Below are 57671 nucleotides of genomic sequence, written 5' to 3' on the forward strand. Positions count from 1 at the left end.
GGGCGCGTTGACGTAGGTGACCTGGTCCTCGACGACGTCGGCGAACACCCCCTTGAGGACGGCAAGCTGCACGACCGACACGTCGAACTCGGCGAGCTTGCCGCGCACGTCGACGGTCACTGACTGGGCCAGCCCGCCGGCGACCGCGGTGAAGACCGTGCCCAGCTTCTCCGCCAGCGGCAGCCCGGGCCGCACGTCCTCGGCGACGACGCCGCCGGCCTGGACGTTGACCGCGTCCGGCACGAACTCCCCCTGCAGCGCCAGGCGCACCGAGTGCGCCACGGCGGTGCCGGCCTTGTCCTGCGCCTCGGTCGTGGAGGCACCCAGGTGCGGGGTGACGACGGTGTTGGGCAGCCCGAACAGCGGGCTGTCGGTCGTGGGCTCGCTGGCGAAGACGTCGAGGCCGGCCGCCCCGACCTGGCCGGACCGGAGCGCGTCGGCCAGGGCCGCCTCGTCCACCAGTCCCCCGCGGGCGGCGTTGACGACGATGACGCCCCGCTTGGTGGTGGCCAGCTCCGCGGCGCCGATGAGGCCCACCGTCTCGGGAGTCCTGGGCAGGTGGACGGTGATGAAGTCCGACTCGCGCAGCAACTCCTCCAGCGACACCAGGTGGACGCCGAGCTGGGCCGCGCGGCCGGGCTGGATGTAGGGGTCGTAGGCGATGAGCGTCGTCCCGAAGGCGGCGAGCCGCTGGGCGACGAGGACGCCGATCCGGCCGAGCCCGACCACGCCCACGGTCTTGCCGGTGACCTCCACGCCCATGAACGACGACCGCTTCCAGGCGCCGGCGCGCAGCGAGGCGTCGGCGGCCGGGATCTGCCGCGCGGCGGCCAGCAGCAGCGCGACGGCGTGCTCGGCGGCGCTGACGATGTTGGAGGTCGGCGCGTTGACGACCAGGACGCCGCGTTCGGTGGCGGCGGCGACGTCCACATTGTCCAGCCCGATGCCGGCACGGGCGACGACCTCGAGGCGCGGCGCGGCGGCCAGCGCCTCGGCGTCGATCCGCGTGGCGCTGCGGATCAGCACCGCGGAGGCGTCGGCCAGGGCCGGCAGCAGTGCCGCGCGGTCGGCGCCGTCGACGTGGCGGATCTCGACGGCCTCGCCGAGCACCTCCAGCACGCTCGGGGCGAGCTCTTCGGCGATCAGGACGACGGGCGCTCTCCCGGGCGAGGCGGTCACGGGGCGACAGCCTAGGAGCGTCGCGGGCCGGCCGCCGATCTCGTCGCGGCCCCGTCGGCACCTCCGACATGCCCGCCACCGACCGGGCACGTCCTTGCCCGGTGGCAGCGCGGCCACCATCCTGGCGACCGGCCGCCGGTTCGGGCGGCACCGAGAGAGGGACCGATGAGCACATCCGGCCACGAGCCGTTCCCGGCCGGCGACCCCCACACCCAGGGGTACACCGCCCAGCCGGGATACCCCGCGCAGCCCTACACCCCCCAGCCGTACGCCCCCCAGCCCTACGCCCAGCCGGGATACGCCGACCAGCAGAGCTACACCGACCAGCAGGGCTACGCCGCCCAACCGGGGTACGCCGACCAGCAGGGCTACACCGCCCAGCCGGGATACGCCGACCAGCAGGGCTACACCGACCAGCCGGGCTACGCCGCCCAGCACGGGTCCTACGGCGGCCCGGCCTACTACTACGGCCAGCAGCCGCAGCCCTACGGCCCCTACGGCGTCGCGGCGGGCCGGCCCGGGGGCGTGGTGACCGCCGCCGTGCTCGGCTTCGTCTGGGGCGGCCTCGGGGCGCTGGTCACGCTCTTCCTGCTGTACTACGGCCTCGCGGCGAGCAGCTTCTCCGATGCTCCGGGGGTCTTCGGGGACGTCTTCGGGGCGGCCGCCGGCATCCTGCTGTTCACCGGCCTGCTGGCACTGGCCTGGACCGTGGTGATGATCTGGGGCTCGGTCTGGGTCCTGTCCGGCCGCAGCCGGGTGCCGCTGCTGGTGGGGGGCTCGATCGCCATCGCCTGCACCGGCCTGGTGTTCGTCGGCGGGATCGGCGCCGCGTCCGACGGCGAGGGTCCCGGCGGGACGGTGTTCGGCCTGATCTGCCTCGTCGTCTCGATCCTGATCGTCGTCCTGCTGGCGAACCGGCAGTCCGCCGGGTTCTTCGCCGCCGCACGCGCGCACCGTCCCCGCTGACGCGTCCGACCCGCCCACCGGCGCCACCAGCCGCCTACGCTGCGTCGCTGACCAGCCCACCAGGAGGAACCGCCATGTCCAGCCCCGACCCCAACTACCCGCCGCCCTCCGGCGGCGACCCCCAGGGCCAGCCCGGGTACGGGGGCCAGCCCGGCTACGGATCCCAGCCCCCGCAGGGGTACGGCGCCCAGCCCCAGGGCTACGGCGCCCAGCCGCCGCAGGGATACGGCGCCCAGCCCCAGGGCTACGGGGCCCAGCCCCAGAGCTACGGCGCCCAGCCGCAGGGCTACGGGTCGGCGGGCGGGTACCCCGCGGCTCCCCCCGGCTACGGCGCCCCGGCGGGTGGCGGCTCCATGCCGTTCCCCGTGGCCGTGCAGACCGTGCTCACGAAGTACGCCGACTTCACCGGCCGGGCGCGTCGCTCGGAGTTCTGGTGGTTCTTCCTCTTCGGGATCCTCGTGTCCGTGGTCGCGGGCATCATCGACCAGCTGATCGGCTTCCCGGCCCTGCAGATCATCGTCGGGCTGGGGCTCCTCGTCCCGAACCTCGCCGTGGGCGCCCGGCGGCTGCACGACACCGGCCGCTCCGGCTGGTGGCAGCTGCTCACGCTGATCCCGCTGGTCGGGATCATCGTGCTGATCGTCTGGTGGGCCACCGACGGGGACCGCAACCCCAACCGCTGGGGCCCCTCGCCCAAGTACCAGGGCGCCCAGTACTGACACCGGCATCGCCCGCACTCGCGGGAACGACGAGGCCCCCGCTGCACTCGGCAGCGGGGGCCTCGGTCGTCCGGGGTGCCTGCGTCAGCTGCGGGCGGCGGTGCCGGTGTAGTCGTCCGACGCCGAGACCCAGCTCATGAGGCCACGCAGCTTGCGGCCGGTCTCCTCGATGGGGTGCGCCTCGGCGGCGGCCCGCTTGGCCGTGAAGTCGGGTGCGCCGGCGTCCTGGTCGGCGATGAACGCGGCGGCCCACGAGCCGTCCTTGATCGCGGCCAGCACCTCGCCCATCGACTCCTTGACGCGGGCGTCGATGACCTTCGGGCCGGAGGTGTAGTCGCCGTACTCGGCGGTGTCGGACACCGACCAGCGCTGCTTGGCGATGCCGCCCTCGTACATGAGGTCGACGATCAGCTTCAGCTCGTGCAGGCACTCGAAGTAGGCGACCTCGGGCTGGTAGCCGGCCTCGGTGAGGGTCTCGAAGCCCGCGGTGATGAGCGCGCTGGCGCCACCGCAGAGCACGGCCTGCTCGCCGAACAGGTCGGTCTCGGTCTCCTCGGCGAACGTCGTCCGGATGACGCCGGCGCGGGTGCCGCCGATGCCCTTCGCGTAGGAGAGGGCGAGCTGCAGCGCGCTGCCGCTGGCGTCCTGCTCGACGGCGACCAGGCAGGGGACGCCCTTGCCGTCGGTGAACTCGCGGCGCACCAGGTGGCCGGGGCCCTTGGGGGCGACCATGGCGACGTCCACGCCGGCCGGGGGCTTGATGTAGCCGAACCGGATGTTGAAGCCGTGCCCGAAGAACAGCGCGTCGCCGTCCTGCAGGTTCGGCTCGACCGACTCGGTGTACAGGTGCCGCTGCACGTGGTCGGGCGCGAGGATCATGATCAGGTCGGCCTCGGCGGCCGCCTCGGCGGGGGTGACGACGCGGAGGCCCTCGGCCTCGGCCTTGGCGCGGCTCTTGCTGCCCTCGGGCAGGCCGACGCGGACGTCGACCCCCGAGTCGCGCAGCGACAGGGCGTGGGCGTGCCCCTGACTGCCGTACCCCAGGACGGCGACGGTGCGCCCCTGGATGATCGAGAGGTCGGCGTCGTCGTCGTAGAAGATCTCGGCGGCCATGCGGTACGTACTCCTTCAGTGGGTTCTCTGCCTGGGCGACTCGGGAGGGCCCCGCGCGGGGCCTGCCCCGAGCTAGCGAGTGGTGGCGGGCACGGGGGCCCTCACGCGGTGCGGTCGACCGGGCGCAAGGTACCGGCGCCCGACATGGATCGCGGACCCCGGCCCAGGGCGACGGTGCCCGACTGGGCCATCTCCTTGATGCCGAGGGGGGCGAGGACGGCCAGCAGCGCCTGGAGCTTGTCCGGCGTGCCGGTCGCCTCGAGGGTGACGGTGTCGATGTTCACGTCGATCACGCGGGCCCGGAAGAGGTCCGCGGTCTGCAGCACCTGGGTGCGGTCGGCCATGGGCGCGCGAACCTTCACCAGGAGCAGTTCGCGCTGGACGGCGGCGTCACCCTCGAGCTCGACGATCTTGATCACCTCGATCAGCTTGTTCAGCTGTTTGGTGATCTGCTCCAGCGGCGCGGACTCGGCGTCGACGACGATCGTCATGCGCGAGAGGTCCGGGTTCTCCGTCGGGCCGACGGCGAGCGACTCGATGTTGAAGCCGCGGCGGCTGAACAGCGCCGAGACGCGGGCCAGGACGCCGGACTTGTTCTCGACGAGGACGGACAGCGTGTGTCGGGTCATGGTGTGCTCGCTCCTCAGACCTGGTCGTCGCCGAACACCGGGCGCAGACCCCGGGCGGCGAGGATGTCGTCGTTGCTGGAGCCGGCGGCGACCATCGGCCACACCTGCGCGTCGGCACCCACGACGAAGTCGATGACGACGGGGGCGTCGGTGATCGCCATCGCCTTCTCGATCACCGCGTCGACGTCGTCCTTGGACTCGCAGCGCAGCCCCACGCAGCCCAGCGCCTCGGCCAGGGCGACGAAGTCGGGGATGCGGACCGGCTTGGGCGTCCCGTCGGCGTTCTGGGCGTGCAGCTTGGTGTTGGAGTAGCGGCCCTCGTAGAACAGGGTCTGCCACTGGCGGACCATGCCGAGGTTGCCGTTGTTGATGACGGCGACCTTGATCGGGATGCCCTCGATGGCGCAGGTGGCCAGCTCCTGATTGGTCATCTGGAAGCAGCCGTCGCCGTCGATGGCCCACACCGTGGTGTCCGGGCAGCCGTACTTGGCGCCCATCGCCGCGGGGACGGCGTAGCCCATCGTGCCGAGGCCGCCGCTGTTGAGCCAGGTGCCCGGCTTCTCGTACTTGATGAACTGCGCGGCCCACATCTGGTGCTGGCCGACGCCGGAGGTGTAGATGGCGTCCGGGCCGGCGATGGCACCCAGCCGCTCGATCACGTACTGCGGGGACAGCGCGCCGTCCTCGGGCCAGTCGTAGCCGAGCGGGTAGCGGGCGCGCCAGTCGTCCAGCTGGACCCACCAGGCGGCGAGGTCGGGGGTGCGCCCGGCGTCGTGCTCGGCGCGGACGGCGGTGACGAGCTCGGCGATCGTCTCCTTCGCGTCCCCGACGATCGGCACGTCCGCCCTGCGGTTCTTGCCGATCTCGGCCGGGTCGATGTCGGCGTGCACGACCAGCGCGTCCGGCGCGAAGGACGCCAGGTTGCCGGTCACCCGGTCGTCGAACCGCGCGCCGAGCGCGACGAGGACGTCGGCCTTCTGCAGCGCGGTGACCGCGGCGACGGTGCCGTGCATCCCCGGCATGCCCAGGTTCTGCGGGTCGCTGTCGGGGAAGGCACCGCGGGCCATGAGGGTGGTGACCACCGGCGCGCCGGTGAGGTGCGCGAGCTCGATCAGCTCGTCGGTGGCCCCGGCCTTGAGCACGCCGCCGCCCACGTAGAGCACCGGACGGCGGGCGCCCGCGATCAGCGCCGCCGCCTCCCGCACCTGCTTGCCGTGCGGGCGGGTGGTCGGCTTGTAGCCGGGCAGGTCCAGCCGCGGCGGCCAGGCGAAGTCGGTGGTCGCCTGCAGCACGTCCTTCGGGACGTCGACCAGCACGGGGCCGGGGCGGCCGGTGCTGGCCAGGTGGAAGGCCTCGGCGATCCGCTGCGGGATCTCCGCGGCGTCGGTGACGAGGAAGTTGTGCTTGGTGACCGGCATCGTGATGCCGCGGATGTCGGCCTCCTGGAAGGCGTCCGTGCCGATGGCGCCACTGGGCACCTGCCCGGTGATGGCGACGATCGGCACCGAGTCCATGTAGGCGTCGGCCAGCGGGGTGACCAGGTTGGTCGCGCCGGGGCCGGAGGTGGCCATGCAGACGCCGACCCGGCCGGTGGCCTGCGCGTATCCGGTGGCGGCGTGGCCGGCCCCCTGCTCGTGGCGCACCAGGACGTGCCGGATCCGGGAGTCGAACAGCGGGTCGTACAGCGGCAGGATGGCCCCGCCGGGGATGCCGAAGGCCACCTCGACCCCGACCGCCTCGAGGGACCGGACCAGGCTCTGCGCTCCGGTGATGCCCTGCTGCGGGGCGTGGGCGGCCTCGGCGACCGAGCGGGCGCCGGTCTCGACGCCGGCCAGCGCGGCGGCGGCGTCGCGGGACGGTTGCTCGCTCGGGGTGGTGGTGCTCATGTCGGCGTTCTCCTGGCGGGGCCTGACGAGTGGGGCGGGTGATGGGCCGGGATCGGGCGCGCCGCCTGCTCGGGGCGCAAAAAAACCCCTCGTGCCGAGGGCACGGAGGGGTCAGCGCGTCGGTCGGACGACCGACGCGCTAGGCGACTACGAGGATCGGGCAGGCGGAGGGCACGCACCCACTGTGCGCCCCCACCGCCCCGCCCGTCAACCGAGCCGTCCCGCCAGGTGGACCGTGTCGAGCGTGTCGTGGGACACGTCGGCGCCGGCCGTCCCGCCGTCGGGGGCCGCACCGTCGAGCACCGTCGGGTCGAAGCCGTCGACCACCCCGGCCACCAGGGTCCCCGCCACCGGCCGGCCGAGCAGCCAGCCCTGCACGAAGTCGCAGCCCAGCGCGGTCAGCGCCGCCAGCTGTGCGGGCGTCTCCACGCCCTCGGCGACGACGTCCATGCCCAGCGTGCGGCCGAGGTCCACCACGGCGGCCACGAGCGCGGCCCGGCGCCCGTCGGACTCGATGCCGGTGACGAAGCCGCGGTCCATCTTCAGCACGTCGACCGGCAGACCGGCGAGCTGGGTGAGCGAGGAGGCGCCCCGGCCGAAGTCGTCCAGCGCCACGACGCAGCCGAGGTCGGACAGGTCGGACAGGGTGCTCCGCAGCAGCTCGGCGTCGTCGGCGAAGACCGACTCGGTGAGCTCGATCATGAGCCGGTCGGCCGGCAGTCCGGCGCGCTCCAGTGCGTCGGCGACGTCCTCGACCAGGCAGCGCGCCTGGACGTGCAGCACCGAGACGTTCACGGCCATCCGCAGGTCCCGCCCGCCGGCCACGAGGCGGGCGTGCTCGGCGGTCGCGGTCCGCAGGACCCAGCGCTGGAGGGGCACGATCAGCCCCTCCTCCTCGGCCAGGCCGACGAACTCCTCCGGCGAGACCGCCCCCAGCTCGGGGTGGTCCCAGCGGACGAGGGCCTCCAGGCCGAGGATCCGGCGGCCCTCGAGGCCGACGACCGGCTGGTAGTCCACGCGCAGTTCCTGCCGCTCCAGCGCCAGCACGAGGTCGCGGGCCAGCCGGCTGCGCCGTCCGGTCTCCTCGACGATCGACTGACCGCAGGAGCGGACGGCGTTCTTGCCGTCGGCCTTGGCGGTGCGCAGGGCCAGGTCCGCCTCGCGCATGGTCGCCGACGCGTCGCCGTGCGGCCCGACCTCCGCGACGCCGATGCTCGCCGAGACGTGCAGCGGCGGTCCGCCGCCGTCCCCGCCGCGGCCCGTCGGGAAACGGTGGGTGCGGTCCAGCAGGGCGACCAGCCGCTCGGCGAGCAGCACGGCCTCCTCCGGTCCGGAGTCGACGACGAGGGCGAACTCGTCGCCGCCGAGGCGGGCCACCAGGTCGCCGTCCCGGGCGGCGCCGGAGAGGACCTCGGCCACCTCCTGCAGGAGCAGGTCGCCCGAGTCGTGCCCGGAGACGTCGTTGACCGACTTGAAGCCGTCGAGGTCCAGCAGGAGCAGGCAGGCGCGGCGGCCGGCCGCGGCGCGCCCCACGGCGACGTCGAGCGCCGCCATGAGCCGCGCCCGGTTGGGCAGACCGGTGAGGAAGTCGGTGTAGGCCATCCGCTCGAGCTCGCGCTGGGTGGCGCTGCGCTCGGTGACGTCGCGCAGGTGCAGCACCAGACCGCCCTCGACGCCGTCGAGCGCGGCCCCGAGGACCTCGATGTCGTGCCACACGCCCGACCGGCCCCCCAGCCGCACGGTGACCGGCAGCTCGACGGGCGCTCCGGCCCGCACGGCCGCGGTGACCTGCGCGAGCACCGCGCGGTGCTGAACGTGCAGCAGCGCCGCGAGGGCCCGGCCGCTCAGGTCGTCGTCGGCCCAGCCGAGCTGCTCGGCGACCGGTCCGGAGGCCCAGGACACCCGGCCGACCGGGTCGAGCACCACGGTGACCGCATCGCCGCTGTGCACGAGCGCCCGGAACCGGCGCTCGGCCCGCTGCAGCCGCCGGGTCAGCCGGTGGGCGTCGAGCGCCCACAGCAGCGTGCGTCCGGACATGAGGCCGACGACCAGCAGGCCGGCGGCGGCCTCGGCCGGCCGCAGCGGCCGGCCGACGACGGCGCCGCCGGTCAGGACCGCGAGCAGGAGACCGGCCGCGGCCAGCGCGGCCAGGCCGCCGCGCAGCGGCAGGGTGCGGTGCGCCGGCGGACCGGCGGGCTCGCCGGGGTCGGCGGCGGCACCGCGCGCGGCGGCGGCCAGCGTGCCGAGCCAGGCGAGGTCGGCGAGCAGGAGCGGCCACGGCGAACCGGTGGCGCGCCCCACCGCCCCGCTGACGGCGGCGACCGCCATGCCCAGGAACGTCACGAGCAGCCACGTGGCCGCGCGCCGCCGGGCCTCGACGACGGCGGTCACCGGGACCAGCCCGATGCCGCACAGCGCCACGGCGACCAGCGGGTAGGCGGTGGCGAGCACTTCCTCCTCGGCGCCGCCGCCCTCGGGGAGGAGGTCGCCGAGGGCGACGTGCCCGAGGACGGCGACCGAAGCGGTGAGGATGACCCCGTCGAGCAGCGCGCGCGAGCCGATCCGGCGGCCGGCGCGCGACGGCATCAGCCAGAGGGCGCCGGCGATCGCGACCGGAGCCGCCGCGAGCATCGCCAGGTCCTCGACGCCCCCGGTGGAGCGGTCCGCCGTGACGCCCCGGACCCCCGCGATCAGCTGGCCGCTCGCCAGCAGGACGCCGGCGGCGGCCAGCGCACGCCAGGGCCGGCCGGAGCGCCCGGGAAGTCCGGCGGTGAGGCGGGCGACCAGTGCGGCGCCGGCCAGGGATCCCAGGGCCAGGCAGGCGGGGACCACCCAGGAGTCGAGCGCCGGGCCGGTGAGCTCGGCCGCGGTGCAGACCGCCCCGAGCAGCACCAGCAGCACGCCGAAGACGGTCGTGGCCCGCACGTGCGGGAGGCCGCCCCGGCGTCCGGGGGCCGGGGGCCGGCTCATCGGGAGCCCACCAGGCCGGGCCACAGGGCGCCGGCCCCGGTCTCCAGCAGCTCGGTGAGCTCGGACAGGCGCAGCGGGCGGGACAGCAGGAACCCCTGGGCGAAGCCGCACCCGAGACCGCGGAGCACACCCAGCTGGGCCGGCGTCTCCACGCCCTCGGCGACGACGTCGAGGCCCAGCGCCCGGCCGATGGCGATCACCGACTCGCAGAGCGCGCGGCTGCGCGGGTCCCGGTCGACGCGGGCGACGAAGTCGCGGTCGAGCTTGAGCACGTCGATGGGCAGCGCGCTCAGGTGGGTCAGCGAGGAGTGCCCGGTGCCGAAGTCGTCGAGGGCCACGTGCACGCCCATGAGCCGCAGAGCCTCGACGTCGACGGCGATGTCGTCGGTGCCGGCCATCAGGGTCGCCTCGGTGATCTCGAGGATGAGCCGCTCGGGTGCCAGCCCGGTGCACTGGAGCACCGCGGCCACGTCGCCGACCAGGGTGCGGGCCGCCACGTGCGAGGCCGAGATGTTGACGCCGAGCCGCAGCGGGGCGTGCAGCACCGGGAGGGCGACCGCGGCACGCGCGGCCTGATCCAGCGCCCAGCGCTGCAGTTCGCCGATGACGCCGGCGCGCTCGGCGATGGGCACGAACTCGGCCGGGGGCACCTCCCCCAGCTCGGGGTGGCGCCACCGCAGCAGCGCCTCGACCCCGACGATCCGCTGCTCCACGAGGGAGACGACGGGCTGGAAGGCGACGGCCAGCTCCCCGCGGGCGCAGGCGCCCGGCAGGTCCTCGCGCAGCCGCGCCCGGCGCTCGGCCGCGGAGCCGAGCACCGGGTCGAACCGGCGGGCGGTGCCGCGACCGGCCCGCCGGGCGGCGCGGACGGCGATCTCGGCCCGGGACCACACCTCGGCCAGCGGAGTGCCGGCCTCGAGGGGGACCAGGCCGATGTCGGCGGTGAGGTCGTAGACGCCCGCGGCAGTGGCGATCGGCTGCTCGACCGCGGACAGGCAGCGGTCGGCGAGCAGGTCGCCGGTGCGAGGGTCGCCCGAGGCGAGGACGGCGAACGCGTCGCCACCGAGGCGGACCACCGGCTCGTCCCCGCGGACGGTCGTGCGCAGCCGGCGGGCGAGCTCGACGAGGACCGACGACGCCAGGTCGCGGCCGGCGTCCTCCCGGACCTCGGCGAGGCCGTCGACCTCGATCAGCAGCAGCGTCGTCCCCGGGTCGCCGGGCTCGGCGGCGGCGGCCAGCCGCTGCTCGATCAGCCGGTCGCACCCGGCCCGGTTGGGCAGGCCGGTGGTGGGATCGGTGAAGGCGAGGTCCTCCAGCGCCTTCTCGCGGGCGTGCCGCGCGGTGGCGTCGCGGCAGTAGAGGACGATCCCGCCGACCTCGGCGTCCGCGCGCAGGTCGGCGACGCTCGCCTCCACGTGGCGCCACCGGCCGTCGGCGTGCGGCAGCCGCAGGGTCAGCAGGTCCCCCGTCTCCTCCCCGGGCAGCGCCGGATGCAGGGCGCGGGCCACGGGCACGGCGTCGGCGGGGTGGGTGACCGTGAGCAGGTCCCGGCCGGTGAGCACCGTGCCGGCACCCAGCAGCCGCTCGACCGTGGGCGAGGCCCAGGTGATGCGCAGGTCCGCGTCGAGGATCAGGACGGCGTCGCCGTTGGAGCGCACGAGGGAGCGGAACCAGGCCTCGCTGCGCAGGATGCGGGTGCTCAGGCGGGCGTCGTCGAGGGCGGTGACCCAGCGGTGCGCTCCGGCCAGCGTCACGCAGGCGAGGGCGAGGGCGACGGTGCCGGAGGAGGGGCGCAGGCCACAGAGGGTGGTGATGCCGACGCCGAGGAGGGCGACGAGCATCGCCAGGTGCGGGAGGACGGTGCCCAGCGGGACCGACCGGCCGGTGCGCGGGCGGGGCTCGCGGGAGTCCGCGCGGCCAGGACGGGGGTCCAGGGTCGCGGCGAGCGAGAGCAGGGCCAGGCCGGCGACGACGAGGAAGCGGCTGGCGGTGACGGCGCCGTCCAGGCCGTGGAGGGTCGCCGAGGTGCCCAGCCCCCGGCCCGAGGTGAGGAACAGGGCGGAGCCGACCAGCACGAGGGCCATCGGCTGGCGGTGGCTCTCGACGGCGGCCAGCAGCACGAGGGCGGCCACCAGCAGCGCGGAGGTGGTGAGCACGGCCGCGGTGAGCACCAGCCGGCCCGCCGTCGGGGTGACGGCCCAGGTGCCCTGGGGACCGAAGACCAGCAGCTGCATGCCGGTGAGGCAGGCGGCGCCGAACAGCGCGGTCTCGACGACGGCCCGGATGCCGGTCCGCCGGCGCCGGCGGGCGACGAGGGTCAGCAGGGCGGCGCCGGCGAGCAGGTACGCGGGCACGGTGGGCACCCAGCGCAGCAGGACGCGGTCGAGCGGGTCGGCGGGGGCCACCACGAGGTAGGCGACGAAGGCGACGACCGGGAAGAGCGTCGCCACGACCATCAGGCGCCAGCCGCGCGCTCCGCGCTGGTGGCGCCACGTGGTGGCGGCGATGAACGCGGAGGTCAGGACACCGGCCGCGGCCACCGTCGCGTCGTCGAGGCGCTCGAGGCCGGGCAGGACGGCGGCCACGACGCACACCGCGAGCACCGCGCCGGTGCCCGCGAGCAGGGCCCACCTCTGCCTGTCCACATGGCAGACCTCGGCGGCGGAGGGGGCGCGCTGGAGCCCACGGCCGGCGGGCTCACCCCATGGGGGTGCGCCCGCCGGCCGTCCGTGGCGTCCGGCTCAGCCGCAGATCGCGCCGGTGGCGGCGGAGCCGACGAGCTTCGCGTACTTGCCGAGCACGCCGGTGGTGTAGCGCGGGGGCAGCGGGACCCAGGCCTCCCGGCGGCGGGCGAGTTCGTCGTCGTCGACCAGGAGGTCCAGCGTCCGGGAGGCGAGGTCCAGCCGGATCCGGTCGCCGTCGCGCACCAGGGCGACGGGGCCGCCGTCGGCGGCCTCGGGCGCGACGTGGCCGACGCACAGGCCGGTGGTGCCACCGGAGAAGCGGCCGTCGGTGAGCAGCAGGACGTCCTTGCCGAGGCCCGCGCCCTTGATGGCGCCGGTGACGGCGAGCATCTCGCGCATGCCGGGGCCGCCCCGGGGGCCCTCGTAGCGGATGACGACGACGTCGCCCGGCTGCAGGGTGCCCTCGGTGACGGCGTCCATGGCGCCCTGCTCGCCGTCGAACACGCGGGCCGTGCCCTCGAAGACCTCGGCGTCGAAGCCGGCGGACTTCACGACGGCGCCGTCCGGGGACAGCGAGCCGCGCAGGATCGTCAGGCCACCGGTCTTGTGGATCGGGTTGTCCATGGCGTGCACGATCGTGCCGTCGAGGTCCGGCGGGGCGATCTCGGCCAGGTTCTCGGCCATAGTCTTCCCGGTCACGGTGAGGGCGTCGCCGTGCAGCAGGCCGGCGTCGAGCAGCGCCCGCAGGACGACGGGGACGCCGCCGACGCGGTCGATGTCGGTCATGACGAACCGGCCGAAGGGCTTCACGTCGGCGAGGTGGGGCGTGCGGTCGCCGATCCGGTTGAAGTCGTCGAGCGTGAGGTCGACCTGGGCCTCGTGGGCGATCGCCAGCAGGTGCAGGACGGCGTTGGTCGAGCCGCCGAGCGCCATGACGACGGTGATCGCGTTCTCGAAGGCCTTCTTGGTCATGATCTGGCGGGCGGTGATGCCCTTGCGGAGCAGGTTCACCACGGCCTCGCCCGAGGCGACGGCGAAGGCGTCGCGACGGCTGTCCGGGGCCGGCGGCGCGGCGCTGCCGGGCAGGGCCATGCCGAGCGCCTCGGCCACGCTGGCCATGGTGTTGGCCGTGTACATGCCGCCGCAGGAGCCCATGCCGGGGCAGGCGGCCTTCTCCACGGCGACGAGTTCCTCGCGGGTGATCAGGCCGCGGGCGCAGGCGCCGACCGCCTCGAAGACGTCGATGATCGTCAGGTCGTCGCGGTCGCCGAGCTTCCCCGGGAGCGTGGAGCCGGAGTAGAGGAAGACGCTGGCGAGGTCCAGCCGGGCCGCGGCCATCAGCATGCCGGGCAGCGACTTGTCGCAGCCGGCGAGCAGGACCGAGCCGTCGAGCCGCTCGGCGAACATCACGGTCTCGACCGAGTCGGCGATGACCTCGCGGCTCACGAGCGAGGCGCGCATCCCCTCGTGGCCCATGGAGATCCCGTCGGAGACCGAGATCGTGCCGAACTCCAGCGGGAAGCCACCGGCGGCGTGCACGCCCTCCTTGGCCCGCTTGGCCAGCCGGTCCAGGGAGAGGTTGCAGGGGGTGATCTCGTTCCAGGAGGAGGCGACGCCGATCTGCGGCTTCTCCCAGTCGTCGTCGCCCATGCCGACCGCGCGGAGCATGGCCCGGGCCGGGGCCTTCTGGTCCCCGTCGGTCACCTCGCGGCTGCGGGGCTTGACGTCGACGGTGGCTGCGCGGGGTTCCTCGACGGTGGTCACGCCGCCCGATGGTAGGCGGGTCCCTCCCCCACGCCGAGACAGCGCTGATACTGGTACCGACACCACCACTCGATCGTCCTGTCCACCGACCTCCGGAGAGACCGTGACCAACCCGGCGCTGCAGGAGCTCGGCGAGTTCCTGCGGTCCCGCCGCCAGCAGGTCGATCCCCGGACGGTGGGGTTGCCGCCGGGGGGCGCGCGCCGGACGCCGGGGCTGCGGCGCGAGGAGGTCGCGCTGCTGTCCGGGGTGAGCCACACCTGGTACACGTGGCTGGAGCAGGGGCGCGACATCCACCCCTCCCGGCAGGTGGTCGACGCGCTCGCCCGCACGCTGCGGCTGTCGGCCGCCGAGCACGAGTACGTGCTGCGGCTGACCGGTCACGGTGCGCCGGCGCCGTCGTCCGCTCCCGACGGGCTGCCGGCCCACCTGCAGCGGCTGCTCGACGCCCTGGGGCCCTCCCCCGCCTACGCGATCACGGCCGACTGGACGATCGTCGGATGGAACCGCGCCTACGCGCGCTTCTACCCCGGCGTCGCGACGGCCGAGCCGGGAGAGCGCAACCTGCTGTGGCTGGTCTTCACCGATCCGGCCGTGCGTGCCCTGCTCGGCGACTGGGCCGCGGACAGCCGCCGGTTCCTGACCCAGTTCCGCGCCGAGGCCGGGGCTCGGCTCGGCGATCCCTCCGTGGTCGCGCTCGTGGCGCGGCTGGAGGAGGCGAGCGAGCACTTCCGGACGGGGTGGGCCAGCCGTGACGTGGACCGGTTCAGCTCCGCCGAGCGGCGATTCGAGCATCCCGACGTCGGGACGCTGCTGCTCGAGCACCACCAGCTGACGCCGGCCGATGCTCCCGGGGTGCAACTGGTCGTCTACACCGCCGCACCGGGGAGCGGCACCGAGGCGGCGCTGGGGCGACTGAGTGGTGCGGCCGGCGGCGTGGGCTGAACGGCAGCCGTCACCGAGCAGCTCGGCGGCTCGGCGGCTCGGCCCGCTGACCGGTTCGGTTGGCTCTGCGCGCGGCCGGCTGCCCGGCTCGGTTCACTGTGCACCTCGACCGGCTGACCGACTCGGTTGGCTCTGCACCTCGGCCGGCTGACCGGTCGAGCACCTCCGGGCGCGACTGAGCGGGGACGGCGTCTGGGAGCATCAGAAGACGTGGCTGCCCCCGCCCGCATGCGCATGAGCCGTACCGCGCTGCTCCCCGTGTTCGTCCTGTTCGTCTGCGCGCTGCCCTTGGCCACCGCCGCGTCCTGGGGTCCGGTGGTGTTCCTCATCCCACTGGCCGCCGCCGCGTGGGTCCTGCGGGTCGGCGTCGACATCGACGAGGCGGCGATCACCGCCCGCTCGCTCGTCGGCTCCCGACGGGTGCCGTGGACCGACCTCGCCGGCATCCGGGTCGGCGACCGCGGCGCCCTGTGGCTGGTGACCACCGGCGGGACCGAGGTACGCCTGCCCGTGCTGCGCGCCCGCGATCTGCCTCGGATCGCGGCGCTGTCCGGCGGCCGGATCGACGTCCCTGCACCCCCGCGGCCCTAGCCCGACCTCCCGGACGGATCGGCCCGATCGGCCGGATCGGGCGGATCGGCCGACTGCCCCCGCCGGCCGGACGCTGCATCGGCCGGACGCAGAGCCCGCGTGACGGACCACCGTCGCTCCCTCCCGCAGGTGGTCAGAAGGGTGCCGGGCCGGCGGCGGCTCGTTGTCCGGCCGTGATCCGGGGAGCGACGAGGACGCGGATGGCTTCTCGGCGTTGTTCGTCAGTCAGCCGGGACCACGTGGGTGGGGCCGCGGCCGGTGCGCACCTGGCCGGTGCGGGCCGGGCCGGGCCGGCGTGGTCGGAGCGGTGGATCGCCGCCGCGTGGGGCTGGTCGACGCTGTCGGACGTGTCCGGGGTGGTGGTTGGTGTGATTCCGTCGTCGGTGCCGTAGCGGGGCGGGACGGTGGTGATGGTGGTGCCACCGGGCAGGGTCCAGACCAGTCCGTCGGTGACCGAGCCGCTCAGCTGCCAGCCCGGTGCCTGGTGGGAGAGCCGGTGATGGTGTTCGCACAGGCTCTCGAGGTTGGTGTGCGCGGTGGGGCCGAGCGGATAGGGCACCAGGTGGTCCAGGTCGCAGCGGCGGTTGCGGCAGCCGGGGAACCGGCAGCGTCGGTCGCGGAGCCGGACGAAGCGGCGCAGTGCGGTGGCGGGCCGGTAGTCGTCCGTCGGTCCGGGTGGGTCAAGTCCGCACCCGGCGCGGGCAGCTCGTGTCAGCTCGATGCTGTCGGTGAGGGCGAGCAGGCACCCGGACAGGTCGTCGACGACTGCGATCCGCGGCCGTTCGGCCAGCGCGGTGCCCGCGATCGCGCGCAGGTCCAGCAACGCCGCCAGCGCCGCCCCGGACGCTGCGTCTCCCTCGACCTCGGACTCGGCCTGCTCCCCGGAGTCGGCGTCGTCCTCGGTGTCGGTGTCGGTGTCGCCCTCGGTGTCGGTGTCGGTATCGGTGTCGGTTTCGGTGTCGGTATCGGTGTCGGTGTCGGTATCGGTGTCGAACTCGCCCTCGGTGTCGGAGTCCGCCTCGGTCTCGGCGGCCGGGCCCTCGCTCCGGTCCGTACAGCGGTCTTCGCCCTCACCGTCGCCGGATGCCTCGCCCGCGGGCGCCACCTCGGCGGATGCGGAATCGGTGGTCGGGGCGGTCAGCGCGGTGTCCGCGTCGGACGTGTCCTCGTCGGTCGACGTGAGCCCGTGAGCCGGCGCGGCCCGCTGGGCGGGTAGGGCGGCGGGTCGGGGGAGCAAGCCCAGGGCGTAGGTCAGTTCCCGGACCAGCACCGCCGGAACGGTCTCGCCGTCGATCTCTCCGGGCTCATCACGGTCGGGACCGGTGGCGGTGAGGGTGCCCGCGCCGGCGAGCACGGTCAGCAGCACCTGCACGGGGGAACGGCCGGTTGCGTCCGGACGCAGGATCAGATCCGCCAGGCAGTCGGCCATGCGCTGATCCATGCTCCGCGGATCCGGCGCGCCCTCGGCATCCACCGCGCACGCCTGCGCGTAGCCGCGCAGCGCCACCTGGCACGCCCGCGCCACCGGCCCGGGCAACACCGCGGTCAGCACCGCCATCCCGTCCTCACCGGCATGCCGGGTCACCTTCCGCCCGGCCACCGCCCTTACCAGCCGCTTCACCGCGGCATCGGCGTCGATCCGCGCGATCGCCCGCTTGGTGCACTCCCGCAACTGCGCCACCGTCTGCCGGCTCGCCCGCGGCAGCACCCGCTCCTGCACCGCCGCCTTCTTCTCCGCGCCGCGGACCGGCCGCAGCAGCTCCACCAACGCGCGCGCCTGGGCCCAGCAGATGCTCCCGGCCTCCAACGCCGCCAGCGTCGCCGGCAACTGCTCCACCAACTCCACGCACTCGACCAGCAACCCGCCCGCGGTACGGCCGGACAGCCGCACCCGGGCCGCGACCTCGTCCACCGCCCACTCGCTGACCCCGGTCAACGCCTCCGGCCTGGCCGCTCGCGACGGCGCCGACGCCGCGCCCCGCTCACCCGGGGCCCGATCCCAGGCCTGCGGCCGGCACCGGGCGAACGCCGCCAGCGCCCGCGCCCGCGCAGCGGCCAACTGCGCCAGCCCCCGCTCGGCCTCCACCGCCGCATCCAGCCACCCCGCCCCCTCTTCCAACAGCACCGCCCGCGGATCCAGCCCCTCCCCATCACCGACGGCGGGTTCAGCCGCGGGCCCCGACTCGGCAGCAGGCCCGGGCTCGGTAGCGGTGGGCCCGGTAGCGGTGCGCTCGGTCGCGGGCTTGGATTCGGGTTCGGCAGCGGCGGGCCGGGGAGCGGGTGTCGGCAGCTCAGCGGACGCGACGGCGGGTTCGGGCTCCGCAATGGCGGACTCCGACCGGGCCTCGGCAACGGGCTCGGGTGCAGCAGCGGATTGCGGCCGGGCACCGGAATCGGCGGCCTGCTCGGCATCGAGATCGGCCGCGAGCGCAGCAGCCACCGCCTCGAGGTCGCCGAGGTCGTCGAGGTCGGTACCGGACGCGGGCTCGGCCGCACCGACACCTCGGGGCGCCCGGGTGACGGCGCGAGCGACCGGCGTCATGCTCACGCCGCGGCCGTGCACCGCCTCCAGGATCCATTCACCCCGCGGCCGACCCGCGGCCGGGGACGCCGCCTCCAGATGAGCGCAGCGCGCTGCCTCGACCGGCGGCCCCGGGGGCCGGTCCGCACCGTCGACACCGTTCTCGTACACATGTTCGATACTAGTCGGCGCACGGCCTCCTGACCAGCGGAAACGAGACTGTGGACAAGACCTCGGCCTGTGGACGCACAGGCCGCCAACACCCTGGGACCCGGCAGAGTGCCGCCCATGAAGGCGACCACACGAGACACCTCCCCCCGCCCCATGGCGGCATACCGGAACCGGCCCACGCCCCGGACACCCCGGCGCCGCCGCCCACCGGGCCGCGCGGGGCGCACGTACTGTCGTGGACGTGAGGCGGGAGGGCGGACGACGGGCGTTCCGGCTGGCGAGCGCACTCCTGCTGACCGCAGTGGTCGCCGGCTGCGGGAGCGACGGTGGCTACGAGCCGCGGGGCGACTGGCGTCCGCTTCCGGAGGGGCCCCCGCCGCAGGTCGCTCCCCCGACGGAGGGCCAGGCCCCACCGCCCTCGACGCCGCCGCCAGGCCAGCCGGGCGAGTCCGCGCAGGATCCCAACGTCGTGGCCAGCGACCTGGACGTGCCGACCGGGCTCGTCCTGCTGCCCGACGGTTCCGCACTGGTGGCCGAACGGCGGACCGGACGCCTGCTGCAGGTCTTCCCCGATCGCTCGCCCGCACGCGAGCTCATGGTCGTCCCGGGCATCGACCCGCGGGGCGACGGCGGCCTCTACGGTCTCGCCCTCTCGCCCACCTTCGACGAGGACGGGCTGGTCTACGCCTACCTGTCCACCGCGACCGACAACCGGGTGGTGCGCTTCCCGATCAGCGGCGGCACGCCCAACCCGGTGTTCACCGGTATCCCCCGCGGTGACGTGCACAACGGCGGCGCCCTGCTCTTCGGTCTGGACGGCTCGCTCTTCGTCGGCACCGGTGACACGGGCAACGCAGCGCTGGCCCAGGACCCGGCCTCGCTGGCCGGCAAGGTGCTGCACATCGACGTGTTCGGTCAGCCGGTCGGAGAGGGTCCGGTGCACGGCAGCGGATTCAGCAACGTGACCGCGCTGTGCCTCGGCGGGGACGAGACGCTGTTCGCCACCGACGACGCCGGGGACCGCGCCGACGAGCTCACCGAGGTCCTCCCGGGCGCCGACGCCGGTTTCCCCACCGAGCAGCGCGAGTCCACCGCCCCGGTGCAGGAGATCGAGGGCACCGTCGGTGGCCTCGGCGGCTGCGCGGTGGCCGGCCCCACGGTGTACCTGGGCGCCCTGGAGGGCCGACGCATCTACGCGGTCACCCTCGACGGCAGCGGCGTCCCCGTCGCCGAGCCCGAGGAGCTCATCGCCGACCAGTACGGCCGACTGCGGACCGTCGTCCTGGAGCCCCAGACCGGAGCCCTGTGGATCACGACGTCCAACCGCGACGGCATCGGCACGCCGGGCGAGGGCGACGACAAGGTGCTCCGGATCCTGCCGCCGGGCGCCTCCGGCGAGGACAGCCCGCTGTAGGAGCCGCGCCGAGCCCGGACGCCCGACGCCGAGGCCCAGGCCCGAGAGGCGAAGAGACCGAGAGGCGCACAAGCCGAGAGGCGAAGAGCTCGAAGGGCAACGCCGAGCGGGGAGACGCCGAGAGGCCCACCCCGGCGCCGGCCGGGGTGGGCCTCCCTCGTCCAGGGGTGTGGCCGGACTAGCTGCCGACGACCCGCTCCTCGAGCATGCGCTTCACCGTGGCGGCGTCGGCCTTGCCGCGGGTCGTCTTCATGACCGCGCCGACGAGTGCGCCCAGGGCCTGCACCTTGCCGCCGCGGACCTTCTCGACCACGTCGGGCGCCCCGGCGATCGCCGCCTCGACGGCGGCCACCAGCTCGTCGGACTCCCCCATCACGGCCAGACCGCGGGCCTCGACGACCTGCTTCGGCCCACCCTCACCGGCCAGCACGCCGTCGAGTGCCTGCCGGGCCAGCTGGTCGTTGATCGTGCCGGCGTCGATCAGCGCCGCGAGCTCCGCCACCTGCGCCGGGGTGACCGCGAGCTGCGTGAGCTCGACACCGGCGTCGTTGGCCCGGCGGGCGAGCTCGCCGAGCCACCACTTGCGGGCGTCGGCCGGCGAGGCGCCTGCGGCCACGGTGCCGGCGACCAGCCCGAGCGCGTCGGCGTTGACCAACCACGCCATCTCGGTCGCCGACAGCCCCCACTCCTCCATCAGCCGCGTCCGGCGGGCGGCCGGCAGCTCCGGGAGGTCGGTCGCGAGCTTCTCGACCCACTCCGCATCGGGGGCCAGCGGCACGAGGTCGGGCTCGGGGAAGTACCGGTAGTCGGTGGCCTCCTCCTTGCTGCGCCCGGGCGAGGTGCTGCCGGTGTCCTCGTGGAAGTGCCGCGTCTCCTGCAGCACCCGACCGCCGTCATCGAGGACGGCGGCCTGACGGCGCATCTCGTAGCGCACCGACCGCTCCACCGAGCGGAGCGAGTTGACGTTCTTGGTCTCGGTGCGGGTCCCCCACTCCAGGCTGCCGATCGGCGCCAGCGAGGTGTTCACGTCGCACCGAAGGCTGCCCTGCTCCATGCGCACGTCGGAGGCGCCGAGCGCCTGGACGATCTCGCGCAGCTCGGTCACGTACGCGCGGGCGACCTCGGGGGCCTTCGCGCCGGCTCCGGGGATCGGCCGGGTGACGATCTCGACCAGCGGGATGCCGGCCCGGTTGAAGTCGACCAGCGAGTAGTCGGCCCCGTGGATGCGACCGGTGGCGCCACCGACGTGCAGGTTCTTGCCGGTGTCCTCCTCCAGGTGCACCCGCTCGATCTCCACGCGGTAGGTCTGGCCGTCGACCTCGACGTCCAGGTGCCCGGCCGTGCACAGCGGCTCGTCGTACTGGCTGGTCTGGAAGCCCTTGGGGATGTCCGGGTAGAAGTAGTTCTTGCGCGCGAACCGCGACCAGGTCGCGATGCGACAGCCCAGCGCCAGGCCGATGCGGATCGTGTGCTCGATGGCGGCGGCGTTGGCGACCGGCAGCGAACCCGGCAGCCCCAGGCAGACCGGGCAGGTCTGGGTGTTGGGGTCCGCGCCGAAGGTGGTGGAGCAGCCGCAGAACATCTTCGAGGCGGTGCCCAGCTCGACGTGGGTCTCCAGGCCGATGACCGGCTCGTAGCGGGTCAGCACCTCGTCGAACTCCACGAGGCGATCGGGGGTGGCGGTCACGAGGTCGTGTCCTCCTTCGGGAGGGACCGGCCGGTCAGCCAGGCACCGGCGCCGGTGAGCAGTCCGAGGACGATGAAGACGGCGAAGACGGCCTTGCCGGTGACGATCCACAGCACCGTGCCGGCCACGATGACGAAGGCCGTCAGCGCCCAGCCGGCCTTCAGCGGGCCGTTCACGCCGGGCCTCCGGCGGCCGCCGCGCGGGTCGGCAGCTCGTCGAGCAGCCGGTGTCCGCGGGCGCTGTCGAGCGCTGCCTCCACGGCCGCGGCCAGCGAGTAGCAGCGGTCGTCGGCCAGCGCCGGCGCCATGATCTGCAGACCCACCGGCAGCCCCTCGGACAGGCCGCACGGCACCGAGGTCGCCGGCAGCCCGGCCAGGCTGGCCGGCAGCGTGCACAGGTCGGCGGCGTACATGGCCAGCGGGTCGTCGACCCGGCTGCCCAGCGGGAACGCCACGCTCGGGGTGGTGGGGCTGATCAGCACGTCGACGTCGTCGAACGCGGTGGTGAAGTCGCGCGTGATGAGCGTTCGGACCTTCTGCGCCTGACCGTAGTAGGCGTCGTAGTAGCCGGCCGACAGCGCGTAGGTGCCGAGGATGATGCGGCGCTTCACCTCCGGCCCGAAGCCCTGGGCGCGGGTGAGCGCCATGACCTCGTCGAGGTCGTGCCGGCCGTCGTCGGACACCCGGATGCCGAAGCGCATGCCCTCGAACCGGGCCAGGTTGGACGACGCCTCGCTCGGCGCGATGAGGTAGTAGGCCGCCAGCGCGAGGTCGAAGCTCGGGCACGAGATCTCGCGGACCTCCGCGCCCATGCCCTCGATGAGCTGCACCGCCTCGGCGAAGCGGGCGAGCACGCCCTCCTCGTAGCCGGTGGTGTGCCCCTCACCGCCCAGCTCCCGGACGACGCCGACCCGCAGGCCCGACAGGTCACCGGCGGCACCGCGGCGGGCGCACTCGGCCAGCGGCGGCAGCGGGGCGTCGATGCTGGTGGAGTCGCGCGGGTCGTGCCCGCCGATGGCCTCGTGCAGCACAGCGGCGTCGAGCACCGTGCGGGCCATCGGACCGGCCTGGTCCAGGCTCGAGGAGAACGCGATGAGGCCGTACCGGGAGACCGAGCCGTAGGTGGGCTTGTGCCCCACCAGGCCGGTGACCGCGGCCGGCTGGCGGATCGAGCCACCGGTGTCGGTGCCCAGCGCCCACGGGGCCAGGCCCCCGGCGACGGCGGCCGACGACCCACCGGAGGAGCCGCCCGGGATGCGCGAGAGGTCCCACGGGTTGCGGGTGACCCGGTAGGCGGAGTTCTCCGTCGAGCTGCCCATGGCGAACTCGTCCATGTTGGTCTTGCCGAGCAGGACCGTGCCCGCATCCTTCAGGCGCCGGGTCACGGTGGCGTCGTACGGCGGTCGCCAGCCCTCGAGGATCCTCGACCCGCTGGTGGTCGGGACTCCCTCGGTGACGAAGACGTCCTTGAGCGCCACCGGGAGGCCGGCCAGCGGCCCGAGCTCCTCGCCGGCGGCACGCGCGGCGTCCACGGCGGCGGCCCGCTCCAGCGCGGCCTCGCCGTCCACGTGCAGGTAGGCGCCGACGGCGCCGTCCTCGGCCTCGATGCGGTCCAGGTACGCGCGGGTCGCCTCCACCGAGGAGACCTCCCCCGCGCCGAGACGACGGCCGAGCTCGGCGGCGTCGAGGTCGGTGATCTCACTGCTGGACACCATCAGTCCTCCCCCAGGATCCGCGGCACGCGGAAGCGGTCGTCCTCGGCCGCGGGCGCGGCGGCGAGGACGACGTCGCGCGGCAGGCTCGGGGTGGCCACGTCGGCGCGGAACACGTTGGTCAGCGGCACGGCGTGGGTCGTCGGGTCGACGTCGGCGACCTCGGCCTCGCCCACCTGGGCGACCGCGTCGAGCACCGCCCCCAACTGGCCGGCGAACCGGTCGAGCTCCTCCTCGGTGAGGGCGAGACGGGACAGCCGCGCGAGGTGCGCGAGGTCGTCGCGCCCGAGTCCGGCGGTCTCATTGCGCCCGGGTCCGGCAGTCTCATTGCGCCCGGGTCCGGCAGTCTCATTGCGCCCGGGTCCGGCGGTCTCGACGCGCCCGGGGCCGGGGGTGTCCTCCCGCTCCCGGGCTTCCTTCGGTGAGGGCGTGCTCATGCTGTGGCCGAACTCCACTCCTGCGCCGTCCCGCCGCGGGCCCCGACCGTGGCGGTGCGGGAGCGTGCGGGACCGGGGTACCAACCCCGCCACTGTACGTGGGGCGCTACCGCGCGGCCCGCGGCCGATGCGGCCGTGACGGCGGCTCGACCCGGCGGGGGACGATGGGGGAAGCTGGTCGCTGTTCGCCGATCGACGACGATCGACCCGCATCCGAAGGACGCCCCGGAGGCACCGTGTCCTATCTCCTGCGGCTGGTCGTCCCCGACCGGCCCGGCATCCTCGGCGCCGTGGCCACCGCGCTCGGCGCCGCCGGGGTCGACATCATCTCCGTCGACGTCCTGGAGCGCGGCGGCGGCGTCGCCGTCGACGACATCGTCATCGATCTCCCGCCCGACCGGCTCCCCGACGGGCTGATCACCGCGGCCCAGGCCGTGGACGGCGTCCAGGTGGAGTCGCTGCGGCCCTTCGCCGGACCGCTGGACACCCACCGCGAGCTGGAGCTGCTGGAGGCCCTGGCGCGGGCCGGCGAGGGCACCGCGGTGAAGCTGCTGGCCGCCGAGCTGCCGCGGGTGTTCACCAGCGGCTGGGCGGCGATCCTGACCGGCGGGGGCGACCGGTGCGAGGTGCTGGCGACCTCGGACGCGGCCCCCACCTTCGACGGCATGCCCGTGCCCTGGCTGCCGCTCGAGGCTCCGCGCCTGCTGCCCAGCGAGGACGAGTGGATGCCCGAGCGCTGGCGGGAGATGGCCATCGAGATGATGGCCACGCCGTTCGGCTCTCCGCGGACGGCCGTCGTCATCGGCCGGTCCGGCGGCCCCGCGTTCCGCCGCTCGGAGCTGCTGCGGCTGGTCCACCTGACCGGCATCGCCGCGACCGTCGCCCACCTGCCCCCGGCCTGATCGCACGGCGGCCGGACCACACGGCGGCCTGACCGCGCCGGGGGCACGCACCGCCGGCGCGACCGTCACGGGTGCAGCAGGACCCTGCCGAACGGATGCCCCTCCTCGACGTGCGCGTGCGCCCGCGCCGCGTCCCGCAGCGGGAAGACCGAGTCGACGGGCACCGTCAGGTCGCCGCTCGCCACGTCCTCGAGGAACCCGCGGACCAGGTCGTGCACGCGCGCGGTGTGGATCTCCAGCGCCAGGTAGACACCGGAGACGGTCAGCTGCTTCGACAGCAGGTCGGCGAAGGAGAACGACTGCGGACCGCCGCCGGCCGCGCCGACCACGACGTAGCGGCCGCGGTGGCCGAGGGCGTCGAGCAGCTGCGGCACCGCGGCCCCGCCGGCCATGTCCACCACCAGGTCGACGCCCGCGCCCCCGGTGAGCTCGCGGGCCCGGCGACCGATGTCCTCGGCCGAGTGGTCGATGCCGGCGTCCATCCCCAGCGCCGTCAGCCGCTCGAGCCGATCCGCACCGCGCGCGGTCCCGATGACCCGCGCACCGGCACGCTTCGCGAGCTGGACGCAGGCGACGCCGACCCCGCCGGCCGCCCCCTGCACCAGGACCGTCTCGCCGGCCCGGAGCCTGCCGAACTCGAACAGCGCGTCGCTCGCCGTGCCGAAGAGAACGGGGACCGGCGCGGCGAGGTCCAGGTCCAGCCCGTCGGGCACGGGGAAGATCCGCTCCTGCGGGACGACGAAGAGCTCGGCGTGGCTCCCCCGGTCCGCCTGCCCCACCACCCGCTGCCCGGGGCGGACGACGGTCACGCCGGCGCCGACGGCCTCCACGACGCCGGCCGCCTGGTAGCCGCCGACGTGCCGCGCCGAGGTGGGCGGCACGGTCCGGCGGTGGATGAGGTCGCCGCCCTCGATGCTGACGGCCGAGACCCGGACGAGGACCTGCCCCGCACCCGCCGCCGGATCGGGCACATCGCCGTACTCGAGCACCTCCGGGCCGCCGTTGCGGCCGTAGAAGACCGCCTTCACGAGGTCTCCTCCGCCTCGGCGGCCGCCGAGGCGGGCTCCGCCGGCCCGTCGCCCGCCGGCTGCGTACCGTCCCCGATCGTCGCCACCGCACGCGCTGCGTCGGGGCCCTCGTCGAGCAGCACCCGGAAGCCGTCGTCGTCCAGGATCGGCGCCTTCACGCTGACCGCCTTGTCGTACTTGCTGCCGGGGTCGGCCCCGACGACGACGAAGCCGGTCTTCTTGCTCACCGAGCCGGTCACCTTGCCCCCGCGCTCCTGGATGGCGGCGATGGCCTGGTCGCGGCTGAGGTCGCGCAGCGAGCCGGTGACGACGACGGTGACGCCGGTCAGCGGCCCCGGCCCGGCCGCCTCGCCCTCGTCGGCCATCCGCACCCCGGCGGCCCGCCACTTCTCGACCACCTCGCGGTGCCAGTCGACGGCGAACCAGTCCTGCACCGACCGCGCGATGGTGGGCCCCACCCCGTCGGCGGCGGCCAGCTCCTCCTCGCTCGCGGTCATGATGCGGTCCAGCGAGCGGAAGTCACGGGCCAGCGCCTGGGCCGCGGTCGGGCCCACGTGGCGGATCGACAGCGCGACCAGCACCCGCCACAGCGGCACGTCCCTGCGGGTCTGCAGGTTCGACAGCAGCTTGCGGCCGTTGGCCGAGAGGGTGCCGTCCTTCTTCGTGAAGAACGCCGACCGCTGCAACGCCTCCTCGTCGAGGGAGAAGACGTCGCCCTCGTCCTGGAGCAGCGAGCTCTCCAGCAGCGCGATCGCCGCCTCGTACCCGAGCACCTCGATGTCGAAGGCCCCCCGGCCCGCCACGTGGAAGACCCGCTCCCGCAGCTGCGCCGGGCAGGAGCGCGCGTTCGGGCAGCGGATGTCGGCGTCGCCCTCCTTCTCCGGCCGCAGCTCGGTGCCGCACTCCGGGCAGTGCGTCGGCATCACGAACGCGACCTCGGAGCCGTCGCGCGCGGCCACGACGGGCCCGAGCACCTCGGGGATCACGTCCCCGGCCTTGCGGATGACGACGGTGTCGCCGATCAGCACGCCCTTGCGCACGACCTCCGAGGCGTTGTGCAGCGTGGCCAGCTGCACGGTGGACCCGGCCACCTTCACCGGCTCCATGTAGGCGAACGGGGTCACCCGACCGGTGCGCCCGACGTTGACCCGGATGTCGAGCAGCTTCGTCGTCGCCTCCTCGGGCGGGTACTTGAAGGCGATGGCCCACCGGGGCGCCCGCGACGTCGACCCCAGCCGGCGCTGCAGCGCCACCTGGTCGACCTTGACGACGACGCCGTCGATCTCGTGCTCGACCGAGTGCCGCTGCTCGCGGTAGCGCTCGATGTAGGCCCACACGCCCTCGAGGTCGTCGACCACCTCGAACCGGTCGCTCACCGGAAGGCCGAGCTCGCGCAGCCGGTCGTAGGCCGCCGACTGCCGCTCGGCGGAGAAGCCGGTGGCGGCCCCGAGCCCGTGCACGACCAGCCGCAGCGGCCGGGACGCGGTGACCCGGGCGTCCTTCTGCCGCAGCGACCCGGCGGCGGCGTTGCGGGGGTTGGCGAAGGGCGCCTTCCCGGACTCGACGAGGCCGGCGTTGACGTCGGCGAACCCGGCGACCGGGAAGTAGATCTCGCCGCGGACCTCCAGCAGCTCGGGCAGGTCGTCGCCGCGCAATTGCTGGGGCACGTCGCGCATCGTGCGCACGTTGGCCGTGACGTCCTCCCCCGTGGTGCCGTCACCGCGGGTGGCCGCGCGCACCAGCCGGCCACGCTCGTACAGCAGGGCCACGGCGAGGCCGTCGACCTTGAGCTCGCACAGGTACCCGGCGCCGGAGCCGGCCTCCCGCTCGACGCGGGCGGCCCAGGCCGACAGCTCGTCGCTGCTGAACGCGTTGTCCAGGCTCTGCATCCGCTCCAGGTGCTCGACCGGTGCGAACGTGGCGGTGAACCCGCCGTTGACCTTCTGGCTGGGCGAGTCGGGCGTGACCAGCGCCGGGTGCTCGGCCTCGATCGCCTTCAGCTCGCCCAGCAGCTCGTCGTACCGGCCGTCGCTGACCAGCGGCGCGTCCTGCACGTAGTAGGCGAACGCGTACCGGTCCAGCTCCTCGGAGAGATCGCGGTGACGGGTGCGCGCGGCCTCGGGGACCTGGGTGAGGTCCTCCCGGTCGACGGGGGCGGCCACGTCGGGGGCGTCGGCGGGGATTCCGGCTGGGGCCTCGGCGTCCGTGCTCACGGTCGGAACGGTAACCGCCGGGTACGACGGTCCACCTGCCGTGATCGTCGCTACTCGGGCAGCAGGTAGCGCGCCGCCTCGCGCACGTGCGTCATCGCGGCGCGGGCGTGGTCCGGGGTCGCCCCCGCGAGTCCACAGGCCGGCGAGAGCGTCACCGCGGCGGCGAGGTCGTCGGCGGGGAAGCCCAGCTCGTTCCACCAGGCCCGCAGCCGCGCGGCGGTCGCCTTCGGCGCCGGGAGGACGGCGTCGGTGCCCGGCACCACGCCGAGCACCAGGTGCAACCCCGCGTCGACGGCGGTCCCGATCACGTCGAGGTCGGTGACCGTGGCGGAGTCGACGGAGACCGCGGCCGCACCGGCGGCGCGGAACAGCTCCAGCGGCGCCCGCGTCGCGCAGCAGTGCACGACCACGGCGGCGGGCAGCGCGGCGATCACCGCGGCGAGCTCCTGCTCCACGACGCTCGCCTCGACCGGCGGCAGCTTGCCGAAACCGGTGATCGTGGGCAGGCCGCCCTGCAGGACGGCGGGCACGCTCGGCTCGTCGAGCTGCACCACCACGCGCGCGGCCGGCAGCCGGGCCGCCACCTCCGCGACGTGCGCGGCGACCCCCTCGGCCAGCGACTGCGCCAGGTCGCGGCGCGCGCCGGGGTCGACCACCGCCCGGTCACCGCGCGTGCGCTCGAGCCCGGCGGCCAGCGTCCACGGCCCGGCGGCCTGCACCTTGAAGGTGCCGGTGTATCCCTCGGCCAGCTCGTGCAGGGCGTCGAGGTCGCGGGCGAGGAACTCGCGGGCCCGCCGCTGGTCGATGCCGCTGCGCGGGACCAGCCGCCAGCCGGCCGGCGTCAGGTCGACGGCGAGGTCCACCAGCAGCGCGGTGGCGCGGCCCAGCAGGTCGGCCCCGGCACCGCGGCCGGGCAGCTCGGGCAGGTGCGGGAGGTCGGGCAGCTCACCGAGCACCACCCGCAGCGCCTCGACCGGGTCCGTGCCCGGCAGCGAGCCCACGCCCGTCGCCGGCCCCCAGAGGCGGGCCGTCGGTCGGGTCGCGTCGTGCTGCGGATCGGTCGGGGAGGCCACGACGGCGACGGTAGTCCGACCCCGCGCCCGCCCTCGGGGTCAGCAGCCGGCGACGGTCGGGGTGGTCACCGGGATCGCGTGGTCGCCGGCCGGCGGGGTCAGCGGCGTGGTTGCGGCGACGTGGTCGACCGCGGTGTCCACGTCGACGGGTCCCGTGACCGGATCGGTGCCCGCCTCGAACGCGGTGAAGGAGTCCCCGCCGCCGGCGAGGAACGAGTTCGCGGCCACCCGGTAGGTGCCGGCCGGGTCCACCACCACCCCGTCGATGGTGATCGAGCAGGCGAACACCCGGTCACCGGCCGGGCGCGCCGGGTCGTACTCGTAGCGGAACCCGTCCGAGGTCGACAGCAGCAGCGTGCCGGGCCGGTCCGCGGTGCCGAACTGCTGCTCCAGCACCGCGTCGATGTCGGCCCCGGTCAGCGTGAGGGTGTTCACGGTGTTGCTGAACGGCTGGACGTCGAACAGCTCGCGGTAGGTGATGTCCCCCGCGTCGATGTCGGTCCGCAGGCCGCCGGGGTTCATGAACGCGACGACCGGGTCGCCGAGCTCCGGCACCGCCCGCGCCCCGGCCAGCTGGGCGTTGGCGACGAAGGTGCCGAGCACCGACTCGTCGGTCCGCACCACCGCGCCGCTCGCGTCCCGCGCCCGCAGCAGCGGCCCGCTGACGGTGCCGACGACGACGTCCCCGGCCTCGGCCGCCCGCGCGTTCCAGTGGTCGACGATCGCCTGCACCCGCGGGTCCAGGACGTCGCGGGTCACCGGCACGTTGGTCGCCGCGTAGGTCGCCGTCCGGTCCACGTCGCCGGTGTCGCGGTCGAGCGTGAGCCGGATGTCGGTGACCAGCCGGCCGTAGTACCCCGCCTGCGTGACCAGCCGCGGCTCGCCGTCGGGCACCGGGAGCAGGCAGTTGTAGGCCTGGTGGGTGTGCGCGCTGACGATGAGGTCGACGGCCGGGTCCACCGCGTCGTTGATGCCGACGATCGGCCCGGTGAGCGCGTCGCAGCCGTTCGGGTCGAGCGCGGCGGGTCCCTCGGCCTCGCCGCCCTCGTGGATCAGCACGCCGATGGCCTCGATCCCCTGCGCCCGCAGCTCGGGCACGTAGCTGTTGATCGCCGTGGCCTCGTCGAGGAACTCGACGTCGGCGACCCCGGCCGGGGCGACGATCGTCGGCGTCGTGTCCGTGACTACCCCGATGAGCGCGATCCGCTGGTGGGCGGGCGTGGTGAACACCTGGTACGGCGGGAGCAGCGGCTCGCCGCTGTCGCGGGAGACCACGTTCGCGGCCAGGTACGGGAAGTCCGCCCCGTCGAAGGCGTGCTCGCCGTCGCCGAAGCAGCCGTCGACGCCGACGGTCACGCCGTCGCAGGCGCCGACGTCGTCGCCGAACGTGCCGTCGGTGGCGCCCGAGATCCGCAGCAGCTCCCGCGTGCCGCGGTCGAACTCGTGGTTGCCGACGGAGGAGACGTCGAGCCCCATCGCGTCGAGCACCTCGATCGTCGGCTCGTCGCGGTAGACGCTGGACTCGAAGGGCGAGGCGCTCACCAGGTCGCCGGCGCCGACGAAGAAGGAGGCGGCGGGCCCCCGGGAGCTCCGGGTGAAGTCCTGCTGCAGCCGCTGCACGGTGGCCGCGACCGCCGCCGAGCCGCCGACCTCGGTGACGACGTCGTCACTGACGCCGGCCGCGTCCTCGCCGAACACGCCGTCGGGACCGGGCGCGGTGACGAGCTCGCTGTCCCCGCCCGAGGTCAGCGAGATGCGGCCGTGGAAGTCGTTGACCGCCACCAGCTGGACGGCGACGCCGGGCCGGCCGGGGTCGCGGTCACCCGCGTGCGCCCCGGCGGGAGCGGGGAATCCGACGACGGCGGCCGAGGTGAGGGCGGCGACGGCGGTCACGGTCAGGCGCGTGCGGGGCACGGCGTCCTCCGGGGGTCGGGCGGTGGGCCGCAGTCGAGTCAACGCCTCGACGCCCAGCCCCTCAACTCGGGGCGCGGGATCAGCGGGTGACCGGCCCCTGTCCGAGCACCCGGTCGCCACGCTCGGCGTCGGGCAGGTAGAGCACCGCGGACTGGCCCGGGGCGACCCCGCGCTGCTCGGTGTCCAGCGCGATCGCCAGGCCGCCGTCGCCGGTGGCGTCCACCGCGCACGGCACGGGCGCGCCGTGCGCGCGCAGCTGCACCTGCGCCCTCAGCGGGAGCCGGGGAGCCGCCCCGGTCCACGTCGGCGCGCCGGTGCGGACCTCGCTGACGCCGGCGAGGTCGGCCGTGCCGATGGTCACGGTGCGGCTGACCGGCTCGATGCCCAGGACGTAGCGCGGCCGCTGGTCGCCGACGCTCACCCCGAGCCCGCGGCGCTGGCCGACGGTGAAGCCGTAGGCGCCCGAGTGCTCCCCCACCGTCTCCCCCGTGGCCGCGTCGACCAGCGGGCCCGGCTGCTCGCCGAGCCGGCGGGTGAGGAAGCCGCGGGTGTCGCCGTCGGGGATGAAGCAGATGTCGTGCGAGTCGGCCTTGGTGGCGACGGCGAACCCGCGCTCGGCCGCGATGGCCCGCACCCGCTCCTTGGTCATCCCCCCGAGCGGGAAGACCGCGCCGGCCAGCTGCTCGGGCGTCAGCACGGCCAGCACGTAGGACTGGTCCTTGGCCGCGTCGACCGACCGGCGGAGGACGCCGTCGGCGAGGCGGGCGTGGTGGCCGGTGACGACCGCGTCGAAGCCCAGCGCCCGTGCCCGGTCCAGCACGGCGCTGAACTTGATCTTCTCGTTGCAGCGCAGGCAGGGGTTGGGCGTGCGGCCGGCCGCGTACTCGGCCACGAAGTCGTCGACGACGTCGGCGGTGAACCGCTCGGCGAGGTCCCACACGTAGAACGGGATGCCCAGCTCGTCGGCCACCCGGCGGGCGTCGTGGGCGTCCTCGACGCTGCAGCACCCGCGGGCCCCGCTGCGCAGGGTCTGCCGGTCCGGCGACAGCGCCAGGTGGACGCCGGTGACGTCGTGTCCCGCGTCGACCGCCAGCGCCGCGGCCACGGCCGAGTCCACCCCGCCGCTCATCGCGGCCAGCACCCTCACGGGAGCGCCCTCACGACCGGCTCATCCCCGCCCGCCGCGCCCGCTCGACCACAGGCGCGATCACGTCGAGCAGCGCGTCGACGTCGGCGTCGGTGGAGGTCGTGCCGAGCGTGAACCGCAGGGAGCTGCGGGCCCGGTCGGCGTCGGCCCCCACCCCGAGCAGGACGTGGCTGGGGCGGGCCACGCCCGCGCTGCACGCCGAGCCGGTGGAGCACTCGACCTCGCGGGCGTCGAGCAGCATCAGCAGCGCGTCCCCCTCGGCACCCGGGAAGGACAGGTGCGCGTTGCCCGGCAGCCGCCCGGGACCGCCGGCCAGGACGTCGTCCAGCGGAGCGCCGTTGAGCTGGACGTCGGGGACCTGCCGCACCACGCCCGCGACCAGCCGGTCACGCAGCCCGGCCAGCCGCTCGGCGCGGTCCTCGCGGCCGGCCACGGCGACGTCCGCCGCCACGGCCAGGCCCACGATCGCGGCGACGTCGAGGGTGCCCGACCGGACGTCGCGCTCCTGGCCGCCGCCGTGCAGCAGCGGCATGCAGGAGGCGTCCCGGCGCAGGAGCAGCGCCCCGGCGCCCATCGGGCCGCCCAGCTTGTGGCCGGTCATCGTCAGCGCGTCGACGCCGCTGGCACCGAAGTCGACCGGCACCTGCCCGACCGCCTGGACGGCATCGGTGTGCAGCGGCACCCCGGCCTCGTGCGCGACCGCGGCCAGCGCCGCCAGGTCGCTCACCGTGCCGATCTCGTTGTTGGCCCACATGACGCTCGCCAGGGCGACGTCGGTGCCGTCGCCCAGCGCCTCGCGCAGCGCCCCGGGGGTCACCCGGCCGCTGGGCTCCACGGCCAGCCAGGTGACCTCGGCGCCGTCGTGCTTGGCCAGCCACTCGACGCTGTCGAGCACGGCGTGGTGCTCGACGGGTGAGGTCACGATGCGCCGCCGCTGCGGATCGGCCTCCCGCCGCGCCCAGAAGATGCCCTTGACCGCGAGGTTGTCGCTCTCGGTGCCGCCGCCGGTGAACAGCACCTCGGACGGTCGCGCGCCCAGCGCGGCCGCCAGGCGCTCGCGCGCCTGCTCGGCGGTGCGGCGGGCCGCCCGGCCGCTGGCGTGCAGCGAGGAGGCGTTGCCCACCCGGCCCAGCTGCTCGGTCATCGCAGCCAGCACCTCGGGAAGCACCGGCGTGGTCGCCGCGTGGTCCAGGTACGTCATGGCGTCCTCAATGTAGTCGCGGACGGCGGAGCCGCCGGTCCGGCCGGGAGCAGGGCCGCCCGCGGGGCGATCACCGCCCCCGCCGCAGCGACCGCGGTGAGCAGCGCGACGGCCGTCGCGACCGCCCCCGCCAGCGGCAGCGCCCCCTGCGCCGCCGCCGCGACCAGCACGCCGACCACGCCGACGCACAGCGCCGAGACCGTGACGTCGGAGATCTGCAGCGCCGCGGAGTCCGCGCCCCGCCGGTGCTCCGGGGAGTGCTCGAACAGCAGCACCCCGACGCTGGGCATGCCCAGCCCCATCCCCAGGCCGGCCACCGCCCAGGTCAGGTACGCCGGCCATCCACCGCCGCCGGGGATCGCCACCAGCGCCGTGCCGGCGACGCCGACGGCCAGGAGCACGAAGCCCGCGCGCAGCAGCCGCACCCGCGACAGCCCCGGACGGCGCCCCTGCGACCACGACGCCACGGCCCAGCCCAGCGAGCCGGCGGTGAGCGGGATCCCGGCGGCGACCGCGCCGTAGCCGTGCAGCTCGGTGAGCGTGAGCGGCAGCAGCGCGTCGACGCCGAAGAACGACCCGGCCAGCAGCCCGCGCGAGGCCACGACCGTGGGCAGGCCCCGGGCCGCGCGCCCGGTGCCCCGCGGGAGGAGCGGCCGCAGACCGGCCCCGAGGGCGGCCAGCCCGGCGACGGCGAGAACGAGGGCGAGCCCGTCGCGCCGCTGACCGGCGTACTGCAGCGCCACGATCCCCAGCCCTGCCAGCGCGGCCCAGAAAGGCCCCGCGGAACGGGGCCGCGTCGCGGGATCGGGGGCGGGCAGGTCCCGCAGCGCCGGCAGCACGAGCAGGAGGCCGGCCAGGACCAGCGGGAGGAGCCCCAGGAAGACCAGTCGCCAGGAGGCGTGGGTCGTCACCAGCCCGGAGATCAGCGGCCCGATCAGCGCCGGCAGCACCCACGCGGTGGAGAAGGCGCCGAACAGCGCCGGCCGCAACCGGGCCGGGTACGCCTGCCCGGCGACCACGTACAGCGAGACGGCGATCAGGCCGGCGCCCAGCCCCTGCACCGCCCGCCCGGCGACCAACGCCGCCATCGACCCCGCCAGCCCCGCGGCGAGCAGGCCGGCCGCGAAGACGGCGACCCCCGCCAGCAGCGCGGTCCGCGGGCCACGGCGGTCGCCGACGTCGCCGCCGGTGACCATCCCCGCCACCGAGGCCACGAGGTAGGCGGAGAACACCCAGCCGTACCAGGCCAGCCCGTCGAGCTCGGCGACCGCGGTCGGCATCGCCGTCCCCACCGCCATCGCCTCGAACGCGATGAAGGTGACCAGCATGAGCAGGCCCGCGGTGCGCAGCCGCAGGCGCCGGCCGAAGACCCCGTCGTCCCCGTCCACCCCGCTCCTTCCGCCCGTGGAACTCCCCGGGAACGACCGAGCGCCGGGCCCCTCGGTGAGGGGCCCGGCGCCACGGCGACGGCTGCTGCTACCGCGTCGGTCCCGCTGCAGGACGGGGCCCTGCAGCGGGGTCCGTCACTTGCGGGCGGTGATCAGCTCGGTGGCCTGCGGGACGACGACGTTCAGGTCGCCGATCACGCCGAAGTCGGCCAGCTCGAAGATCGGAGCCTCGGCGTCCTTGTTGATGGCCACGATGGTCTTCGAGGTCTGCATGCCGGCCCGGTGCTGGATGGCGCCGGAGATGCCGACCGCGACGTACAGCTGCGGCGACACCGTCTTGCCGGTCTGCCCGACCTGGAAGCTGTGCGGGTAGAAGCCCGAGTCGACCGCGGCCCGCGAGGCACCGACGGCCGCGCCGAGGGAGTCCGCGAGCGCCTCGATGATGGAGAAGTTCTCCGCCGAGGCGACGCCACGACCGCCGGAGACGACGATCGAGGCCTCGGTGAGCTCCGGCCGCGACGACTTCTGCTCGACGACGCGGTCGACCACGCGGGTCTGCTTGGCCGCGTCCGAGAGCGAGACGGGAACCTGCTGCTCGGTGCCCGCGGCCGGGGCCGGCTCGGGGGCGACCGAGTTGCCGCGCAGCGTGTAGACCGGCGTGCCGGTCTTCACCCGCGAGTGGACGATGACCTGGCCGGCGAACGCCAGCTGGGTCGCGGTGCCGTCGGCCGTGATCTCGGTGACGTCGGTGAGGAAGCCACTGCCGATCTTCACCGCGAGCCGGGCGGCGATCTCCTTGCCTTCCGGCGACGAGGGGATGACGACGGCCGCGGGCGACTTCTCGCCGACGAGCTGCGCCAGGACCTCGGCCTTCGGAGCGACGAGGAACTCGTCGATCTCGGGGCTCTCGGCGACGTACACGGTGGCCGCGCCGTACTCGGCGAGCTGCTCGCGGACGCCGGCTGCCGTGCCGGGGGCGGCGATGACGACCGCCGAGGGCTCGCCGACGGCGCGGGCGGCGGTGAGCGCCTCCAGCGTCGTCTTGCGGACGCCGCCGCCGGCCGGGTTCAGCTCGGCCAGGACCAGGACCTCTGCCATGACTGCTGTTCTCCTCTACCTGTGATCCGGGTCCGGGCTCAGACGATCTTCTGGCCGGCGAGGTAGTCCACGAACTTCTGCGCGCCGTCACCCTCGTCGGGCACCTTGACGCCCTCGCCCTTGGGCGGGCGGCCGGCGAAGTCGAGGACCTCGGACGCGGCGGCGCCGAGCCCGACGGTGGACGGGTCGACGCCCAGGTCGGCCAGGGTCTTCGTCTCGACCGGCTTCTTCTTGGCGGCCATGATCCCCTTGAAGGAGGGGTAGCGCGGCTCGTTGATGGTGTCCCAGGTCGACACGATGGCCGGCAGCGGCGCCTCGAGCGCCCAGTAGCCGCCGTCGGTCTGCCGCTCCACCTTGACGGTCGAGCCGTCGATGGTGAGCTTGCGCGCGCCGGAGACCTGCGGCAGGCCGAGACGCTCGGCCAGCAGCGCCGGCATCACGCTCATCTGCGAGTCGGTGGCCTCGGCGCCACAGATGATCAGGTCGTACTCCAGCTGCCCGAGAGCAGCGGCGAGGACGACCGAGGTCGCGATCGCGTCGGATCCGTGGATCGCGGGGTCCGACACGTGGACGGCCTTGTCCGCGCCCATCGACAGCGCCTTGCGGATGGCGTCGGTGGCCGAGTCGGGACCGACGCTGAGCACGGTCACCTCACCGCCCTGCGCCTCCTTGACGGCGAGGGCCTCCTCGATCGCGTACTCGTCGATCTCGTTCACGACGTTGTCGGCGCCGGCGCGTGCGACGGTGTTGTCCGAGGAGTCGAGCTTGCGCTCGCTCCCCGAATCCGGGACCTGCTTGACCAGCACGACGATGTTCATCGCCAGACCTACCTCCGCGATCGGTCGGGGACGCGGGCCCGACGGCCCGCCATGGCTCCGATCATGGAGGTTACTTCCAGGTAAAGACCGCCGGGACGGCGGAGGCGGTGAGCCCGGTCACCCGGCGGTCGGCCACTCCCCCGTCTCGGTGAAACGGCGCAGCACCGCGGCGTGCGGAGCCAGGTCCAGGCCGTGCGCGGCCGGCCAGTCGTCGGCGTAGTAGGTGTGGGCGTACCGCTCGCCGCCGTCGCACAGCAGGGTGACGACGCTGCCCCGCACGCCGGCCCGCAGCATCTCGGCGACCAGCGTGAAGGCCCCCCACAGGTTGGTCCCGGTGGAGCCCCCGGCCCGGCGCCCGGTGGCGTCGGCCAGGTGCCGCATCGCGGCCAGGGACGCGGCGTCGGGGACGCCGATCATCCGGTCGACGATCGTCGGGACGAACGAGGGCTCGACCCGCGGCCGGCCGATCCCCTCGATCCGCGAGGAGATGCCCGTCGTCCAGCCCGGGTCGCCGGCCGCGTAACCGGGGAGGAACGCCGAGTTCTCCGGGTCCACCACCGCCAGCCGGGTCGGGAACCGCCGGTAGCGCAGGTAGCGGCCGATGGTCGCGCTGGTGCCGCCGGTGCCCGCGCCGACGACGACCCACTCGGGCACCGGGTGCCGCTCGAGCGCCATCTGCTCGAAGATCGACTCGGCGATGTTGTTGTTGCCCCGCCAGTCGGTGGCCCGCTCGGCGTAGGTGAACTGGTCGAGGTAGTGGCCCCCGCACTCCGCGGCCAGCCGCCGCGCCTCCTCGTACATGTCCGGCGGGTGGGCGACGAAGTGGCAGCGGCCCCCGTGGAACTCGATGAGCGCCACCTTCTCCTCGCTCGTGGACTCCGGCATCACCGCGACGAAGGGCAGCCCGAGCATCCGCGCGAAGTAGGCCTCGCTGACCGCGGTCGACCCGCTCGAGGCCTCGACCACCGTGGTGCCCTCGGTGATCTGGCCCGAGCACAGGCCGTACAGGAACAGCGAGCGCGCCAACCGGTGCTTGAGGCTGCCGGTGGGGTGCGTCGACTCGTCCTTGAGGTAGAGGTCCACACCCCACTCCGGCGGCAGCGGATAGGCCAGCAGGTGGGTGTCGGCGCTGCGGTGCGCGTCGGCCTCGACGGCGGCGACGGCGCGGTCGACCCACGCGCGACCGGCCGGGTCGGAGCGGTCGAGGTCGGTGCCGTCGAGGATGTCCACCCCGACATCGTGGCCGACCGCCGCCCGACGACCCTTCCCGGGCGCCCCGCCGGGGCCCTACGCTGCAGCCCCACGCAGGCCGCGCCGTACGCGCGCCGGGCTGCCCAGGGAGCACCGGAATGACGCCTCGCCAGTTCGGCCCCTACGAACTCGTCGAGTTGCTCGGCGTCGGCGGCATGGGGGAGGTCTGGCGGGCGCGCGACACCCGCCGCGACCGGTGGGTGGCGCTCAAGGTGCTGCCCGAGACGCTCAACGGCGACCGCGAGTTCGCCGGCCGGTTCCGCCGCGAGTCCCACGTCGCCGCGCGGCTGCGCGAACCGCACGTCATCCCGATCCACGACTACGGCGAGATCGACGGGCGGCTCTACATCGACATGCGGCTCGTCGACGGCCACGACCTCGGCCGGATGCTCATGGACGGCCCGCTCGACCCCGCGCGGGCCATCGGCCTGCTCTCGCAGGTGGCCGATGCACTGCAGGCCGCGCACGACGACGGCCTGGTGCACCGGGACGTCAAGCCGAGCAACGTGATCGTGACGGCCAGCGACTTCGTCTACGTCGTGGACTTCGGCATCGCCCGGTCGGTGGGCAGCACCAGCACGTCGCTGACCATGACCGGCGCAACCGTCGGGACGCTGGACTACATGGCGCCCGAGCGCTTCACCAACCAGCCGCTGGACGGGCGGGTGGACGTCTACTCCCTGGCCTGCGTGCTCTCCGAGTGCCTCACCGCGAAGCGGCCGTTCCGCGGCGAGGACCTGCCGTCGCTGCTCTACGCGCACCTCTACACCGACCCGCCGCGGCCCAGCGAGCTCGTGGCGGGGGTGCCCGCGCCGCTCGACGAGGTGGTCGCCCGCGGCATGGCCAAGCGGCCCGAGGACCGGTACTCCACCCCCGGCGAGCTGGTGGCCGCGGCGCGCGCCGCCCTCTCCGGCGTCCCCGCGCCGCCGCCGGCCCCGGAGACCGCCCGGGCCCCGGCCGCCGTTCCGCCGGTGCCCGCGGTCGCGCCGGCCGCGCTCGGGGTCGTCTCGGCCGGCGGGCACAACTCGACCGACCAGCTGCCCGCACCGGGGCCGCCGCCGTCCGCCGGCCCGTTCCCGCCGGCGACCCCGCCCCCGCCGCCCGGCGCGTTCGTCCCGCCCCCGGCCCCGCGGCGCCGCCGCCGGGGCCGCGGCCGCGCCGTCGCCGCCGCCCTCGTGGCGCTCCTGCTGGTCGCGGCGGCGCTGACGGTGTGGCTGTGGCCCCGCGACGACGATCCGCCCGCCGCGGACGCGGGCTCCGGAGGGGCGACCGCCGGGCCGTCGGAACCCGCGCGCGGCTCCCGCGAACCGCAGCAGGCCCCGCCGGGCCCGGACGTGCGGCCGAGCATCGCGGTGCCGACGGCGGTGGGCGAGCCGATCCCCGTGCCGCCGACGCCGGGCTACCTGGCCGTCGCCCCCAACGGCCGCTACGCCTACATCGCCCACCGGGACGCCGGCGTGGTCTCGGTGCTGGACACGACGTCGCTCGAGGTGAACGCCACGATCCCGATCGACGCCGGACCGCCGCAGTTCATCACCTTCTCCCCCAGCGGCGACCGCGCCTACGTGACGGTCTACAACGCCGACTACACGGAGAACTACGTCGTCTTCGTGGACACCGCGTCCAACGAGGTGACCGCCACCGTCGAGGTGGGCCTGCGCCCGTTCGCGCCCGAGACCTCCCCCGACGGCTCGCTGCTCTACATCCCGCTGCACAACGAGGGGCGGGTCGAGGTGCTCGACACCGCGACCGCCCGGGAGATCGACTCCTACGACGTGCCGCCGAACCCGCACTGGATCGCCATCAACGACGCCGGCACGGTGGCCTACACCGCCAACCACGAGTCCGACGTCCTGTCGGTGCTCGACCTGACCGACGGCGGCCGGGTGATCGGCACCATCCCGGCCGGGGACTCGCCGCACAGCGTCGCCGTCTCCCCCGACGGCAGCCGCGTCGCCGTGGTGGCGTTCGACAGCAGCGACGTGCACGTGGTCGACACGGCCACCAACGCGCTGGTCGCCAGCGGACCGGTCGGATCGCACCCGCAGGACGTCACCTGGGCGCCCGACGGCGCGCGGTTCTACACCGCCGACGTCGAGGGCGGCACGATGTCGGTGGTCACCGCCGACACCCTGACGGTCACCGCGCGGGTGCCCGCGGGCCCGACGCCGACCAGCGTCGGCGTCTCCCCCGACGGCTCCCGCGCCTACGTGACCGACCTGAACGGCGCCACCGTGCGGGTGTTCGACCTCACCGGCTGACCGGCGGGCTCAGGCCTCCTCGACCGGCTCGGCCGCCGCCACGAGCGCGGGCCGCTCCGCGGGCGTGACCGTCACCGGCGTGCCGGGCGTCAACTCCTGGCTGTCGACGCTGGCGACGTCGATCCGCACCTCGAGGCCGTCCGGCAGCGCGACGGCCAGCCGGGTCGTCGCGCCCGAGAAGGTCCGTGTGACCACCCGTCCGGCACCCCGCGGGTCGGCCTCGACCAGCAGCCCCTCGGGGCGCACCAGCGCGATGGCCGCTCCGGGCGGCGGCGCGGCGCCCAGGATCTCCCGGCGGACGCCGAGGAACTCCACGTCGCCGTCGCCCAGCGTCGCGGGGATGCGGTTCATCGTGCCGACGAACTGCGCGACGAACGCCGTCGCCGGGCGCTCGTACAGCTCGTCGGGCGAGGCGACCTGCTCGAGCCGCCCGGAGCGCATGACGCCGACCCGGTCGGCCACCGACAGCGCCTCGGCCTGGTCGTGGGTGACGAAGACCGTGGTGATGCCCAGCTCGAGCTGCAGCCGCCGGATCTCCTCCCGCAGCTGCACGCGGACCTGCGCGTCCAGCGCCGACAGCGGCTCGTCCAGCAGCAGCACCCGCGGCTCGACGGCCAGCGCCCGGGCCAGCGCGACCCGCTGCTGCTGGCCGCCGGAGAGCTGGTGCGGATAGCGCCCGGCCCGGTCCGCGAGGCCGACGAGCTCCAGCAGCTCCTCGGCGCGCCGGCGGCGGTCGGCCCTGCTCCCGCGCCGGCGCACCCGGAGCCCGAAGGCGACGTTGTCGGCCACGGTCAGGTTCGGGAACAGGCTGTAGGCCTGGAAGACCATGCCCATGTCCCGCTTGCTCGCGGGGACGGCGGTCACGTCGTCGCCACCCAGCAGCACGCGCCCGGAGTCCGGCCGCTCGAAGCCGGCGATGGCGCGCAGCGCCGTCGTCTTGCCGCATCCGGAGGGCCCGAGCAGGGCGAGGAACTCGCCGCCGGCGATGTCGAGGTCCAGGCCGTCGAGGGCGAGCACCGAGCCGTAGCGCCGGGTCAGGTCCTCCAGCCGCACGCCGACGCCGGGCTGCTGCCGCAGCGCCGCCGCGGCCCCGACGTCCGGGTGCAGGTCCGGCGGCGGCGCGGTCGAGGGCGTCGACGGGACGGCGGTCATGCGAGGTCCTCCCTGCGCCGGCGGTCCAGCGCGGAGATCAGCAGCAGCAGCCCCCAGGTGAGCAGCAGCGAGAGCACCGAGACGGCGACCGACAGCTGGGGCTCGGCGCCGGCGGCCGTGACGATCCAGGTCGGAAAGGTCTGGAAACCCAGGATGTTGGCGACCGTGAACTCGCCGAGCACCAGGGCGACGGTGAGGAACGCCGCGTTGAGCAGCGACGTGCGCAGCGCCGGCAGGACGACCCAGAGCATCACCCGCGGCCAGGAGGCACCGAGGTTGCGGGCGGCCTCCGTGAGCGTGCGCAGCCCGGCACCGCGCACCCCGGCGTCCAGCGCCCGGTAGACGAACGGCATGGCCAGCACGACGTAGACCAGCACCAGGATCCAGGGCAGCTCCGGCTCCTGGAGCGCGAACATGAACTCCGCGACGGGGGTGTCGAGGAAGTGGTCCGGGGCCCACGCCAGGACGCTGCGGACACCGACGACGAGCGCGATCGGCGGCAGCATCAGCGGCAGCAGGGTGATCAGCTCGACCGTCGTGCGCAGCCGGGGCAGCCGCAGCTCCACCAGCACGACGACGGGGAGCACGAGCGCCAGCGCGATCACGACCGTCAGCGACGCGAGCAGCAGCGAGCGGCCGAACGCCTCGGCGAACCCCTCCGCGCCGGGGATCCGGGTGTAGGGCTCGAGGGTGATCCCGCCCTCGCGCCGGTCGCGGATCGTGTACCAGATCGACGCGCCCAGCGGCACGAGGAAGTAGACGCCGAGGACGGCGAACACGCCCCAGCGCCACCGGCCGCTCCCCCGGCGTCCGGCGCGCACCGGGGTCTCGGGGGCGACGCTGCCGGCGCCGGTCATCCCCCCGGTCATCGACGTCACGCCAGCCACCGCTGCGCGCGCCGCTGCACCCAGGCGTAGAAGACCAGGACCAGCCCGACGATGACGACCATGCCCAGGGCGAGCGCCTTGCCGAGGTTCTCCGCGCCGACGACGACGTTGCTCTGCAGCGAGTCGGCGATCTGCAGGGTGACCAGCGGGACGCTGCTGCCGACCAGCGCCTTGGCGGTGGCGTAGGCGGCGAACGACGAGGCGAACAGCAGCATCGTCGCCCCGAGCACGGGGGGCGCCAGCACCGGACCGCCGACGTACCGCCAGTACTGCCAGCCGCTCGCACCCAGGTTGTCCGCGGCCTCGCGCCACTGCGGCCGCAGCGCCTCCAGGGCCGGGGTGATGGTGAGCACCATCAGCGGGATCAGGAAGTACAGGTAGACCAGGCCCAGGCCGGTCATCGAGTACAGCGTGAACCCCTCGAGGCCGAGGGTCTCGGTGAGCAGCGAGGTGACCACGCCGGCGCTGCCGATGGTCGCCAGGAAGGCGAACGCGAGCGGGACCCCGCCGAAGTTGGCCAGCACACCGGAGGCGGTGAGCACCAGGCGGCGCAGCAGCCGCCCCCGGCGGGTGCGCAGGATCGCGACCGACAGCGCGAGCCCGAGGACGGCGCCGAGCACCGCCGTGACGGCCGAGAGCCGCAGGCTGCCCAGGTAGGCGCGCCCGGAGGCGCCCTCGGTGATCCGGGCGATGTTGTCCGTGGACCAGCCCTCGTCGAAGGTCACCGGGTCGGTGACCCGGAACGCCTCGACGGCGAGCACGCCGAACGGGAGGAACAGGACGACGGCGACGTAGACGAAGAACGGCAGCGTGCCGAGCACGCTGAGCAGGCCGACGCGCCGGCTCCCGCGGCTGCGGGGAGCCGGCGCGCCGGGCGCGTCCGGGGTGGTGCTCAGCCCGACATCTCCTCGTTCCAGCGAGCCGTCAGGACCTCCTTGGCGGCCACCTCCTGCTCCTGGGTCGGGAACTCCGCCTCCCCCTCGACCGTCGGCAGGGCGGCCAGCGCCTCCGGGTCGGCGGTGCCGGCCTCCTGCATCGACGGCAGCCGCACCGGGCGGGCACCCCCGGCCAGCCAGAGGTTCTGCCCCTCGTCGCTGTAGAGGAACTCCTGCCACAGGCGGGCGGCCGCGGGGTGCGGCGCGAAGGCGCTGATCGCCTGGCTGTAGTAGCCGCCGAACAGCCCGTCGCTCGGGACGACGACGGTCCAGGTGGTGCCGATCTCGGCGAGCCCCTCCTGGTAGGAGGCGTTCAGGTAGTCCCAGTCGAGGACGATCGGCGTCTCGCCGCTCTCGATGGTGGCCGGCGTGCTCTCGACCGGGTTGAAGTTGCCGGCGTCCTTGAGGTCGACGAAGAAGTCGATGCCCGGGCCGATGTCGTCGAGGCTGCCGCCGTTGGCCAGCGCCGCGGCCCACACCCCGCCGAACGCGGCGCCGGCCTGCGTCGGGTTGCCGTTGAGCGCCACCTGGCCCGCGTACTGCGGGTCGAGCAGGTCGGCCAGGGTCTCCGGGCACTCGCCGACGATCGTGTCGTTGCAGCCGATCGACATGTAGCCGCCGTAGTCGTTGACCCAGTAGCCCTCCGGGTCCTTCTGGCCCTCGGGGATCTCGTCCCAGGTCTGCACCTGGTAGGGCGCCAGCAGGTCCTGCGCCTGCCCCTGCCGGGCGAAGGCGGTGGCCAGGTCGAGCACGTCGGGCGCCCGGTCCTGCCCGCGCTGCTGCTCGACCGCGCTGAGCTCCTCCTGGCTGGAGATGTCGGGCGAGGCGCTGTTGACCTGGATGTCGTACGTCTCCTCGAACGCGGAGATGATCTCGCCGTAGTTCGCCCAGTCCGGCGGCAGCGCGATGACGTTGAGCTCCCCCTCGGCCTGCGCGGCCTCGATCAGCTCCTCCATCGAGCCGAAGTCGGCCAGCGAGGTGGCCTCGGCCGCCTCCCCGCCGCCACCGCCGCTCCCGCCACCGCCGTCGTCGCCTCCGCCGCAGGCGGCGAGGGTGAGCGCGGCCGTGAACAGGGCCACGGTCGTCGAGGTGCTGCGTCGCACGGAGTTCCTCCAGGTGTCGTGCCGCTCGAGCTCGGGCGGCCTCCGGGATGGTGGCAGACGGCGGGGCCCCGGGTGGCCCGCGACGGCCGTCGGTGCGGCGAACAGCGGGCGAACTGCCGCCGGCGCGGTGCCGCGGGGGCTACCGGCCGGTGAACGTGGCCTTGCCGGGGCCGTTCTCGATGAACGACTGCATCCCGGTGCGCTGGTCCTCGGTGCCGAACAGGCCGGAGAACAGCCGGGTCTCCAGCGCCAGCCCCTGCGGCAGCGTCACGTCGAGGCCCTCGTCGATCGCCTGCTTGGCCGCTCCGAGCGCGAGGGTCGCCCCGGTGGCGAACCGGCGCGCCATCGCGACCGCGGTGGCGTAGACCTCGTCGTCGGGGACGACGGCGTCGGCCATCCCCATCTCCAGCGCCTCCTCGGCGCCGACGTGCCGGCCGGTGAAGACCAGGTCCTTGGCCTTCGCCGGGCCGACCAGGCGGGCCAGCCGCTGGGTGCCGCCGGCCCCGGGCATGATGCCGAGCTGGATCTCGGGCAGCCCCACCTTCGCCCCGGCGCCCATGACCCGGAAGTCCGCGCACAGCGCGAGCTCGTAGCCGCCGCCGAGCGCGTAGCCGGTGATGGCGGCGATCACCGGCTTCGGGATGCGCTGCACGGCGGCGAAGGACTCGGTCAGCTCGCGGCCCCAGACGGCCATGCCGCGCGAGTCGAGCCCGGCCATCGCCTTGATGTCGGCGCCGGCTGCGAAGACCCGCTCTCCGCCGTAGACGACGACTGCGCGGACGTCGTCGCGGCGCGATGCCTCGAGCGCGGCCGCCCGCACCTCGAGGTGCAGCTGCTGGTCGATCGCGTTCATCTTCGGCCGGTCGAGGCGGATGGTGCCCACCCCGTCCTCGACCTGCAGGGTCACGAACTGCGGCTGGCTCATGCGGGGCCTCCGGCGGTGGGACGGCGTCGTCCCCGGCACCCTAGCCGGGCGCCCGGCGATGCCCCGGCTACCGACGGCGGGCGGTGAACCGGCCGTCGGCGCGGTCCAGCTGCAGCGGCAGGCCGAAGGTGGCCGACAGCCCGTCCGCGGTCACCACCTCCTCCAGCGGCCCGGCCGCGACGACCTCGCCCCCGCGCAGCAGCAGGGCGTGGGTGTAGCCGGGCGGGATCTCCTCCACGTGGTGGGTCACCAGCACCTGGGCCGGGGCGTAGAGGTAGCCGGCCAGGTCCGACAGCCGCGCGACGAGGTCCTCCCGGCCGGTGAGGTCCAGCCCGGCGCCGGGCTCGTCGAGCAGCAGCAGCTCGGGGTCGGGCATGAGCGCCCGGGCGATCTGCACCCGCTTGCGCTCCCCCTCGCTGAGCGTGCCGAACGGGCGGTTCGCGAAGCCCTCCACGCCCCACTGCCGCATCAGCATCGCGGCGCGGGTCAGGTCGCCGATGTCGTAGCGCTCGCGCCAGCGACCCACGACGGCGTAGCCGGCGGACACGACGACGTCGCCCGTGCGCTCCCCGGGCCCGATCCGCTGGGCCAGCGCGGCGCTGGTCAGCCCGATGCGCGGGCGCAGTTCGAAGACGTCGACCGCGCCCAGCGTCTCGCCGAGCAGGCGCACCTCGCCGCGGGTGGGGTGCATGTGGGCCGAGGCCAGCTGCAGCAGCGTCGTCTTCCCGGCGCCGTTGGGGCCGAGCAGCACCCACCGCTCGTCGGCCCGGACGCTCCAGTCCACCCCGCGCAGCAGGTGGGTCTCGCCCCGGACGACGTCGACGCCGCGGAGTTCGACGACGGGCTCGGCGGCCTCGGACGGGGCGGCACTCGGTCCTCCGGAGCTCGACACGACCCCATCCAACCAACCCGCGCAGGAGGCGGGGTTGGCAGGATCGGGCGATGCAGCTCAACGGACGGCGCGCCGCAGGGGACGACCTCGAGGTCTGGCCGGGCTCCCCCGCGCCGCTGGGGGCGCACTGGGACGGCAACGGCACGAACTTCGCGCTCTGGTCGGCCGGGGCGCAGGCGGTCGACCTGTGCCTGTTCGACCCCGACGGCACCGAGCACCGCCACCGGTTGCAGGAGTCGACCCACCAGGTCTGGCACGCCCGGGTCGGCGGGGTGGGCCCGGGCCAGCGCTACGGCTACCGGGTGCACGGCGGCTACGACCCCGGCTCGGGGCTGCGCTACAACCCGGCCAAGCTGCTGCTGGACCCCTACGCCCAGGCGGTGGACGGCGAGCTGACGCTGCACCCGTCGCTGTTCGGCCACCCCGTCGACGCGGTGGACTCCGGCGTCGCCGACCCCTCCGACTCGGCGCCGCACGTGCCCCGCGGCGTGGTGGTGCACGACCCATTCCCGTGGGACGGCGACCGGGGCCCGGGCATCCCGTGGTCGGACACGGTCATCTACGAGGTGCACGTGCGCGGCGCCACGATGAGCCACCCCGACGTCCCCCCGGCGCTGCGCGGCACCTACGCGGGGCTCGCCTCCCCGGCGTTCATCGCGCACCTGAAGTCGCTCGGCGTGACCACGGTCGAGCTGCTGCCGGTGCACCACTTCGTCAGCGAGCCGCACCTGCTCCGCCGAGGACTGACGAACTACTGGGGGTACAACACGCTGGGCTACTTCGCCCCGCACGCCGCGTACAGCTCGTCGGGCTCCGCGGGCGGCCAGGTGACCGAGTTCAAGGCGATGGTCAAGGCGCTGCACGCGGCCGGCATCGAGGTGGTCCTGGACGTCGTCTACAACCACACGGCCGAGGGCGACCACGCCGGCCCGACCCTGTCGTTCAAGGGCATCGACAACCGCGGGTACTACCGGCTCGACGGCGCGAACCCCGCCCGCTACACCGACTACACCGGCTGCGGGAACACCCTCGACGTCCGGCGGCCGCAGGTGCTCGCCCTGCTGATGGACTCGCTGCGGTACTGGGTCACCGAGATGCACGTGGACGGGTTCCGCTTCGACCTCGCGGCGGCGCTGGCCCGGTCGATGCACGACGTCGACCGGTTGTCCGCGTTCTTCGACGTCATCCACCAGGACCCGGTGGTCAGCCGGGTCAAGCTGATCGCCGAGCCGTGGGACGTCGGCGAGGGCGGCTACCAGGTCGGCAACTTCCCGCCGCTGTGGACCGAGTGGAACGGGCTGTACCGCGACACCGTCCGCGACGTGTGGTCCGGCGCGCACGTCGGCGTCCGCGACCTGGCCTACCGGCTGACCGGGTCCTCGGACCTGTACCGCTCCGACGGCCGCCGCCCGTTCGCCAGCGTCAACTTCGTCACCGCCCACGACGGCTTCCCCATGCGCGACCTGGTCACCTACGAGCACAAGCGCAACGAGGCCAACGGCGAGGACAACCGGGACGGCGAGAGCCACAACCGGAACTGGAACTGCGGCGTGGAGGGCCCCACCGACGACCCCGCGATCACCGAGCTGCGCGGCCGGCAGGTGCGCAACCTGCTGAGCACGCTGCTGCTGTCGACCGGCGTGCCCATGCTGACCGCCGGCGACGAGCTCGGCCGCACCCAGCAGGGCAACAACAACGCCTACTGCCAGGACAACGAGATCTCCTGGATCGACTGGTCCGGCGTCGACGCGGACCTGCTGGCCTTCGTGTCCCGGCTGGTGGCGATCCGGCGGTCCTCGCCGGTGCTGCGCCAGGTGGCGTTCTTCGAGGGGCACGAGATCCCCGGCACCGGCGGCACCCGCGACCTCGCCTGGTTCGCCCCGGACGGCGGTCAGCTGACCACGGCCGACTGGTTCGACACCGGCCTGCAGACGATCGGGATGTACCTCGACGGCCGCGGCATCCGGCACCGGGACGAGCGCGGGCGGCCGGTGCACGACGAGTCCTACCTGGTCTGGCTCAACGCGGGGTCCGACCCCGTCCAGGTGCAGCTGCCGGGCGCCCCGTGGAGCGACGGCTACGAGTTCGTCGTCTCGACCGAGTACCCGACGGGGGAGCCGCCGCAGCCCACGGTGGTCGCCCCGGGCCCGATCGAGCTGCCCTCCCGCACCGTCTGGCTGCTGCGCGTCCTCCGCCGGCCCTGACCGCCCTCACCGCCACCCACGCGCCTGCGCCCCGCGACGGGCCACGCCTGCACCCGGGTCACCGCCGGGGCCTCCGCAGCGGCTCGTCCAGGCCCGGGCCGCGACCGGGAGGTAGCCGGGTGAGCTCAGCGCGAAGTCGTGGGCGGGTGCCTCCAGGTGCATGCGCCGATCCTGCACCGTCGAACGCCGATGGCCCGGAACCGCTCGGGTTCCGGGCCATCGGGGTACAGCGGTGCGCTCAGTCCTGCGGCTGCTCGAAGGTGATGACCGTCCAGCCCAGCAGGAGGCGGTCGCCGTCGGAGAGCGGGTGGGCCACGCCGGGCTCCAGCTGCGTCCACTCCGTGGCCTCGGGGCCGGCGACGTGGGTGCCGTTGAGCGACCCCAGGTCGACCAGCGAGACCTCGCGGCCCTGCCGCTGGATGGCGGCGTGCGCCGAGGAGAGCACGTTCTGGGTGTCGGCGATCGGCACCGGCCGCGCCGTGCCGGCCGCGACGAGCTCGTGCCCGTCGGGACGGCGGCCGAGGACGAGGTCCTCGTCCACGGTCACGACCAGCCCGTCGTCGAAGCGCAGGATCGGCGCCGCGGGGAGGTCCGGCTTCCAGAAGGCGGTCGCCTCGCCGCCGTCGGCCGCCGGGCTCTGCGCGGCGCCGGCCGCGGCGTAGCCGCCGCTCGGGGCGCCGAAGCCGGCGTCGGAGGGCGCGGAGTACGCCGAGGGCTGCGGGGCGCTGGGGGCGACGACGGCGGAGGCGGGGGCGGCCGCGGTCACGTGCAGCGTCGCGCCGCTGCCCGGGACGGTGCCCTCGACGAGGTCGTAGGCGACGCCCGGCGGCATCGCGGGCACCGGCTGGCCGGGGCCGACGTAGAGGCCGGAGCCGAGCGGGAAGCCGGCGGCGAGCGAGCAGCCGCCGTCGACGTGGTGCCCGGCGAGCGGAACGCCGTCGACCGTGGGCTGGGCCTTGCCGGACCACAGCGCCACGCCGGTACCCGAGCTCGTGTCGGCGAGGACGAGGGCGAACGACGCCGAACTCCCGCCGAGGGCGGCGACCTGGCCGGCCACGGCGCTCAGCACCCGGTCGGCACCGGGGCCGGAGATCCCGAGGCAGGCGTGCAGGGCCGCCGCCAGAGCGGGGGCACCGGGAGCGTCCACCCACAGCAGACCGCCGCCGCGACGAGCGACGACGGAGTCTCCGGGCAGGACTTCACAGCGGTCGGGCATGGCCGTCAGCCTAGTGACCGGCGACGGAACTGGGCGGTCCCACCGCCCCGCCACGCCGGTCGCACCCGTCCCTGGCGGGAGTGGTGCGACCGGCGAGGCTGATGTGGCCCGCGTCGCGGCCCGGCGGCCCCTCCTCAGGCCGAGGTGACCAGCCCGAGCTCGGCCGGGTCCGCCAGGTGCGCGGAGTCCGGCAGCACCCGGACGGTGTAGCCGAAGGCGCCGGTCCGCTCCAGCGGGACGGTCGCGGTGAACCAGTGCCGGGACCCGTCGGCGTGCTCGAGGGTCATCGGCACGGTCGTGACGTCGTGCAGGCCGTCGGCGTCGTCCACCCGTCCGTAGGCGGCCTGCACCTGGACGTCGGCCGGCGCCAGACCCGGCAGCTCCACCTCCGCCCGCAGCGCGAGCGTCGTGCCGATCTCCGGGGTGTCCCCCGCGCCGGTGGCCTCGACGTGCGCGACCCGGATCGCGCCCCAGCGCTCGTGCACCCGGGCCCGCCACGCGGACTCCTCGCGGGCCGGTGCGTAGCCCCCGTCCGCCATGACGCGGGCGGAGCCCGCGGCCGGCACGTAGAGCCGCTGCACGTAGTCGCGGACCATGCGGGTGGCCAGCACCTTGGGGCCGGTCTCGCGCAGCGTGTGCCGGACCATCTCCACCCAGCGGCTGGGGATGCCGTCGCGGTCGGTCTCGTAGAACCGCGGGATCACCTGGCTGCCCAGCAGCTCGTAGATCGCCCGCGCCTCGACCTCGTCCCGGCGGTCGGGGTCGGCCACGCCGTCGGCGGTCGGGATCGCCCAGCCGTTCTGGCCGTCGAACCACTCGTCCCACCACCCGTCGCGGATGGACAGGTTGAGGCCACCGTTGAGCGCCGCCTTCATGCCCGAGGTGCCGCATGCCTCCAGCGGCCGCAGCGGGTTGTTCAGCCAGACGTCGCACCCCCAGTACAGGTACCGGGCCATGCCGATGTCGTAGCCGGGCAGGAACGCGATCCGGTGCCGGACGGCGGGGTCGTCGGCGAACTTCACCATCTGCTGGATCAGCTGCTTGCCTCCGTCGTCGGCCGGGTGGCTCTTGCCGGCGATCACGAGCTGCACCGGGCGGTCGGCGTCCAGGAGCAGGGCCTTGAGCCGCTCCGGGTCGCGCAGCATGAGCGTGAGGCGCTTGTAGCTGGGCACCCGCCGGGCGAACCCGATGGTGAGGACGTCGGGGTCGAACGCGGCGTCTGTCCAGCCGACCTCCGCCTCGGTGGCGCCCCGGGAGAGCGCGGTCTCCCGCAGCCGGCGCCGGACCTCCTCGACCAGCCGGCCGCGCAGCATCCGCCGGATGCTCCACAGCTCCCCGGCGCTGATCCGGTCCACGCCGTCGAAGGAGGTGGTCTCCTCGCGCTCGTTCGGGTCGCCCAGGCTGGAGCTCTGGGTGCCCAGGTCGACCAGCTCGCGGGCGGTCCACGTCGGGGCGTGCACGCCGTTGGTGATCGAGCCGATCGGCACGTCGGCCTCGTCGAAGCCGGGCCACAGGTCGCTGAACATGCCCCGGCTGACCTCGCCGTGCAGCCGGCTGACGCCGTTGGCCCGCTGCCCCAGCCGCAGGCCCATGTGCGCCATGTTGAACTTCGCCGGGTCGTCCTCGGCCCCGAGCGGGATGAGGTGCTCCAGCGGCACGCCGAAGCCGGCGAAGTATCGCTCGATGAGGGCCCGGGGGAAGCGGTCGATGCCGGCCGGGACGGGGGTGTGGGTGGTGAACACCGTGCCGGCGCGCACGGCCTGCAGGGCCTCGCCGAACGACAGCCCGTGCGACTCGGTGAGCTCCCGGATCCGCTCGACCCCCTGGAACCCGGCGTGCCCCTCGTTGGCGTGGAAGACCTCGGGCGCGGGGGTGCCGGTGAGCTGGCAGTAGGCCCGCAGCGCCCGGACGCCGCCGATGCCCAGCAGCATCTCCTGGCGCAGCCGGTGGTCCTCGTCGCCGCCGTAGAGCCGGTCGGTGACGCCGCGCTCGGTCGGCGCGTTCTCCTCGATGTCGCTGTCGAGCAGCAGCAGCGAGACGCGGCCGACCTGCGCCCGCCACACGTGCGCGTGCAGCGTGCGGCCCTCGGGCAGCGGCACCGAGACGACGACGGCGGACCCGTCGGGCTGGCGCAGCAGCTTCACCGGGAGGCCGTGCGGGTCCAGTGCGGGGTAGTGCTCGAGCTGCCAGCCGTCGGCCGACAGGCCCTGCTCGAAGTAGCCGGCCCGGTAGAGCAGCCCCAGCCCGATCAGCGGGACCCCGAGGTCGGAGGCGGCCTTGAGGTGGTCGCCGGCGAGGATGCCGAGGCCACCGGAGTACTGCGGCAGCACCTCGGTGATGCCGAACTCCGCGCTGAAGTAGGCGATCGACGCGGGCGCCTCGGCTCCCAGCGACTGGTACCAGTGCGGGGCCGTCAGGTACTCGTCGAGATCCTCGACGACGTCGGACAGCCGGCGGACGAAGCGGCGGTCCTTGGCCAGTGTCGCCAGCCGCGCCGCCGACACCTCGCCGAGCACCTTGACCGGGTCACCCCCGCAGGTCCGCCAGAGGTCGGGGTCGAGGGCCTCGAAGAGGTCCCGCGTGTCCGGGTGCCAGGACCACCGGAGGTTCATGACGAGTTGGGCGAGCGGCATCAGCTCCTCGGGGAGCGATGCCCGGACCGTGAATCGACGGAGAGCACGCACGTCGCGACCCTATCGACGTCGGGAGGTCGGCGCGGGCCGTAGCACGGACCCCCACCGACCACCCCGGGCGGGTGGGCCTCCCCGCTCCGACGTGCCCGACCTGCGCGATCTCGCTAGCGTGATCGCGATGACTGGCCGCGCTGACCTCCGTCTCGGCATCACCGATGTCGCCCCCGTCGTGTCCTGCGGGTCCTTCTCGGCCCGCGCCGTGGTCGGCGAGCATGTGCCGATCACCGCGACCGTGTTCCGCGAGGGTCACGACGCCGTCGCCGCGGACGTCGTCGTGGTCGACCCCGACGGCAACCCCGGCCCGCTGACCCGCATGGCGCCCTACAGCCAGGAACCCGACCGCTGGCTGGCCTCGGTCGTGCCCGACCGGGAGGGCCGCTGGACCTTCCGCATCGAGGCGTGGAGCGACCCGCTGGCCACCTGGCACCACGCCGTCGAGGTGAAGATCGAGGCCGGGCAGGGCCCCGAGGAGCTGGCCAACGACCTCGAGGAGGGCGCCCGGCTGATCGAGCAGGTCGCGGCCGGGGCCGATGCCGGGTGGCGGGACCGGCTGACCGACGCGGTGGTCGCCCTGCGCGACGCCGGCCGCGGGCTGCCGGAGCGGGTGGCCCCGGCGCTGGCCCCCGTCGTCCAGGACTACCTGCACGACCACCCCGTCCGCGAGCTGGTCACCAGCACGGCCGACCACGAGGTGTGGGTCGACCGGCCGCGGGCGCTCTACGGCTCCTGGTACGAGTTCTTCCCCCGGTCGACGGGGCCGGTCGTGGGCGGCGTCGCGACCCACGGCACGTTCACCACCGCCGCCGACCGGCTGCCCGCCGTCGCCGAGATGGGCTTCGACGTCGTCTACCTGCCCCCGATCCACCCGATCGGCACGGTCAACCGCAAGGGCCGCAACAACACGCTGACCCCCGAGCCGGACGACGTCGGCTCGCCGTGGGCCATCGGCTCGGCCGACGGCGGCCACGACGCCGTGCATCCGCAGCTGGGCACGATGGAGGACTTCCGCGCCTTCGTGGACCGCACGCGCGAGCTGGGCATGGAGGTGGCGCTGGACTTTGCGCTGCAGGCCGCGCCCGACCACCCCTGGGTCGCCAGTCACCCGGAGTGGTTCACCACCCGGCCGGACGGGACGATCGCCTACGCGGAGAACCCGCCGAAGAAGTACCAGGACATCTACCCGGTCAACTTCGACAACGACCCCGAGGGCATCTACGCCGAGTGCCGCCGGGTGCTCCAGGTGTGGATCGACGCCGGGGTGAAGATCTTCCGCGTCGACAACCCGCACACCAAGCCGCTGAACTTCTGGCACTGGCTGATCTGGGACGTCAAGCGCAGCCACCCGGACGTGCTCTTCCTCGCCGAGGCCTTCACCCGGCCGGCGATGATGCACCAGCTCGCCCGCGTCGGGTACACGCAGAGCTACACGTACTTCACCTGGCGGACCGAGCGCGGCGAGCTCGAGGAGTACGGCCGCGCGCTGGCCTCGACGGCGCACTACATGCGGCCCAACTTCTTCGTGAACACCCCGGACATCCTGCACGCGTCGCTGCAGTTCGGCGGCCCGCCGATGTTCAGGATCCGAGCGGTGCTCGCGTCGATGATGAGCCCGACCTGGGGCGTCTACTCCGGGTACGAGCTGTTCGAGCACGTCGCCGTCCGGCCGGGCAGCGAGGAGTACCTGGACACCGAGAAGTTCCAGCTGCGCCCGCGCGACTTCGCCGCCGCCGAGGCCTCGGGGCGCAGCCTGGTGCCCTACCTGACCCGGCTCAACGAGATCCGCCGCGCGCACCCGGCGCTCCAGCAGTTGCGCACGCTGCGGTTCCACCCGATCGACAACCCCAACCTGCTCTGCTTCTCCAAGACCGACCCCGGCTCGCAGGACGCCGTCCTGGTCGTGGTCACGCTGGAGAGCCACAACCGGCAGATCGGCACGACGGCACTGGACCTCGCCGCATTCGGGCTGGACTGGCACGAGCGGTTCACCGTGCGCGACGAGCTGTCGGGCGCCACCTACGACTGGGGCCAGTTCAACTACGTCGAGCTCGATCCCTACCACGAGCCGGCCCACGTCTTCTCGCTGTCGTTCCCACGACCGGTGACCTGGCCACCGCCGGTGCCCTGATCGTCGGCCCGCCCACTCACTCCCCACTCCACCCGCACGGCACTACCGAGGGGCGACACCTTTCGATGACCGTTCCCGTTCCCGACAGCCCCCGCCGCTCCGCGCTGCCGCCGCCCGGCAGCGATCCGGAGTGGTACAAGCGCGCGGTCTTCTACGAGGTCCTCGTGCGCGGCTTCGCCGACTCCAACGCCGACGGCGTGGGCGACCTGCGCGGCATGATCGACAAGCTGGACTACCTGCAGTGGCTCGGCGTCGACTGCCTGTGGCTGCCGCCGTTCTTCGCCTCGCCGCTGCGCGACGGCGGGTACGACGTCAGCGACTACACCGCGGTGCTCCCGGAGTTCGGCGACATCGAGGACTTCAAGGAGTTCCTCGGCGCCGCCCACTCCCGCGGCATGCGCGTGATCATCGACTTCGTCATGAACCACACCTCGGACCAGCACCCGTGGTTCCAGGCCAGCCGCAGCGACCCCGAGGGGCCCTACGGGGACTTCTACGTGTGGGCCGACGACGACAGCGGCTACCCCGAGGCGCGGATCATCTTCGTCGACACCGAGTCCTCGAACTGGACGTTCGACCCGGTGCGCAGGCAGTACTTCTGGCACCGGTTCTTCTCCCACCAGCCCGACCTGAACTTCGAGAACCCGAAGGTCGTCGAGGCGATCCTCGACGCGCTGAAGTTCTGGCTGGAGCTCGGCATCGACGGCTTCCGGCTCGACGCGGTGCCCTACCTCTTCGAGGAGGAGGGGACCAACTGCGAGAACCTGCCGAAGACCCACGAGCTGCTCAAGGAGGTCCGCAAGTTCGTCGACGCCGGCTACCCCGACCGGGTCCTGCTGTGCGAGGCCAACCAGTGGCCGGCCGACGTCGTCGAGTACTTCGGCGAGGACGGCGACGAGTGCCAGATGGCCTTCCACTTCCCGGTGATGCCGCGGTTGTTCATGGCCGTCCGCCGCGAGCAGCGCTTCCCGATCTCGGAGATCATGGCCCAGACGCCGGACATCCCTGACAACTGCCAGTGGGGCGTCTTCCTCCGCAACCACGACGAGCTGACCCTCGAGATGGTCACCGACGAGGAGCGGGACTACATGTGGGGTGAGTACGCGAAGGACCCGCGCATGAAGGCCAACATCGGCATCCGCCGCCGGCTGGCGCCGCTGCTGGACAACGACATCGACACCCTCGAGCTGTTCAACGCCCTGCTGCTGAGCCTCCCCGGGTCCCCCGTCCTCTACTACGGCGACGAGATCGGGATGGGCGACAACATCTGGCTGGGCGACCGCGACGGCGTCCGGACGCCGATGCAGTGGACGCCGGACCGCAACGGCGGGTTCTCCACCGCCGACCCGCAGCGGATGTACCTGCCCCTCAACCAGGACCCGGTCTACGGCTACCAGGTCACCAACGTCGAGTCCCAACTGCGCAACACGACCTCGCTGCTGCACTGGATCCGGGAGATGCTCCGGGTCCGCGGCCAGCACCCGACCTTCGGGCTGGGCAGCTTCGCCGAGATCGGCTCGCGCAACCCCACGGTGCTGTCGTTCGTGCGCGAGTTCGGCGACGACGTCGTGCTCTGCGTCAACAACCTCTCCCGGTTCCCGCAGCCGGTGGAGCTGGACCTCCGCCGGTTCGAGGGCTACACCCCGATCGAGCTCACCGGCCGGGTCGAGTTCCCGCAGATCGGCGTCCTGCCCTACATGCTCACCCTGGCCGGGCACGGCTTCTACTGGTTCGAGCTCGCCAAGCCGGCCGCCGAGCCGGTCGAGCCGGTGACCGAGGAGCAGGAGGCCGCCGCGAGCAGCGCGGTCGCCGACTCCCTGCTCGCCGCCGGCGTGGTCGGCCCCACCGACGACGAGTCGACCCCTGGAGGGGAGCGATGAGCGCACTCGCCGACATCCTGCGGGAGTGGATGCCGCACCAGCGGTGGTTCGGGGGCAAGGGCCGGGAGTGGGCCGCCGTCGAGGAGGAGGGCTTCTTCCTCGACCGCTCCGGGCCGGTGCTCTCGGTGCACCGCGTGCACATCACCTACGCCGACGGCGGCGGCGACACCTACCTCGTGCCGCTGTCCTGGCGCGACCACGTCGTGGAGGAGCTCTCCTCGGCGTTCGTCGGTGCGGTGTCCGGCGGTGACCGGGAGAACTACGCCTACGACGCGATGCGGGACCGCGACGCCACCCCGCCGTGGCTGGAGCACCTGATCGCGGCCGACACCGTCGGGCCCATGCACTTCCACCCGGCCGGGGTCGCGCCCATCCCCGAGGGGGTGCCCGGCGACATCGTCTCCACCGAGCAGAGCAACACCTCGCTGGTCTACGGCCAGGAGGCGATCTTCAAGCTGTTCCGCCGGCTGGAGCCCGGGCTGAACCCCGACGTGGAGATCCACGCCGCGCTGCGGGAGACCGGCAACGTGCACATCGCGCCGCTGCTCGGGCACATCGAGATCCTCGACCGCGACCCGTCGCACGACCCGGCCACCGTGGCGATGCTGCAGACGTTCGTCCCCAACGCCAGCGACGGCTGGCGGCTGGCCACCGCGAGCGTGCGCGACCTGTACGCCGAGGGCGACCTGCACGCCGACGAGGTCGGCGGCGACTTCGCCGCCGACAGCGAGCGGCTGGGCGCGGCGACGGCCTCGGTGCACACCGACCTCGCGCGGGTGCTGCCGACCGAGCCCGCCGACCGCGCGTGGTTCGCCGCCGCGGCCCAGGAGATGACCGGCCGGCTGGAGGCGGCGCTGCCGGCGGTGCCGCAACTGGAGGAGCACGCCGAGGGCCTGCGCCGGCTCTACGCCCGGCTGGCCGACAGCGACGAGCCGGTGCACCGCCAGCGGGTGCACGGCGACCTGCACCTCGGCCAGGTGCTGCGCACCGCCACCGGGTGGATCATCCTCGACTTCGAGGGCGAGCCGGCCCGGCCGCTGGCCGCCCGGCGGCAGCTGGACAGCCCGATGCGCGACGTCGCGGGCATGCTCCGCAGCTTCGACTACGCCGCCCGGCACATGCTGGTCGAGCAGCCCGAGGACACCCAGCGCGCCTACCGGGCGCACGAGTGGGCCGAGCGCAACCGCAGCGCCTTCTGCGCCGGCTACTCCGCCGCCGGCGCGCTCGATCCGTGCGCCGACTCCCCCGTCCTGCGCGCCTTCGAGGCCGACAAGGCCGTCTACGAGTGCCTCTACGAGGCGCGCAACCGCCCGCACTGGCTGATGATCCCGCTGCAGTCGCTCTCCCGGCTCGCCGCGGCCGGCTGATCCGCCGGACCGCAGCCCGACGCCCCACGGAAACGAAGAGGACGACGCGATGACCTCCCCCAGCGACACCCCCGGCGCCGACCCGAACATCCCCGACTCCGCCGAGGCCCCGGCCACCCGGGAGGACCTCCAGCGAGCGGTGGACCAGATGGCCGAGGAGGCCCGGGCTGCGGAGCACGAGCCGGTCGTCAACGCGGCCCCGACCCGCAAGCGCGCGGCGGCGAAGAAGGCCCCCGCCGCGAAGAAGGCACCCGCGGCGAAGCGGGCGGCGGCACCCGGGGGCGAGGACGGCGCCCCGGCGAAGCGCGCACCGCGCAAGGCCGCGAAGAAGGCCGTGGCGGCGCAGGGCGCGGTCGTCGAGGTCGAGCCCGCGGTCGACCCGGCGGACGTCTCGGCGCAGAACGCCCCGGGCACCGGCGGCGCGGCCGCCCCCGCGAAGAAGGCCCCGGCCAGGCGGGCGCCGCGAACGAAGGCCGCCTCCGGCTCACCGGCGGCCATCCACGAGCCCCAGACCGACGCCGTGGCCGATCTGGGTGGCACCGCCGCCCCGGTGGTCGCCCCCGCGCCGATCGCCGAGCCCGGCTCGCCGTCCGGGGCTCCCGCCGGCCGGCCG

The 57671-nt window shown here is 74.5% G+C and carries 42 protein-coding genes (2 of these 42 running past the window's edge); 12 read left to right on the forward strand and 30 right to left on the reverse strand.

Annotation, left to right across the window (positions count from 1 at the left end; all coding sequences use genetic code 11):
* Positions 1–1179 carry the 5' portion of a phosphoglycerate dehydrogenase gene (gene serA / locus BMY88_RS11220; RefSeq protein ID WP_244524607.1) on the reverse strand. 423 nt of this gene lie to the left of the window's left edge, so the window shows 1179 of its 1602 coding nt (coding positions 1–1179); it begins with the start codon at positions 1177–1179; its stop codon lies off the left edge, out of view.
* Positions 1180–1344: 165 nt separating this feature from the next.
* Here serA and BMY88_RS24660 point away from each other — a divergent pair, with 165 nt between their 5' ends.
* Both BMY88_RS24660 and BMY88_RS24665 read left to right on the forward strand, forming a co-directional pair.
* Positions 1345–2145, forward strand: a complete 801-nt coding sequence (locus tag BMY88_RS24660; protein ID WP_091943130.1) for a hypothetical protein — start codon at positions 1345–1347, stop codon at positions 2143–2145.
* 74 nt (positions 2146–2219) lie between these two features.
* On the forward strand, positions 2220–2864 hold the full coding sequence (locus BMY88_RS24665) for a DUF805 domain-containing protein (RefSeq protein ID WP_211435601.1): 645 nt from the start codon (positions 2220–2222) through the stop codon (positions 2862–2864).
* An 84-nt stretch (positions 2865–2948) separates the two neighbouring features.
* Here BMY88_RS24665 and ilvC read toward each other — a convergent pair whose 3' ends face one another.
* The 6 genes from ilvC to ilvD form a co-directional block, all read right to left on the reverse strand.
* Positions 2949–3977, reverse strand: coding sequence for a ketol-acid reductoisomerase (gene ilvC / locus BMY88_RS11240; RefSeq protein ID WP_091943132.1), 1029 nt, complete (start codon positions 3975–3977; stop codon positions 2949–2951).
* A gap of 101 nt (positions 3978–4078) precedes the next feature.
* Positions 4079–4606 carry an acetolactate synthase small subunit gene (gene ilvN, locus BMY88_RS11245; protein WP_091943135.1) on the reverse strand — a complete coding sequence of 176 codons (528 nt, stop codon included), beginning with the start codon at positions 4604–4606 and terminating at the stop codon, positions 4079–4081.
* Positions 4607–4620: 14 nt separating this feature from the next.
* A complete protein-coding gene (locus tag BMY88_RS11250) occupies positions 4621–6492 on the reverse strand; it encodes an acetolactate synthase large subunit (protein ID WP_091943137.1) in 1872 nt (623 codons plus the stop codon).
* Positions 6493–6699: 207 nt separating this feature from the next.
* A complete protein-coding gene (locus BMY88_RS11255) occupies positions 6700–9417 on the reverse strand; it encodes a putative bifunctional diguanylate cyclase/phosphodiesterase (RefSeq protein WP_139220459.1) in 2718 nt (905 codons plus the stop codon).
* 41 nt (positions 9418–9458) lie between these two features.
* Positions 9459–12107, reverse strand: coding sequence for a putative bifunctional diguanylate cyclase/phosphodiesterase (locus BMY88_RS11260; protein ID WP_091943141.1), 2649 nt, complete (start codon positions 12105–12107; stop codon positions 9459–9461).
* 96 nt (positions 12108–12203) lie between these two features.
* Positions 12204–13910: a dihydroxy-acid dehydratase gene (gene ilvD / locus BMY88_RS11265; RefSeq protein ID WP_091943143.1), complete on the reverse strand. Its 1707-nt coding sequence runs from the start codon at positions 13908–13910 to the stop codon at positions 12204–12206.
* Positions 13911–14013: 103 nt separating this feature from the next.
* Between ilvD and BMY88_RS11270 the strand changes: the two genes are divergently transcribed.
* Together BMY88_RS11270 and BMY88_RS11275 are read left to right on the forward strand one after the other, a co-directional pair.
* Positions 14014–14853, forward strand: a complete 840-nt coding sequence (locus BMY88_RS11270; protein WP_091943145.1) for a helix-turn-helix transcriptional regulator — start codon at positions 14014–14016, stop codon at positions 14851–14853.
* A gap of 210 nt (positions 14854–15063) precedes the next feature.
* Positions 15064–15444, forward strand: a complete 381-nt coding sequence (locus BMY88_RS11275) for a PH domain-containing protein (RefSeq protein ID WP_244524608.1) — start codon at positions 15064–15066, stop codon at positions 15442–15444.
* Positions 15445–15577: 133 nt separating this feature from the next.
* On the opposite strand, the gene BMY88_RS11280 is transcribed toward BMY88_RS11275, so the two are convergent.
* Positions 15578–17884, reverse strand: coding sequence for an HNH endonuclease signature motif containing protein (locus BMY88_RS11280; RefSeq protein WP_170861071.1), 2307 nt, complete (start codon positions 17882–17884; stop codon positions 15578–15580).
* 721 nt (positions 17885–18605) lie between these two features.
* Here BMY88_RS11280 and BMY88_RS11285 point away from each other — a divergent pair.
* The gene (locus BMY88_RS11285; RefSeq protein ID WP_244524609.1) at positions 18606–19550 is read left to right on the forward strand and encodes a PQQ-dependent sugar dehydrogenase; all 945 of its coding nucleotides are present in this window, start codon (positions 18606–18608) and stop codon (positions 19548–19550) included.
* A gap of 178 nt (positions 19551–19728) precedes the next feature.
* Here BMY88_RS11285 and gatB read toward each other — a convergent pair whose 3' ends face one another.
* From gatB to gatC, 4 genes are read right to left on the reverse strand one after another with little or no spacing between them, the layout of a single operon-like run.
* On the reverse strand, positions 19729–21237 hold the full coding sequence (gene gatB, locus BMY88_RS11290; protein WP_091943151.1) for an Asp-tRNA(Asn)/Glu-tRNA(Gln) amidotransferase subunit GatB: 1509 nt from the start codon (positions 21235–21237) through the stop codon (positions 19729–19731).
* Positions 21234–21413, reverse strand: a complete 180-nt coding sequence (locus tag BMY88_RS11295; protein WP_091943153.1) for a hypothetical protein — start codon at positions 21411–21413, stop codon at positions 21234–21236. The genes gatB and BMY88_RS11295 overlap by 4 nt, the downstream gene beginning before the upstream one ends.
* The gene (gene gatA, locus BMY88_RS11300; RefSeq protein WP_170861072.1) at positions 21410–22951 is read right to left on the reverse strand and encodes an Asp-tRNA(Asn)/Glu-tRNA(Gln) amidotransferase subunit GatA; all 1542 of its coding nucleotides are present in this window, start codon (positions 22949–22951) and stop codon (positions 21410–21412) included. Before gatA ends, BMY88_RS11295 begins: the two co-directional genes overlap by 4 nt.
* A complete protein-coding gene (gene gatC / locus BMY88_RS24670; protein WP_091943415.1) occupies positions 22951–23385 on the reverse strand; it encodes an Asp-tRNA(Asn)/Glu-tRNA(Gln) amidotransferase subunit GatC in 435 nt (144 codons plus the stop codon). The genes gatA and gatC overlap by 1 nt, the downstream gene beginning before the upstream one ends.
* A gap of 236 nt (positions 23386–23621) precedes the next feature.
* On the opposite strand from gatC, the gene BMY88_RS11310 reads away from it, so the two are divergent.
* The gene (locus BMY88_RS11310) at positions 23622–24287 is read left to right on the forward strand and encodes an ACT domain-containing protein (RefSeq protein WP_091943157.1); all 666 of its coding nucleotides are present in this window, start codon (positions 23622–23624) and stop codon (positions 24285–24287) included.
* Between the two features lie 65 nt (positions 24288–24352).
* Here BMY88_RS11310 and BMY88_RS11315 read toward each other — a convergent pair whose 3' ends face one another.
* The 10 genes from BMY88_RS11315 to cds1 all read right to left on the reverse strand — a co-directional run bounded on the left by BMY88_RS11315 (position 24353) and on the right by cds1 (position 37397).
* Positions 24353–25315, reverse strand: coding sequence for a quinone oxidoreductase family protein (locus BMY88_RS11315; protein ID WP_091943159.1), 963 nt, complete (start codon positions 25313–25315; stop codon positions 24353–24355).
* On the reverse strand, positions 25312–27528 hold the full coding sequence (gene ligA / locus BMY88_RS11320; RefSeq protein WP_091943161.1) for an NAD-dependent DNA ligase LigA: 2217 nt from the start codon (positions 27526–27528) through the stop codon (positions 25312–25314). Before ligA ends, BMY88_RS11315 begins: the two co-directional genes overlap by 4 nt.
* 50 nt (positions 27529–27578) lie before the next feature.
* On the reverse strand, positions 27579–28601 hold the full coding sequence (locus BMY88_RS11325; protein WP_091943163.1) for a methionine synthase: 1023 nt from the start codon (positions 28599–28601) through the stop codon (positions 27579–27581).
* A 39-nt stretch (positions 28602–28640) separates the two neighbouring features.
* Positions 28641–30515 carry a bifunctional metallophosphatase/5'-nucleotidase gene (locus BMY88_RS11330; protein ID WP_091943165.1) on the reverse strand — a complete coding sequence of 625 codons (1875 nt, stop codon included), beginning with the start codon at positions 30513–30515 and terminating at the stop codon, positions 28641–28643.
* Between the two features lie 79 nt (positions 30516–30594).
* Entirely contained in the window at positions 30595–31662 is a 1068-nt protein-coding gene (gene mnmA / locus BMY88_RS11335) for a tRNA 2-thiouridine(34) synthase MnmA (protein ID WP_091943166.1), read from the reverse strand.
* 10 nt (positions 31663–31672) lie between these two features.
* The gene (locus tag BMY88_RS11340; protein ID WP_091943168.1) at positions 31673–32863 is read right to left on the reverse strand and encodes a cysteine desulfurase family protein; all 1191 of its coding nucleotides are present in this window, start codon (positions 32861–32863) and stop codon (positions 31673–31675) included.
* Positions 32860–34251, reverse strand: a complete 1392-nt coding sequence (locus BMY88_RS11345) for an MFS transporter (protein WP_244524610.1) — start codon at positions 34249–34251, stop codon at positions 32860–32862. Before BMY88_RS11345 ends, BMY88_RS11340 begins: the two co-directional genes overlap by 4 nt.
* Before the next feature lie 135 nt (positions 34252–34386).
* Positions 34387–35349, reverse strand: a complete 963-nt coding sequence (locus BMY88_RS11350) for an electron transfer flavoprotein subunit alpha/FixB family protein (protein ID WP_091943170.1) — start codon at positions 35347–35349, stop codon at positions 34387–34389.
* 38 nt (positions 35350–35387) lie between these two features.
* Positions 35388–36167, reverse strand: coding sequence for an electron transfer flavoprotein subunit beta/FixA family protein (locus BMY88_RS11355; protein WP_091943172.1), 780 nt, complete (start codon positions 36165–36167; stop codon positions 35388–35390).
* Positions 36168–36284: 117 nt separating this feature from the next.
* Positions 36285–37397 (reverse strand): L-cysteine desulfhydrase Cds1, encoded by a 1113-nt coding sequence (gene cds1 / locus BMY88_RS11360; RefSeq protein ID WP_280138713.1) that lies wholly within the window; start codon positions 37395–37397, stop codon positions 36285–36287.
* Positions 37398–37516: 119 nt separating this feature from the next.
* Between cds1 and BMY88_RS11365 the strand changes: the two genes are divergently transcribed.
* On the forward strand, positions 37517–39679 hold the full coding sequence (locus BMY88_RS11365) for a serine/threonine-protein kinase (protein WP_091943174.1): 2163 nt from the start codon (positions 37517–37519) through the stop codon (positions 39677–39679).
* Positions 39680–39688: 9 nt separating this feature from the next.
* Here the strand turns inward: BMY88_RS11365 and BMY88_RS11370 are convergent, their stop codons facing one another.
* From BMY88_RS11370 to BMY88_RS11395, 6 genes are all read right to left on the reverse strand, one after another.
* Complete coding sequence (locus tag BMY88_RS11370) at positions 39689–40831, reverse strand: ABC transporter ATP-binding protein (RefSeq protein WP_091943175.1); 1143 nt, start codon at positions 40829–40831, stop codon at positions 39689–39691.
* Entirely contained in the window at positions 40828–41700 is an 873-nt protein-coding gene (locus tag BMY88_RS11375) for an ABC transporter permease (protein ID WP_244524627.1), read from the reverse strand. The genes BMY88_RS11370 and BMY88_RS11375 overlap by 4 nt, the downstream gene beginning before the upstream one ends.
* 5 nt (positions 41701–41705) lie before the next feature.
* Entirely contained in the window at positions 41706–42539 is an 834-nt protein-coding gene (locus BMY88_RS11380; RefSeq protein WP_170861073.1) for an ABC transporter permease, read from the reverse strand.
* A 71-nt stretch (positions 42540–42610) separates the two neighbouring features.
* Positions 42611–43756: an ABC transporter substrate-binding protein gene (locus BMY88_RS11385; RefSeq protein WP_091943177.1), complete on the reverse strand. Its 1146-nt coding sequence runs from the start codon at positions 43754–43756 to the stop codon at positions 42611–42613.
* A gap of 139 nt (positions 43757–43895) precedes the next feature.
* The gene (locus BMY88_RS11390) at positions 43896–44681 is read right to left on the reverse strand and encodes an enoyl-CoA hydratase/isomerase family protein (RefSeq protein WP_091943179.1); all 786 of its coding nucleotides are present in this window, start codon (positions 44679–44681) and stop codon (positions 43896–43898) included.
* A 67-nt stretch (positions 44682–44748) separates the two neighbouring features.
* Entirely contained in the window at positions 44749–45573 is an 825-nt protein-coding gene (locus tag BMY88_RS11395) for an ABC transporter ATP-binding protein (RefSeq protein WP_091943181.1), read from the reverse strand.
* A gap of 50 nt (positions 45574–45623) precedes the next feature.
* Here BMY88_RS11395 and glgX point away from each other — a divergent pair, with 50 nt between their 5' ends.
* The gene (gene glgX, locus BMY88_RS11400) at positions 45624–47777 is read left to right on the forward strand and encodes a glycogen debranching protein GlgX (RefSeq protein ID WP_091943183.1); all 2154 of its coding nucleotides are present in this window, start codon (positions 45624–45626) and stop codon (positions 47775–47777) included.
* A gap of 238 nt (positions 47778–48015) precedes the next feature.
* Here glgX and BMY88_RS11405 read toward each other — a convergent pair whose 3' ends face one another.
* Entirely contained in the window at positions 48016–48993 is a 978-nt protein-coding gene (locus BMY88_RS11405) for an FHA domain-containing protein (protein WP_091943185.1), read from the reverse strand.
* Between the two features lie 134 nt (positions 48994–49127).
* Positions 49128–51677, reverse strand: a complete 2550-nt coding sequence (glgP, locus tag BMY88_RS11410; RefSeq protein ID WP_091943187.1) for an alpha-glucan family phosphorylase — start codon at positions 51675–51677, stop codon at positions 49128–49130.
* A 127-nt stretch (positions 51678–51804) separates the two neighbouring features.
* Here glgP and BMY88_RS11415 point away from each other — a divergent pair, with 127 nt between their 5' ends.
* The 4 genes from BMY88_RS11415 to glgB form a co-directional block, all read left to right on the forward strand.
* Positions 51805–53811 (forward strand): alpha-1,4-glucan--maltose-1-phosphate maltosyltransferase, encoded by a 2007-nt coding sequence (locus BMY88_RS11415; protein ID WP_091943425.1) that lies wholly within the window; start codon positions 51805–51807, stop codon positions 53809–53811.
* A 65-nt stretch (positions 53812–53876) separates the two neighbouring features.
* Entirely contained in the window at positions 53877–55691 is a 1815-nt protein-coding gene (treS, locus tag BMY88_RS11420) for a maltose alpha-D-glucosyltransferase (RefSeq protein ID WP_091943189.1), read from the forward strand.
* Positions 55688–57058, forward strand: coding sequence for a maltokinase N-terminal cap-like domain-containing protein (locus BMY88_RS11425; RefSeq protein WP_091943192.1), 1371 nt, complete (start codon positions 55688–55690; stop codon positions 57056–57058). The genes treS and BMY88_RS11425 overlap by 4 nt, the downstream gene beginning before the upstream one ends.
* 49 nt (positions 57059–57107) lie before the next feature.
* On the forward strand, positions 57108–57671 hold the 5' portion of the coding sequence (glgB, locus tag BMY88_RS11430; RefSeq protein WP_211435603.1) for a 1,4-alpha-glucan branching protein GlgB. Its footprint extends 2361 nt past the window's final position; the window shows 564 of its 2925 coding nt (coding positions 1–564); the start codon lies at positions 57108–57110; its stop codon lies beyond the right edge, outside the window.

This window comes from Trujillonella endophytica, from assembly GCF_900110555.1.
Taxonomy (GTDB): Bacteria; Actinomycetota; Actinomycetes; order Mycobacteriales; family Geodermatophilaceae; genus Trujillonella; species Trujillonella endophytica.

Coding starts and splice junctions, on each gene's coding strand:
- BMY88_RS24660 (WP_091943130.1), top strand. CDS start 1,345: ATGAGCACATCCGGCCACGAGCCGTTCCCGGCCGGCGACCCCCACACC.
- BMY88_RS24665 (WP_211435601.1), top strand. CDS start 2,220: ATGTCCAGCCCCGACCCCAACTACCCGCCGCCCTCCGGCGGCGACCCC.
- ilvC (WP_091943132.1), bottom strand. CDS start 3,977: ATGGCCGCCGAGATCTTCTACGACGACGACGCCGACCTCTCGATCATC.
- ilvN (WP_091943135.1), bottom strand. CDS start 4,606: ATGACCCGACACACGCTGTCCGTCCTCGTCGAGAACAAGTCCGGCGTC.
- BMY88_RS11250 (WP_091943137.1), bottom strand. CDS start 6,492: ATGAGCACCACCACCCCGAGCGAGCAACCGTCCCGCGACGCCGCCGCC.
- gatA (WP_170861072.1), bottom strand. CDS start 22,951: ATGGTGTCCAGCAGTGAGATCACCGACCTCGACGCCGCCGAGCTCGGC.
- gatC (WP_091943415.1), bottom strand. CDS start 23,385: ATGAGCACGCCCTCACCGAAGGAAGCCCGGGAGCGGGAGGACACCCCC.
- BMY88_RS11340 (WP_091943168.1), bottom strand. CDS start 32,863: ATGACGTACCTGGACCACGCGGCGACCACGCCGGTGCTTCCCGAGGTG.
- BMY88_RS11350 (WP_091943170.1), bottom strand. CDS start 35,349: ATGGCAGAGGTCCTGGTCCTGGCCGAGCTGAACCCGGCCGGCGGCGGC.
- BMY88_RS11355 (WP_091943172.1), bottom strand. CDS start 36,167: ATGAACATCGTCGTGCTGGTCAAGCAGGTCCCGGATTCGGGGAGCGAG.
- BMY88_RS11365 (WP_091943174.1), top strand. CDS start 37,517: ATGACGCCTCGCCAGTTCGGCCCCTACGAACTCGTCGAGTTGCTCGGC.
- BMY88_RS11370 (WP_091943175.1), bottom strand. CDS start 40,831: ATGACCGCCGTCCCGTCGACGCCCTCGACCGCGCCGCCGCCGGACCTG.
- BMY88_RS11375 (WP_244524627.1), bottom strand. CDS start 41,700: ATGACCGGGGGGATGACCGGCGCCGGCAGCGTCGCCCCCGAGACCCCG.
- BMY88_RS11390 (WP_091943179.1), bottom strand. CDS start 44,681: ATGAGCCAGCCGCAGTTCGTGACCCTGCAGGTCGAGGACGGGGTGGGC.
- glgX (WP_091943183.1), top strand. CDS start 45,624: ATGCAGCTCAACGGACGGCGCGCCGCAGGGGACGACCTCGAGGTCTGG.
- BMY88_RS11405 (WP_091943185.1), bottom strand. CDS start 48,993: ATGCCCGACCGCTGTGAAGTCCTGCCCGGAGACTCCGTCGTCGCTCGT.
- BMY88_RS11415 (WP_091943425.1), top strand. CDS start 51,805: ATGACTGGCCGCGCTGACCTCCGTCTCGGCATCACCGATGTCGCCCCC.
- treS (WP_091943189.1), top strand. CDS start 53,877: ATGACCGTTCCCGTTCCCGACAGCCCCCGCCGCTCCGCGCTGCCGCCG.
- BMY88_RS11425 (WP_091943192.1), top strand. CDS start 55,688: ATGAGCGCACTCGCCGACATCCTGCGGGAGTGGATGCCGCACCAGCGG.